The 57,671-nt window shown below is 72.0% G+C and carries 43 protein-coding genes, 1 pseudogene and 1 riboswitch (2 of these 45 cut by a window edge); of the genes and pseudogenes, 23 read left to right on the forward strand and 21 right to left on the reverse strand.

The window, feature by feature from the left end:
• The 3 genes in view from ACIQI8_RS24115 to ACIQI8_RS24125 are tightly spaced (at most 11 nt apart) and all read right to left on the reverse strand, a layout consistent with a single transcriptional unit that may run on beyond the window.
• Positions 1-911, reverse strand: the 5' portion of a protein-coding gene (locus tag ACIQI8_RS24115; protein ID WP_402354281.1) for an MAB_1171c family putative transporter. The gene continues 265 nt to the left of window position 1, outside the view; the window shows 911 of its 1,176 coding nt (coding positions 1-911); it begins with the start codon at positions 909-911; its stop codon lies beyond the left edge, outside the window.
• A gap of 11 nt (positions 912-922) precedes the next feature.
• Positions 923-1,486: a toxin-antitoxin system, toxin component gene (locus ACIQI8_RS24120; RefSeq protein ID WP_402354284.1), complete on the reverse strand. Its 564-nt coding sequence runs from the start codon at positions 1,484-1,486 to the stop codon at positions 923-925.
• Positions 1,483-1,851, reverse strand: coding sequence for a hypothetical protein (locus ACIQI8_RS24125; protein ID WP_402354287.1), 369 nt, complete (start codon positions 1,849-1,851; stop codon positions 1,483-1,485). Before ACIQI8_RS24125 ends, ACIQI8_RS24120 begins: the two co-directional genes overlap by 4 nt.
• Positions 1,852-2,072: 221 nt before the next feature.
• Here ACIQI8_RS24125 and ACIQI8_RS24130 point away from each other — a divergent pair, with 221 nt between their 5' ends.
• The 4 genes from ACIQI8_RS24130 (at position 2,073) to ACIQI8_RS24145 (ending at position 8,037) form a co-directional block, all read left to right on the forward strand.
• The gene (locus ACIQI8_RS24130) at positions 2,073-3,047 is read left to right on the forward strand and encodes an NAD(P)H-dependent flavin oxidoreductase (RefSeq protein WP_402354290.1); all 975 of its coding nucleotides are present in this window, start codon (positions 2,073-2,075) and stop codon (positions 3,045-3,047) included.
• A gap of 168 nt (positions 3,048-3,215) precedes the next feature.
• Positions 3,216-5,594 carry a tetratricopeptide repeat protein gene (locus ACIQI8_RS24135; protein ID WP_402354293.1) on the forward strand — a complete coding sequence of 793 codons (2,379 nt, stop codon included), beginning with the start codon at positions 3,216-3,218 and terminating at the stop codon, positions 5,592-5,594.
• Between the two features lie 5 nt (positions 5,595-5,599).
• Entirely contained in the window at positions 5,600-6,727 is a 1,128-nt protein-coding gene (locus ACIQI8_RS24140) for a hypothetical protein (RefSeq protein WP_402354296.1), read from the forward strand.
• Positions 6,724-8,037: an alpha-glucoside ABC transporter substrate-binding protein gene (locus ACIQI8_RS24145; RefSeq protein ID WP_402354299.1), complete on the forward strand. Its 1,314-nt coding sequence runs from the start codon at positions 6,724-6,726 to the stop codon at positions 8,035-8,037. The genes ACIQI8_RS24140 and ACIQI8_RS24145 overlap by 4 nt, the downstream gene beginning before the upstream one ends.
• 6 nt (positions 8,038-8,043) lie before the next feature.
• On the opposite strand, the gene dmpG is transcribed toward ACIQI8_RS24145, so the two are convergent.
• Genes dmpG through ACIQI8_RS24160 form a run of 3 tightly spaced genes read right to left on the reverse strand, consistent with a single transcriptional unit; the run spans position 8,044 to position 10,912 of the window.
• Positions 8,044-9,057: a 4-hydroxy-2-oxovalerate aldolase gene (dmpG, locus tag ACIQI8_RS24150; RefSeq protein ID WP_402354302.1), complete on the reverse strand. Its 1,014-nt coding sequence runs from the start codon at positions 9,055-9,057 to the stop codon at positions 8,044-8,046.
• Entirely contained in the window at positions 9,054-10,043 is a 990-nt protein-coding gene (locus ACIQI8_RS24155; protein ID WP_402354305.1) for an acetaldehyde dehydrogenase (acetylating), read from the reverse strand. Before ACIQI8_RS24155 ends, dmpG begins: the two co-directional genes overlap by 4 nt.
• Positions 10,040-10,912, reverse strand: coding sequence for a 2-keto-4-pentenoate hydratase (locus ACIQI8_RS24160; RefSeq protein ID WP_402354308.1), 873 nt, complete (start codon positions 10,910-10,912; stop codon positions 10,040-10,042). The genes ACIQI8_RS24155 and ACIQI8_RS24160 overlap by 4 nt, the downstream gene beginning before the upstream one ends.
• A gap of 138 nt (positions 10,913-11,050) precedes the next feature.
• Here ACIQI8_RS24160 and ACIQI8_RS24165 point away from each other — a divergent pair, with 138 nt between their 5' ends.
• Together ACIQI8_RS24165 and ACIQI8_RS24170 are read left to right on the forward strand one after the other, a co-directional pair.
• Entirely contained in the window at positions 11,051-11,776 is a 726-nt protein-coding gene (locus tag ACIQI8_RS24165; RefSeq protein WP_402355950.1) for an IclR family transcriptional regulator, read from the forward strand.
• 85 nt (positions 11,777-11,861) lie between these two features.
• Positions 11,862-12,653: a PIG-L deacetylase family protein gene (locus ACIQI8_RS24170; RefSeq protein WP_402354310.1), complete on the forward strand. Its 792-nt coding sequence runs from the start codon at positions 11,862-11,864 to the stop codon at positions 12,651-12,653.
• A 40-nt stretch (positions 12,654-12,693) separates the two neighbouring features.
• Here ACIQI8_RS24170 and ACIQI8_RS24175 read toward each other — a convergent pair whose 3' ends face one another.
• Complete coding sequence (locus tag ACIQI8_RS24175; protein WP_402354313.1) at positions 12,694-13,107, reverse strand: VOC family protein; 414 nt, start codon at positions 13,105-13,107, stop codon at positions 12,694-12,696.
• A gap of 298 nt (positions 13,108-13,405) precedes the next feature.
• Between ACIQI8_RS24175 and ACIQI8_RS24180 the strand changes: the two genes are divergently transcribed.
• Complete coding sequence (locus ACIQI8_RS24180) at positions 13,406-14,566, forward strand: S1 family peptidase (RefSeq protein ID WP_402354316.1); 1,161 nt, start codon at positions 13,406-13,408, stop codon at positions 14,564-14,566.
• A gap of 89 nt (positions 14,567-14,655) precedes the next feature.
• On the opposite strand, the gene ACIQI8_RS24185 is transcribed toward ACIQI8_RS24180, so the two are convergent.
• Positions 14,656-15,417 (reverse strand): YqjF family protein, encoded by a 762-nt coding sequence (locus tag ACIQI8_RS24185; RefSeq protein WP_402354319.1) that lies wholly within the window; start codon positions 15,415-15,417, stop codon positions 14,656-14,658.
• 88 nt (positions 15,418-15,505) lie between these two features.
• Here ACIQI8_RS24185 and ACIQI8_RS24190 point away from each other — a divergent pair, with 88 nt between their 5' ends.
• Together ACIQI8_RS24190 and ACIQI8_RS24195 are read left to right on the forward strand one after the other, a co-directional pair.
• Complete coding sequence (locus tag ACIQI8_RS24190) at positions 15,506-16,141, forward strand: DUF6629 family protein (protein ID WP_402354322.1); 636 nt, start codon at positions 15,506-15,508, stop codon at positions 16,139-16,141.
• A 74-nt stretch (positions 16,142-16,215) separates the two neighbouring features.
• Complete coding sequence (locus ACIQI8_RS24195) at positions 16,216-17,079, forward strand: LLM class flavin-dependent oxidoreductase (protein WP_402354325.1); 864 nt, start codon at positions 16,216-16,218, stop codon at positions 17,077-17,079.
• A gap of 3 nt (positions 17,080-17,082) precedes the next feature.
• Here ACIQI8_RS24195 and ACIQI8_RS24200 read toward each other — a convergent pair whose 3' ends face one another.
• Positions 17,083-18,135, reverse strand: coding sequence for a LacI family DNA-binding transcriptional regulator (locus ACIQI8_RS24200; RefSeq protein ID WP_402354328.1), 1,053 nt, complete (start codon positions 18,133-18,135; stop codon positions 17,083-17,085).
• A gap of 222 nt (positions 18,136-18,357) precedes the next feature.
• Here ACIQI8_RS24200 and ACIQI8_RS24205 point away from each other — a divergent pair, with 222 nt between their 5' ends.
• Positions 18,358-19,416: a glycoside hydrolase family 5 protein gene (locus tag ACIQI8_RS24205; RefSeq protein ID WP_402354331.1), complete on the forward strand. Its 1,059-nt coding sequence runs from the start codon at positions 18,358-18,360 to the stop codon at positions 19,414-19,416.
• Between the two features lie 61 nt (positions 19,417-19,477).
• On the opposite strand, the gene ACIQI8_RS24210 is transcribed toward ACIQI8_RS24205, so the two are convergent.
• A complete protein-coding gene (locus tag ACIQI8_RS24210; RefSeq protein ID WP_402354334.1) occupies positions 19,478-20,149 on the reverse strand; it encodes a LuxR C-terminal-related transcriptional regulator in 672 nt (223 codons plus the stop codon).
• A gap of 175 nt (positions 20,150-20,324) precedes the next feature.
• On the opposite strand from ACIQI8_RS24210, the gene ACIQI8_RS24215 reads away from it, so the two are divergent.
• Positions 20,325-20,825 (forward strand): hypothetical protein, encoded by a 501-nt coding sequence (locus tag ACIQI8_RS24215; protein ID WP_402354337.1) that lies wholly within the window; start codon positions 20,325-20,327, stop codon positions 20,823-20,825.
• Between the two features lie 31 nt (positions 20,826-20,856).
• Here ACIQI8_RS24215 and ACIQI8_RS24220 read toward each other — a convergent pair.
• Positions 20,857-21,084, reverse strand: a pseudogene (locus ACIQI8_RS24220) (oligopeptide/dipeptide ABC transporter ATP-binding protein); the annotation flags it as partial.
• On the opposite strand from ACIQI8_RS24220, the gene ACIQI8_RS24225 reads away from it, so the two are divergent.
• The gene (locus ACIQI8_RS24225) at positions 21,050-21,928 is read left to right on the forward strand and encodes an NAD(P)/FAD-dependent oxidoreductase (protein ID WP_402354340.1); all 879 of its coding nucleotides are present in this window, start codon (positions 21,050-21,052) and stop codon (positions 21,926-21,928) included. The pseudogene ACIQI8_RS24220 and the gene ACIQI8_RS24225 sit on opposite strands and share 35 nt — an antisense overlap.
• A gap of 237 nt (positions 21,929-22,165) precedes the next feature.
• Here the strand turns inward: ACIQI8_RS24225 and ACIQI8_RS24230 are convergent, their stop codons facing one another.
• From ACIQI8_RS24230 to ACIQI8_RS24255, 6 genes are all read right to left on the reverse strand, one after another.
• Positions 22,166-23,149, reverse strand: coding sequence for a TIGR01777 family oxidoreductase (locus ACIQI8_RS24230; RefSeq protein ID WP_402354343.1), 984 nt, complete (start codon positions 23,147-23,149; stop codon positions 22,166-22,168).
• Positions 23,150-23,234: 85 nt separating this feature from the next.
• Positions 23,235-24,302 (reverse strand): glycerophosphodiester phosphodiesterase family protein, encoded by a 1,068-nt coding sequence (locus tag ACIQI8_RS24235; protein WP_402354346.1) that lies wholly within the window; start codon positions 24,300-24,302, stop codon positions 23,235-23,237.
• Positions 24,303-24,458: 156 nt separating this feature from the next.
• Entirely contained in the window at positions 24,459-25,442 is a 984-nt protein-coding gene (locus tag ACIQI8_RS24240; RefSeq protein ID WP_402354349.1) for an ABC transporter substrate-binding protein, read from the reverse strand.
• 50 nt (positions 25,443-25,492) lie between these two features.
• Entirely contained in the window at positions 25,493-26,260 is a 768-nt protein-coding gene (locus ACIQI8_RS24245) for an ABC transporter ATP-binding protein (RefSeq protein WP_402354352.1), read from the reverse strand.
• A 317-nt stretch (positions 26,261-26,577) separates the two neighbouring features.
• Positions 26,578-27,639 (reverse strand): FecCD family ABC transporter permease, encoded by a 1,062-nt coding sequence (locus ACIQI8_RS24250; protein ID WP_402354355.1) that lies wholly within the window; start codon positions 27,637-27,639, stop codon positions 26,578-26,580.
• A 129-nt stretch (positions 27,640-27,768) separates the two neighbouring features.
• A riboswitch (cobalamin riboswitch) is annotated at positions 27,769-27,852 on the reverse strand.
• 45 nt (positions 27,853-27,897) lie between these two features.
• The gene (locus tag ACIQI8_RS24255) at positions 27,898-28,860 is read right to left on the reverse strand and encodes a cytochrome c oxidase assembly protein (protein ID WP_402354358.1); all 963 of its coding nucleotides are present in this window, start codon (positions 28,858-28,860) and stop codon (positions 27,898-27,900) included.
• Between the two features lie 371 nt (positions 28,861-29,231).
• Here ACIQI8_RS24255 and ACIQI8_RS24260 point away from each other — a divergent pair, with 371 nt between their 5' ends.
• Positions 29,232-30,347: a GNAT family N-acetyltransferase gene (locus tag ACIQI8_RS24260; RefSeq protein ID WP_402354361.1), complete on the forward strand. Its 1,116-nt coding sequence runs from the start codon at positions 29,232-29,234 to the stop codon at positions 30,345-30,347.
• 322 nt (positions 30,348-30,669) lie between these two features.
• Positions 30,670-31,653, forward strand: a complete 984-nt coding sequence (locus tag ACIQI8_RS24265; RefSeq protein ID WP_402354364.1) for an alpha/beta fold hydrolase — start codon at positions 30,670-30,672, stop codon at positions 31,651-31,653.
• Between the two features lie 27 nt (positions 31,654-31,680).
• On the opposite strand, the gene ACIQI8_RS24270 is transcribed toward ACIQI8_RS24265, so the two are convergent.
• From ACIQI8_RS24270 to ACIQI8_RS24285, 4 genes are all read right to left on the reverse strand, one after another.
• Entirely contained in the window at positions 31,681-32,460 is a 780-nt protein-coding gene (locus tag ACIQI8_RS24270) for an SDR family NAD(P)-dependent oxidoreductase (RefSeq protein WP_402354367.1), read from the reverse strand.
• 160 nt (positions 32,461-32,620) lie between these two features.
• Complete coding sequence (locus tag ACIQI8_RS24275) at positions 32,621-33,697, reverse strand: FecCD family ABC transporter permease (RefSeq protein ID WP_402354369.1); 1,077 nt, start codon at positions 33,695-33,697, stop codon at positions 32,621-32,623.
• Between the two features lie 34 nt (positions 33,698-33,731).
• On the reverse strand, positions 33,732-34,784 hold the full coding sequence (locus ACIQI8_RS24280; RefSeq protein ID WP_402354372.1) for a FecCD family ABC transporter permease: 1,053 nt from the start codon (positions 34,782-34,784) through the stop codon (positions 33,732-33,734).
• Positions 34,774-36,408, reverse strand: coding sequence for a (2,3-dihydroxybenzoyl)adenylate synthase (locus ACIQI8_RS24285; protein WP_402354375.1), 1,635 nt, complete (start codon positions 36,406-36,408; stop codon positions 34,774-34,776). Before ACIQI8_RS24285 ends, ACIQI8_RS24280 begins: the two co-directional genes overlap by 11 nt.
• A 161-nt stretch (positions 36,409-36,569) precedes the next feature.
• Between ACIQI8_RS24285 and ACIQI8_RS24290 the strand changes: the two genes are divergently transcribed.
• The 9 genes in view from ACIQI8_RS24290 to ACIQI8_RS24330 are tightly spaced (at most 55 nt apart) and all read left to right on the forward strand, a layout consistent with a single transcriptional unit that may run on beyond the window.
• Positions 36,570-37,916, forward strand: a complete 1,347-nt coding sequence (locus ACIQI8_RS24290) for a salicylate synthase (RefSeq protein ID WP_402354378.1) — start codon at positions 36,570-36,572, stop codon at positions 37,914-37,916.
• An 8-nt stretch (positions 37,917-37,924) separates the two neighbouring features.
• Positions 37,925-39,211, forward strand: a complete 1,287-nt coding sequence (gene entS, locus ACIQI8_RS24295; RefSeq protein WP_402354381.1) for an enterobactin transporter EntS — start codon at positions 37,925-37,927, stop codon at positions 39,209-39,211.
• Between the two features lie 14 nt (positions 39,212-39,225).
• The gene (locus ACIQI8_RS24300) at positions 39,226-40,062 is read left to right on the forward strand and encodes an alpha/beta fold hydrolase (RefSeq protein ID WP_402354384.1); all 837 of its coding nucleotides are present in this window, start codon (positions 39,226-39,228) and stop codon (positions 40,060-40,062) included.
• Positions 40,063-40,094: 32 nt separating this feature from the next.
• Positions 40,095-40,547, forward strand: coding sequence for an aspartate 1-decarboxylase (panD, locus tag ACIQI8_RS24305; RefSeq protein WP_402354386.1), 453 nt, complete (start codon positions 40,095-40,097; stop codon positions 40,545-40,547).
• Positions 40,548-40,550: 3 nt separating this feature from the next.
• Entirely contained in the window at positions 40,551-40,769 is a 219-nt protein-coding gene (locus tag ACIQI8_RS24310) for an MbtH family protein (RefSeq protein ID WP_402354389.1), read from the forward strand.
• Positions 40,769-44,017 carry an amino acid adenylation domain-containing protein gene (locus ACIQI8_RS24315; RefSeq protein WP_402354392.1) on the forward strand — a complete coding sequence of 1,083 codons (3,249 nt, stop codon included), beginning with the start codon at positions 40,769-40,771 and terminating at the stop codon, positions 44,015-44,017. Before ACIQI8_RS24310 ends, ACIQI8_RS24315 begins: the two co-directional genes overlap by 1 nt.
• Entirely contained in the window at positions 44,014-48,663 is a 4,650-nt protein-coding gene (locus tag ACIQI8_RS24320) for an amino acid adenylation domain-containing protein (protein ID WP_402354395.1), read from the forward strand. Before ACIQI8_RS24315 ends, ACIQI8_RS24320 begins: the two co-directional genes overlap by 4 nt.
• Entirely contained in the window at positions 48,660-56,615 is a 7,956-nt protein-coding gene (locus ACIQI8_RS24325; RefSeq protein WP_402354397.1) for an amino acid adenylation domain-containing protein, read from the forward strand. Before ACIQI8_RS24320 ends, ACIQI8_RS24325 begins: the two co-directional genes overlap by 4 nt.
• 55 nt (positions 56,616-56,670) lie before the next feature.
• Positions 56,671-57,671 carry the 5' end (the start) of an amino acid adenylation domain-containing protein gene (locus ACIQI8_RS24330; protein WP_402354400.1) on the forward strand. 2,464 nt of this gene lie beyond the right edge of the window, so only the first 1,001 of its 3,465 coding nucleotides appear in the window; its start codon is at positions 56,671-56,673; its stop codon lies beyond the right edge, outside the window.

The raw sequence follows: 57,671 nt of genomic DNA on the forward strand, positions 1-57,671 counted from the left end.
TCCAGGTACGGCTGGAGCTGCCGCAGAGCGTCGCGGATGGTCGTCCTGCGGTGTGTCAGGCGGAGGTCGAGTGAGGAGAACGGGCGGATCGGCACCGGGGAGGCAGCGGACTGCACATGTCGCAGGGTGCGGGCGAGCGGGGCGAGAGCCCGGTACTCGCGGAGGACCGCCGCCCAGTGCGAGGCCCCCTCTCCGGCGTGCGGCACGATGAACCCGAGGGCGATCAGCAGGCCGACCACTCCCGCGACGGGAGGCGCCACGTCGGTACTGAGCCAGTCCAGGTCGTGCTCGGTCCACCGGGCGACCACGGCGATCAGTTTGACCGCGTCGTAGACGAGGTTGAGGGCGTAGCCGACGCCGAGCAGTACGACGCCCGCATGGAGCCAGCCCAAGCCGCGCAAGCCGCTCTCCCATGTCCACAGCAGCATGGAAGTGATCAGGACGGCCACGGTGTGACCGAGCAGGTAGAGCAGGATCATCTCGCGCATCCACGGAGTGGTGGCGTAGTACGTGTCCAGGTCCCGTAGCCGCTCGACATGGTGGTCACCGAGCGCGAAGCACGCCCACAGGGCGACGATGACCATGCCGTAACTGCCGTAGACCCACCACGTCGTACGCCGGACGCTCGCCGGGACTCCTCCCCGCCACTTCACGATCAGCAGCAGACACGAGGCGCAGAAGCCGGTGAGCAGGCTGTAGACGAAGGGCGCCGCGAAATTGGGGATGCCGGTCACGTCGTTGAGCCACGCGAGGGTGGACGGCGCAGCGAAGAAGAACACGGCGACCGCCGTCAGGAGCAGTCCGGCGACCTGCCGTGCGAGGGGGTTGCGGCGGCCTCCCAGCAGGGCCGGCAACTTGTAGGCCACCCCTACGCCGAGCACCGCCGCGATCGTCCAGAAGGACTGGGTCATCGTCACGGTCGTCAGCCCTGCAGCCCGTGGCGGCCGAGGGCCGTGCTGATGCGCCGTGCCACATCGTCGAGGTCCTGGCGGGTGTCCGGGCCCGCCAGCCAGACGCCCATACGGGAGCCCATGAGCAGACCGAACCCCTCGGCGGCGAGCTCGTCCTCGGTGTGCGACTGGGCGCGCGCGGCCACCGTGCGGGCGAGGTCCCAGTCGACCTCGTCGGTCATCGCCGCTCGGGCGGCAACCGCGGTTCCGTCGTGATCGTGGCCGCAGTGCCCGGCGTTCATGTGCCACAACTCGTGGCCGAGGACGACGAGTTGGTGATCGGGGGCGAGGTTCTTCTCGACGACGATGACGTCCATGTCCTTGAGGTCGAGCCAGAGCCCCGTGGTTGTGTTGGCCAGCTCCTCGGGGAAGCTCCGCATGACCAACTGCACTGGTCGGCCGCGGCGTTCGCTCATCACCTGGCACAACGTCTCGAAGATGACTCTCGGCTCGGCCGGCACTCTGATCGCCTCGGCGACAGCCGTGGTGAGCTCGGCCATGAGCTTCTTCTGGAGCCTCTCGACTGACTTCTTCACTGATCAGCCTCCGGGTGGTTCGCCAGGTGATCGACCGCGCGCCTGACGCGGTCGACATCGAATGGGAGCTCTGCGACCATCCTGGCGAGCGCCGCCAAATCGGGTTTCTTCATGAGCGGACTTCGACCGGACATATGGACGACGCCCATGGCTCGGAGCGCCTTGGCCGGATCGGCCTCCACCTCCAAGTCGAAGAGGATCTTCCGCAGTTCTCGGTTCAGGAGCTCCACCTCGGCTTCGGCCAAGCCGGACGCCAGGGCCAACTGCTCGATGTCCAGCACCTCCTCCAGCCGGCGACCGCTCTCGGCGATCAGTTCCTCGATGCGGGCGACGGTCTTCAGCAGTGAGGTGTTGGCCTCACTCACAGGTGCTCCTTCCTGAAAGGTAGGGGTGAGTGCGGTGTGCCTGCGGGTGGTGTCGAAGACGCGGCCGGGGCCCGGGGGCATCAGCTCCACCGATCGCTCCTGATGGTCGAGTACCTGCGACCGGCACAGTACGGCGTGCGCACCTCAAACCTCAACGTTCGTTGTGCGGCGGCCGACGTTCGTTGGCGACAGGGGTTTCTCTCCGGCCGATGATGACAGGCATGACTCTGTCGACAGCGTTCACGGAACTGTTCGGTGTACGGCACCCGATCGCCTCGGCGCCCATGGGCGGGTCGGCCGGCGGGGCGTTGGCCGCCGCCGTCTCGCGCGGTGGCGGGCTGGGGCTGGTCGGCGCGGGGGGTGGTGAACGGGAGTGGCTGGCCAGGGAGTTGCCGATCGTGGCCGGGGGAGGACATCCGTGGGGAGTCGGATTCCTGAGCTGGGCGGCCGACGTCGGTGCGGTGGAACAAGCTCTGGAGTACGGTCCGGACGCCGTGGTGCTCTCCTTCGGGGACCCGAGTCCCTTCGCCGAGAGCGTCCGGGCCGCCGGTGCCGCACTGATCGTGCAGGTCACCGACCTGGAGGAGGCTCGCCGGGCGATCGATGCGGGCGCCGACGTCGTCGTGGCGCAGGGCACGGAGAGCGGTGGGCACGGGGCGCGGCACGGACGGGCGACGCTGCCGTTCGTGCCGGTGGTGGTGGATCTGGCGGCGCCGGTGCCGGTGCTGGCGGCCGGCGGGATCGCCGACGGCCGTGGCGTGGCCGCCGCCCTCGTGCTGGGGGCCGCGGGCGCGCTCATCGGCACCAGGTTCCAGGCCACGGCCGAGGCCCTGGTCGAACCCGCGAGCGCCCGGGCGATCCTGGAGGGGCGTGGCGAGGACACGGAACGCAACCGTGTGCTCGACATCGCCAGGTCATCACCCTGGCCGGACCGGTACACGGCCCGCACCCTGGGCCACCCCTACCTCGACCGCTGGCGGGGCCGGGAGGCGGAACTCGCCGCGGACCCCGGCGCCCGCGACGCCTATCAGGCCGACGTCGCCCGGGGCGACCTGCCGTCGCTGCCGGTGTGGGCCGGCGAGGCCGTCGACCTCGTCCATGACCTGCCAGCCGCGGAGGAACTGGTCGCCACGCTCGCCGCCCAGACCGAGGAGGCCTTCGCCCGAGCGGGAAGGCCGTCGAGGGGAACCGCCTGAGCTGGAGGCCCGGCCGGGAACGCACCGACGCCCCGGCGAACCAGACGACGCCGTGATCCGGACGCCGTGATTCCGGCACCGTGCCGCGGACGTCACGATGGAGGCGTCATGATTCACGACCGGACCGCAAGGAGTCATTCCCGCGCCCCGGCCCTATTCTGAGGAGGCATGGAGGGGGCCGCGGGCAGCGACGGGTTCGGTGAAGTGCCGGATTCCGATGGGTCGTTCGGGCCGCTCGTGGTCGCCGGACAGCCGATGTTCCTGCGGGCCGCGCATGTCGAACTGCCCGAGGAGAACCCGGATCCGACCGTGCTGCCCTCGATCACGCTGCTGGAGCGCGCGGCGTCTCTCGGCGTGGACGCGGATGAACTGCCCGTTTCTCCCGGCCAGTTGCTCGCGGGCCAGTACCGGCTGATCCGCCCGCTGGGCTACGGCGGGATGGGCGAGGTCTACCTCGCGCTCGACACCAAGGTCGACGACCGCGAGGTCGCCATCAAGATCCTCCACCCCGACCAGGCGGCTTTCGCGGCGGGCGCGCTGGCCCGCGAGCGGCGGGCCCTGGTCGACCTCAGCCACGACGACATCATCCGTGTCTTCAACTACGGTCATCACCCCGAGGTCGGCGACTTCCTCGTCCTGCAGTACGTGGACGGCCTCACGCTGGAGGAGGTGCGGGCCCGGGCGCGGCTGAACCCGGACGAGTTCGGCGGGCGCCGCTTCCACGAGTTCGTGCTGGCGTACGGCGTGCGGATCCTGTCCGCGCTCGGACATCTGCACGCCGACCGGCCCGGCCGCGTCTACGGCGATCTGAAGCCTGGCAACGTCATGCACGACGGCACCGCGACGAAGATCATCGACGTGGGGAGCGTACGGGCCACGGGGGCGCCGGGGCTGACGACGTACGGGTTCCGCGCCCCGACCGTGGGCCCCGACGGTGGATCGACCGGCCAGGACGACCTGTACAGCCTGGGCGAGACACTGCGGCGCCTGACCGGCCTCGGCACCTCACCCCAGGACCTGGCCGCCCTCGGCGACCTGGCCTCGCTGGCTCCAGGCAGGACCGAGGCGGCACAGGGCGCAGGCGGGGGCCCGGTCGCCGACGGGACACCGGGCGCCACCGACCAGTCGCCGCCCGGCACGGAAGGTCCCCCCGCCCCGAGCCCCACCACCCCCGCCCCCCGAGGCCTCGGCCTGGTCTCGCTCGCCCGGGTGCTGCACCGCGCGACCCGGACCGAGCGGGCCGAGCGATTCGCCGACGCCCGTGAGATGGCTGATCAATTGCGCGGTGTCTTCCGGGAGTTGAGATCGCTCAGAACCGGAACGGAGACCTTCGAGCCGTCCCCGCTGTTCCTCCAGACGCCGTACGCCCTCGACGGGGCCCTCGGCTCCGCGCCGCCCCTCTCCCGCTGGGCCGCGCACCGGGCGCCGTCACCGTACGCCCCGCCGACGCCCGCGCAGGCGGCCCAGCGGCTGCCCGTCCCGCGTCCCGACCGCGACGACGACCACCATGCCGAGCTCAGCAGGCTGAGCGAGGCCGACCCGGAGGCGCTGTTGCAGCACACCGCGGTCTGGAGCGACTCCACCGAGGTCCATCTCCTGCGCTGTCGGCTGCGGTTGCGGACGGCCGCCGACGGGCCGGAGGCCGCCGAGCGCGAGCTGCGTGCCGCCGAGGCGTCGGTCGGGCCCGAACGGGCGCCGTACGACTGGAGGTTGGACTGGCATCGAGGGCTCGTCGCGCTCGCCCGGGACCAAGTCGCCGTCGCCAGGCGGCACTTCGACCGGGTGTACGCGGCCATCCCCGGCGAGTACGCGCCCAAACTAGCGCTCGGCTACTGCGCCGAACGGTTGGGGCGATGGCCCGAGGCGCTCACGTTCTACGAGGCCGTGCGGCTGCGCAATCCGTCCCTGGGCGGCGCCGCCTTCGGTGCCGCCCGCGCCCGCCTCGCGCTCGCGGACGAACGGGCGGGGGAGGAGGCCGTCCGCGTCCTGGACGCCGTCCCGAGGCATTCCCGGCACCGCACCGCGGCCCGTACGGCGGCCGTGCGGATCGGGGTCGAGCACCTGCGGACGGTCGAGCGCGCGGAGGAGGTACCGGTGCTGCTGCGCGCGGTGCTGGAACGTCTCGTCCTGCTGTTCCACGCGCACGGGCTGACCGACGAGGAGGCCCGGGTGCGGATGACCACCGAGGTGTGGGAGAGCGTGCGGGACGTGCTGGCGCGCGGAGCCCTCGACGCGGCCGGGCTCGCCGCTCTGGCGGCCGCCGCCGACCCGCGGCTCGGCCTCCCCGCCGACGGACCCGGTGTGCGCAAGGACCTCTCCCGGCTCTACGTCACCCTCGCCCACCAGGCCGCCCGTTCCGCCGACCCCGCGGACGCGGCCGTCGCCGAGACCCTGCTGGACCGTGCCTACGAAGTCCGCCCGCTCGCCTTCCGACACCACAGGGACAGCCCATGGCTCGGGAAGAGAGTCGTCGACCGGCTCCGGACCCTCACCTCCGTGGCCTCGCGCGGAGTGCCGTCCGACTCGCGCAGGCAGCGGCCGCCGTAGCCGCGGTGATCGGCGAACTCGCCCGCCGCGCCTGCCGGTACGCCTGGCCGGCGCCCACCGGCCGGCGCAACCGCGCGTATCTGCACGACCGGCTGGTGGCGTTGCCCCTGCTCGCCGTGGTGGGCTTCGGCGCGTTCGGATGGGCGTACGCGGGTGTGCGCGACGACTCCGCCGACGTACGGGAGCGCGTGGTGCCGGCCCTGGTCGACCTCGCGGACGCCAGGAACTCCCTGCTGGTCGCCCAGGGCGAGGCCGAGCGAAGTCTGTCCGGGGGGCGGGCGGCGGAGCTCGGCGGGCTCAGCGAGCGGTACCGGACGCGGGTGGCGCGGGCGACGCAGAGTCTGAACCAGGTCACCCGCAGCGGGGCGTTGACAGTAGCCGAGGAGCAGGAACTGCGGGTGGTCTCCGCGCTTGTCGTGGACTACACCGGCTGGGTGGGCCGGGCGCAGGGTGACGCGACCGACCCGGTGCTGCGCGCGGCCGAGTTGACCTACGCGCGCAGCATGCTCTGCTCGGCGTCCGTCGCCCCGGCGCAGGCCGACGACACCTATCCACCGTGTCCGGCGGCGACCGGCTCCAGTGCCACCTCGATCGTCGACCGGGTGTCGGGCCTGGAACGAGGGCTGCGGGAGCGGCTCGCGCACCGGGCCGCGTGGGGCGCGGGCGTGCTCGCCGCCGCGGCCGTCGCGGGGCTCGCCTTCGTGCTGCTCGCCGCCGGACTGTGGCGGACGGTCTCCTTCCTGCGCCGCCGCTTCCGCATCCGGCTCAGCCTCCCGCTGGTGGCCGCCGCCGTGCCGCTGCTCGCCGTACCGCTGCTGACGGCGGACGCGCTGCTCGCCCAGCACGCGCAGGACGCGGCCGTCCCGCTGGCCGACGCGCTCGCCGAGCGGACCTCGCCCCGGATCGAGGTGATCGCGGAGGAACGGCCCTTCGCTGGTCCGGACCCGCGCGCCATCGAGGTCCTGCGGGCCCGGATCGACAACGACCTCGCGGACGGACGGCTCGCCGTCCTGGACGGGGCCGCCCCCTTCGTGTTCCCGACCGGACTGGTCGCCGCGGCGCTGATCGCCGGCGCCCTGCACGGCTACCGCCGCGAGTACCTCGTCGTCACCCGCCCGGGAGCCGTCTCATGACCTGTCTCAGGACCCGGTCCACGCGCCTCTTCCTCCGCCGCCCGCTGCACGTTCTCCTCGCGGGCTGTCTGCTCGCCCTCGTCCCCGGCTGCACCCCCGGCCCCCGCGACCCCCTGGTCGTCCTCGGCCCGTGGACCGGCAAGGAGGGCGAGGCCTTCGAGGCCGCCCTCGCCAAACTCGACGACGGGACCGGACGGCGGTACACCTACGAAGGCACCCGCTCGCTCCGCGAGACGCTCGTCTCGCAGTTGGAGGCCGGTGATCCGCCGGACGTGGCGATCCTCAACAGCATCGGCGAACTCACCGAGTACGCACGCCGCGACAGGCTCAAGCCCCTCGCCGAGGCGAGCGCCGAACGCGCCTACGCCCCGTGGTCGCCGACCCTCCTCGTGGACAGCCGGCGCCGTACGTACTGGGTGCCGTTGAAGGTCGACCTCAAGAGCCTGGTGTGGAGCAGGAAGGGCGCGTCGAGTGCCGACCCCACGTGGTGCGTGGGGCTGGCCTCGCAGGCCACCTCCGGCTGGCCCGGCACCGACTGGGTCGAGGACATCCTGCTCCACCAGGCGGGCCCCGACGTCTACACCCGGTGGGCCACCGGCCGGCTCGACTGGCGCGCCCCGGCCGTCGAACGGGCCTGGACCACCTGGGCACGCCTGCTCGGCAAGCGCTCCCCGGCCTCCGTCGAACAGTCCCTGACCACGTCGTTCGAGGGCGCCTCGGGCCCCGGCGGGCAGCCGCGCGGCCTGCTCGACTCACCCGGGTTCGACTGCACGCACGAGCACCAGAGCGCCTTCATCCGGTACGTGTACGCCGACAAGGACGTCCGCGTGGAGCCGTCGGCCCGCTATCTGGACGGGCGGTCCGAGGAGCGGGACACCTTCGAGGTCTCGGGCGACATGGCGGCCGTGTTCTCCGACGACGAGGCGGCCCAGGTACTGGTCGAACGGCTCTCCGGCCCGGCCGGCCGGGAGATCTGGCGGGCCCAGGCCGACCCGGCGGTCCGGCCTTTGTTCCCGGACCCGGCCGGGCTGCCGCCGACGACGCCCACGGACCCGAACGAGCGGGAGATCGACTCCCTGCTGACCTCCGGCGCCCGCACCCTGTGCTTCGACGCCTCCGACGTGATGCCACCCGAACTGCGCGACGCCTTCCACCGGGCCGTGCTGGAGTTCTTCCGGGACCCATCCCGGCGTCATCTCACCTCGCTGCTCGGGCAGTTGGAGACCGTACGGAGCGAGGTGAACGCCGAGTCGGGCGACGACCGCACGTTCCGCCCACCGGAGGACATCTGCGCGAGTCCAGGGGGCTGAACTAATTCAGCCCCCGCTGCGCCCCGCCAGATCCAGCGCGATGTCCGTGATCATGTCCTCCTGGCCGCCGACCATCCCACGCCGGCCCACCTCCACCAGCACCGAGCGGGTGTCCAGGCCGTACCGGGCCGCGGCCGTCTCAGCGTGGCGCAGGAAGCTGGAGTACACGCCGGCGTAGCCGAGGGTGAGGGTCTCGCGGTCCACCCGTACGTCGCGGTCCTGCAGCGGTCGTACGACGTCGTCGGCCGCGTCCATGAGCGGGAACAGGTCGCAGCCGTGGTCCCAGCCCATCAGGTCCGCGACCGCGACGAAGGCCTCCAGGGGGCAGTTGCCGGCCCCGGCGCCCTGCCCGGCGAGGGACGCGTCGACGCGGGTGGCGCCCTCCTCGACGGCGACCACCGTGTTGGCCACGCCGAGGGCGAGGTTGTGGTGGGCGTGGATGCCGGTCTCGGTCGCCGGGTCCAACGCGTCGCGGTAGGCGCGGAATCGGTCGCGCACGCCGTCCATGGTGAGGCGGCCGCCGGAGTCGGTGACGTAGACGCAGTGGGCGCCGTAGGACTCCATCAGCTTGGCCTGGCGCGCCAGTTCGGCCGGCGGTGCCATATGGGACATCATCAGGAAACCGGCGACATCCATGCCCAACTCCCGTGCCGCGGAGATGTGTTGGGCCGAGATGTCGGCCTCGGTGCAGTGGGTGGCGATCCGCACCGAGCGGATGCCGAGGGAGTGGGCCTGCTTGAGGTCGTGCACGGTGCCGATGCCCGGCAGGAGAAGGGTGGTCGGCACGGCCCGGTGCGTGGCGCCGACCACCGCCTCGATCCACTCCCAGTCGGTGTGCGCGCCCACCCCGTAGGTGACGCTGGACCCGGACAGGCCGTCCCCGTGGGCGATCTCGATCGCGCCGACGCCGGCCGCGTCCAGGGCGGCGGCGATGGTGCGGGCCTGCTCGACGGTGTAGCGGTGGCGGACGGCGTGCATGCCGTCCCGCAGGGTCACGTCCTGCACGTACAGCCTGGTCACTTGGCCGCCTCCGAGGTGTGGTGCGTCGCCACGCGCTCCGCCGTACGCAGCGCCGCGGACGTCATGATGTCGAGATTGCCGGCGTAGGACGGCAGGTAGTGGGCGGCTCCCTCGACCTCCAGGAAGACCGAGACCCGGGCCGCCCGGCCGCCGGTGGCGGCGGGCAGCAGGCCACGCAGCGGATCGTCGTAGGCGAGCCGGTCGAACTGCACCTTCTGCTTGAGCCGGTAACCCGGCACGTACGCCTGCACCCGGCCGACCATCTCCTCCACCGACGCGATCACCTCGGCCTCGTCGCAGTCACCGACCAGGCAGTACACGGTGTCCCGCATGATCAGCGGCGGCTCGGCGGGGTTGAGCACGATGATCGCCTTGCCGCGGGCCGCGCCGCCCACCTTCTCGATGGCCGCGGCGGTCGTCTCGGTGAACTCGTCGATGTTGGCGCGGGTTCCGGGCCCCGCCGAGCGGGAGGAGATGGAGGCCACGATCTCGCCGTAGTGCACCGGCGTCACCGCGCGCACGGCGGCGACGATCGGGATCGTGGCCTGGCCGCCGCAGGTGACCATGTTGACGTTCGTGGAGTCCAGGTGCTCGTCCAGATTGACGGACGGCACGACGTACGGGCCGATCGCGGCCGGTGTCAGGTCCACCACCCGGCGTCCGAGGTCGCGCAGCACCCGGTCGTTGTGGTGGTGGGCACCCGCCGAGGTGGCGTCGAAGACGATGTCGATCTCGTCGAACTCGTCCAGCCCCACCAGTCCGTCGACGCCCTCGTGCGTGGTGGCGACGCCGAAGCGACGGGCCCGGGCCAGACCGTCGGAGTCCGGGTCGATGCCGACCATGGCGCCCATCTCCAGGACGTCCGAGGTGCGCAGGACCTTGATCATGAGATCGGTGCCGATGTTGCCGGAGCCGATGACGGCGACCTTGGTGCGGGCCGGAGTACCGGCATTCGTACGGGACGTGGGGAGGACATCGTCGGTCATCGCCGGTCTCCTTCGGAAGTTGCGCCCGCTTCCGGCAGGGCGTCCGTCGCGCCTTCCGCCGCCGCGAACGCCACCCGCACCGACCCCAATCCCGAGATCCGCGCCTCGAAGGCGTCGCCCGGCGTGACGGCGACCATCGGACCGAGCGCCCCGGTGAGCACGATGTCGCCGGCCCGCAGCGGATCGCCCGCCGCGGCGAGGGTCGACGCGAGCCAGACCGCCGCGTTGAGGGGACCGCCGAGGCAGTCGGCGCCGGTGCCCGCGGAGACCTGCTCGCCCGCGCGGGTCAGCGTCATCCGCACCCCGCGCGTGTCCACCGCGGTCAGCGGCACCGGGCTGGTGCCGAGGACGAAGAGGCCGGAGGAGGCGTTGTCGGCGACCGTGTCGACGAGGGTGATGTCCCAGTCGGCGATCCGGCTGTCCACGATCTCCAGCGCGGGCAGCGCGAAGTCGACGGCGCGCAGCACGTCGGCCACGGTGATCCGGGTGTCCGGCAGATCGGCGCCCAGCACGAGCGCGACCTCCGCCTCGATCTTCGGCTGGAGCAGCCGGCCGGCGGGCACGGTGCCTGCGTCGGGGACGGCCATGTCGGCCAGCAGCGCGCCGAAGTCCGGCTGGTCGACGCCGAGTTGGCGCTGGACGGCGGGGGAGGTGAGGCCGACCTTGCGGCCGACGACGCGGCTGCCCCGCTGCTCCAGGGACCGCGCCACGTTGAGGCGCTGCACGTCGTAGGCGGCCGCGATGTCGCCGTCGGGCAGCAGGGACCGCACCGGAGGACAGGGCACTCCGATGCGGGTCGCCTCGGCCAGGGCGTCGGCGGCCTTGACCACCGCGGCGGACGGCCGGTCGGCGCTGGGGGGTGTCGGCATGCGACCACTCCAAGGGACGAAGGGCGAGGGGGGTTCACGTACGGGGGACGTACGAGGGTGTGATGACGTCCGGTATAGACGTGCCTGTGCCACACCGGCAATCATTGTTCCGTGACACGGAACACCGACCAGGGCAACATGCTCGACAAAGCCGCGGTCATCCTGGACTGCTACCGCCCGGACGGCGGCTCGTACCGTCTGACGGAACTCGCCGAGCTCACCGGCTTCAGCAAGACCACCACGCACCGGCTGGCCGCCGACCTCGTGCGGCTCGGGTTCCTGGAGCGGGCCGGCGCGGTCTACCGGCTCGGCGGCAAGCTCTTCGAACTCGGCACGCTCGTGCCCCGCCGCCATGGCCTGCGCGAGACGGCACTGCCTTTCGTGCAGGACCTCTACGAGGCCACGCACGAGACCGTCCACCTCGGTGTCCGCGACGACCGCGACGTGGTCTACCTGGAGCGCGTCCACGGCCACGACCCGCTGCCCCTTCCGTCCCGGGTCGGCGGCAGACTGCCCCTGACCTGCACAGGTGTGGGCAAGGCCCTGCTCGCCTTCTCCGGCCCCGAGCTCACCGAGCGGATCCTCGCCGAGCCGCTGCCGCGCCTGACCCCGCACTCGGTGACCGACCCGGTGCGGCTGCGCACAGCCGTCGAGCAGGCCCAGGTCTCGGGCCTCGCCTACGAGGAGCAGGAGGCCGCCCTGGGCGTGTGCTGCATCGCCGCCCCGGTCTTCGACGGCGGCGGTACGGCCGTCGCCGCACTGTCGGTCGCCGTGCCGCGAGCCCGCTTCAGCCCCGCCCAGCTCGCCCCGGCCGTACGCACCGCGGCACTCGGGCTGTCCCGGGCGCTGCGCCAGGCGCGCTGAGCCGGAACCGCGCGCCACGGAGCCGCCCCAATCGGATATACGCGCCCTCTATCGGCACAGACACCTGGACCGCCATCATTCGGACATGACGACTCTCGACGACGCGAGCGCATTCGGTGCCGGCTCCGCCCTGCCGGCGCTGCCGGAGGACTGGGAACGATGTCTGGCCGTGGCGGCGCATCCGGACGACATCGAGTACGGGACGGCGTCCGCCGTGGCCCGGTGGACGGCCCAGGGCAAACAGGTCACGTATCTGCTCGCCACCCGGGGCGAGGCGGGCATCGACGGACTGCACCCGGATCAGGCGGGCCCGCTGAGGGAAGCCGAGGAGCGGGCCGGGGCGCGTGAAGTCGGCGTGGAGACGGTGGAGTTCCTCGACCACACCGACGGGATCATCGAGTACGGCCCCGCACTGCGCCGTGACATCGTGCGGGCGATCCGCCGGCACCGGCCGGAGGTCGTGGTGTCGGGGGCGTTCGACGTCCGCATGATCGGCGGAATGACCAATCAGGCCGACCATCGCGTGGTAGGCCTCGCCGCGCTGGACGCGACCCGGGACGCCGGCAACCGCTGGATCTTCCCGGAGCTCGCCGAGGAGGGCCTGGAGCCCTGGGACGGAGTCCGCTTCGTGTGCCTCGCGGGCAGCGACCGGCCCAGCCACGGCGTGGACATCACCGGCGAGCCGCTGGAGCGCGGGATCGCCTCGCTGGCCGCCCACGCCGAGTACACCAAAGGCCTCGGCGCGCACGGCTTCGAGCCCCGCCCCTTCCTGACCTGGGCGGCGGGGATGGCGGGTCCGGCGCTCGGTGTCGAGGCGGCGGTCCTCTTCGACGTACATCAGCTCGCCTTCGAAGGACCGCCGCCCTGGGAGCAGTGACTCCGCGAGGTGTGCGGGGACGCTCCGCGGCTCCCGGCCGTCAGCCCTGCGTCTGGGCGATGTTGACCATCCAGGGGATGCCGAACCGGTCGGTACACATACCGAACACGTCACCCCACATCTGCTTGTCCAGCGGCACGGTCACCGTGCCGTCGGCCGACAGCTTCTCCCAGTAGCCGCGCAGTTCCTTCTCGTCGTCGCCGCTCAGGCTCACCGAGAAGTTGCCGCCCGGGGTGTACTGCATCTCGGGCGGGGTGTCCGCGCCCATGAGGGTGAAGCCGCTCGGCGTCTCCAGCATGCCGTGCATGATCTTGTCGGCGTAGGGCTCGTCGGGCCGGCCGAAATCCCCGAACGTGTTCAGCGCGAGGGTGCCGCCGAACACCTCCTGGTAGAACTCCAGCGCCTGACGGGCGTCCCCGTCGAAGCTGATGTAGGGGTTGAGTCGTGACGCCATGAGAGCCTCCTGTGCAGGGGCAGAGGTCAGATGTCGGCACAGTAACGCGGGGCACTGACAACGGCCCGCCGGTCGGTCTCCGGGGCACTGGCAACGGCCCGCCGGTCGGTCCCGCGAGCCCCGCGGCCGGCCCGTCCGCTCCGCTCGTCTCCGGTCGAAACTGCCTCTGTGATTGGCATGGACCTGACTGAATTGCGCCGCTAGGCTCTGCCGCGCAGGCCTGAGAGCGCTCTCACGCACCCGCTGTTCCACCCCCACCTCGCTGGAACGACGAAGGGCAACTCCCTTGAGAACTCCCTTGAGACGCAAGCGACTCATGCACGCCGGGCTCGCCGCCCTGCTGATGCTCGGCGGCTGGTCCGCCGCGGGCACCCTCCCCGCGGCGGCGAACGACTCCGCCGCTTCCCCCACCGAACAACCCGCCTCGGACGGTCTGCTGTCGGCCATGCAGCGGGACTTCGGCCTGACCGAGTCCCAGGCCGAGGCCCGCCTCAAGGCCGAGAAGACCGCCACGGACATCGACCCGAAGGCGCGCAAGGCCGCCGGAGCGGCCTACGGCGGCTCCTGGTTCGACGCGAAGACCAACCGGCTCACCGTCGCCGTCACCGCGAACGCCTCCACCGCCACCCGCGAGGCCGTCCGCGCCACCGGCGCCACGATCCGCACGGTCCGGCACAGCGCGCGAGAACTCGACGCGGCCAAGACGCGCATCGACCGGCTCAACGCCCCGGCCGGCGTGAGCAGTTGGCACGTCGACCCGACCGCCGGCGCGGTCGTCGTCGAGGTCGTCCGCAGCGACCGGGCTGACAACGATGTCCGGCGCTTCCTGTCGCAGGCCCGACAGGCGGGTCCGGTCACCGTCGAGACGGTCGCCTCCGCGCCGGGCACCTTCGCGGCCGGCACGGTCGGCGGCGACCCGTACTACACGGGCAACGTCCGCTGCTCCATCGGGTTCTCGGTGTACGGCGGCTTCGTCACCGCCGGGCACTGCGGCCAGCCCTCGGCCGCCGTCTACGGCTGGGACCGCTCCTACGTCGGCAACTTCCAGGGCTCCTCGTTCCCGGACAACGACTACGCCTGGGTCAACGTGGGCAGCGGCTGGTGGACGGTCCCGGTCGTGCTCGGCTGGGGCACCGTCTCCGACCAACTGGTGCGCGGCTCGGCCGTGGCGCCCGTCGGCTCCTCCATCTGCCGCTCGGGCTCGACCACCCACTGGCACTGCGGCAATGTGCTGGCCCTGAACGAGACCGTCAACTACAGCCAGGGCGCGGTGCATCAGCTCACCAAGACCAGTGTCTGCGCCGAACCCGGCGACTCCGGCGGGTCGTTCATCAGCGGCGACCAGGCACAGGGCGTCACCTCCGGCGGCTGGGGCAACTGCAGCAGCGGCGGCGAGACCTGGTTCCAGCCCGTCAACGAGATCCTCAACCGGTACGGCCTGACCCTGCACACGGCCTGACCCCGCACATGCTCTGACCGCACTCCTGGCTCAGGGGGCCTTCGCCGACCGGCGACGGCGAAGGCCCCGGGTGCCGATCAGGGCATCGGTCAGGGCGTCGGAATGCCCGCCGGCCGGGCCGGGCGCCCCAGTCGTACCGGGACGCCGGGGGAGTACAGGACGCTCACCGGTGGGTCGGTCGGGGCGGGGAGGCCGGCCGCGGTGACCAAGTCCTGCTCGCAGGTGAGGAGTTCCGCGCGGTGCAGGGGCCAGCGCGGGTGGTCGTTCGGGAGGTATGCCAAAGGGGCGGGGCCGCCGAAGAAGGCGTTGTGCATGCCCCAGCGGGCGGTGAGGAAGTGTTCCAACTCCGTTGGTTTCCCAATGGGTTCACCGGTCCGGACCACGATGTCGCTGTGCGCGCCGCGTGGGCCCGGCCAGCGTCGCGAGCTGCGGTAGGCGACGGTGTCGCCGTCCGCGCGGACGGTCATCCGGGACCACAGGTACGGCAGCCGGAAGCCGAGGCGGCCCATCACCACCGGGATCAGCCGTGAGGCGTCCATCGAGCGGAACACGACCCCGCGCCGCCCGTGCGCGTCCACCGAGTAGAGCCGCACGTTGGTCTCCGGGAAGGTCCCGAGGTACGGCACCCCGGGCAGCCGCAGCCAGCCCACCCGGTCCATCCGGAAGGCGACGAGCCCGACGAAGGTGACCCCTTCGTGCGTGTCGGGGACGGTGCCGGGCGGCAACAGCGGTGCCACGAGGTCCGGTTGGACGGCCCAGTGGATGAACGTGAGGTCGAGCCACTGCTGGGTGAGCAGCGGGGCGCGTATCAGGGTGGGCGCGTCGGGTGTGACGGGGGCGGGATGCGACACGAGGGTCAGGATGGCAGAGGGAGGAGTCGGGTCATAGCGTGGGGGATGCCCCGGAAGGGTCCGTGACGGTCGAGGTGATGGTGACGCGATGTGCTGGAGTGCGACGGCCGATCTCTGGGCGGGAACTGCCATCGCCTCCGCCGGCGCGGTCTGCGTGGGCCGGACCCGTCGCCGCAGGGACGTACCGCTCGCCGCGCTGCCCCTGTTGCTCGGTGCCCACCAGCTGGTCGAGGCCCAGGTCTGGCACAACGGCGGGGGCACGGGGCCGGCCACCGTGGCCTGGGCCGTCATCGCCCTGCCGCTGCTCGCGGTGTGGGTCCCCGTCGCCGTACTGTGCGCGGCGCCCTCGCGCGCCAGGCCCCGGCTGATGGCTCCGCTGGTGTCCGGTGTCCTGACCGCCGCCGTGCTGGCCTACAGCCTGGCCACCCGTTCCGTGCGCGCCGACATCCGCGGCCACACCGTCGGCTACGCCATCGGCCTCGACCACGGGCGTCCGCTCATCGCGGGCTACCTGCTCGCCACCGTCGGCGCGCTGCTGCTCGCCGGCGACCGGTGGCTGGTGGGGCTGGGCGCGCTCGTCGGCGTGGGGGCGGTGATCTGCTCGGCGCTGTGGCGGACGGAGTTCGTCTCGACCTGGTGCGCGCTCGCGGCGGTGTGCTCCGTGGTGCTGCTGGGCTGGTCCGGCCGTCGCCCGGCCCGTCACCCGGCCGGTGTCGGAATCTGATCCCCGAGCGGTCGCCGAACCGTCACCTGTGCGCATGATGGGGGCGAAGCGAGTCGCTATGACCGGAGGAACAGATGGACATCGGGATCGGCCTTCCGAACACGGTTCCCGGCACCGAACCACAGGATCTGCTCGACTGGGCGCGACAGGCGGAGGAGGCGGGCTTCAGCACGCTCGGCACCATCGGCCGGCTGGTGTACCAGGGCTACGAGGAACTGATCGCCCTCACCGCGGCCGCCGCCGTCACCAGCAGGATCCGGCTGACGACCAGCGTGCTGCTCGCGCCGCTGTACGAGAACGCCGCGCTGCTGGCGAAGCAGGCCGCGTCACTCGAACGCATCTCCGGCGGGCGCTTCGTCCTGGGCGTGGGGCTCGGCGGGCGCGACGACGACTACGCGGCCAGCGGGCTGTCCACCAAGGGGCGCGGGAAGCGCTTCGAGGAACAGATCGACGACATGAAGCGCATCTGGGCCGGCGAGGATCGCGGATTCGCCGGCGGGATCGGGCCGGCGACCGTGCGCGAGGGCGGCCCCGAGCTGATCCTCGGCGGCTCGACCGACGTGAGCTTCCGACGGGTGGCCAAGCTGGCCGACGGCTGGATCATGGGCGGCGGCTCGCCCGACATGTTCGCGCAGGCCGCGGTCGGTGTGGACACCGCCTGGCAGGAGGCCGGACGCGAGGGCAAGCCCCGCAAGCTGTCCCTGGCCTACTTCGGGCTCGGCCCCAACGCCCGCGCCCAGGCGGACGGATACCTGCTGGACTACTACGGCTTCCTCGGTGACGCCGCCGCGCAGGTCGCCGGCAGCGCCGCGGTGAGCGCGGACATGGTCAAGTCGTACGTGGCCGCGTTCGAGACCGCCGGCTGCGACGAACTCATCTTCGTCCCCACCGGTTCGGGCCTGGAGCAGATCGACCTGCTCGCGGCGGCGATCGCCTGACCGTCAGTCTGGCGGAGCCGCCGTGCTCCGCCGGACCAGCAGGCGGGCCGGCACCAGATCCGTGCCGGGACGTGGCTCGCCGCCGGTGCGGATCTGCTGGAGCGCCTTGGCCACGCACCGGCGGCCCACCTCGGCGAAATCCTGGTGGACGGTGGTCAGCGGCGGCACGAAGTACGCCGCGTCCGGGATGTCGTCGAACCCGACCACGCTGACGTCCTCCGGCACGGACCGCCCGCGCTCGTGGAAGGCGCGCAGCAGACCCAGCGCCATCTGGTCGTTGGACGCGAACACCGCCGTGCAGTCGGCCTGTTCGGCCAGCGCGAGGCCGGCCGCGTACCCCGACTCGGCCGACCAGTCACCGTGCAAGGGCGGCGGCACCGGACGACCAGCCTCCTCAAGAGCGGCCCGCCAGGCCTCGGTTCGGCGCTGCGCGGAGAAGGACGTCTCCGGCCCGGTCAGATGCCATACGGTGCGGTGACCCAGGTCGAGCAGGTGTTGGACGGCCGTGCGGGCGCCCTCGCTCTGGTCGGTGTCGACCACGCTGTAGCGGTCGCCGGCGTCCGAGTCCACGACCACGACGTGCACGCCGGGCGGGAGCTGGAAGGATCCGGTGCCGGTGTCAAGGAGATGGATCTCCATGATGACGATCACGGCGTCGACCGCCAGCTCGCCCATCCGCGTGAAGGCCCCCAGGACGTTGTCCTGCGTCGGGACGTCGATCGGGATCAGCGTGATCGCGTACCCCTCGGCCGCCGCGTGCGTGGCGATCGCCTCCACGGTTCGGCTGTTGCCCGTCGAGGAGAGGCTGAAGAGGATCACGCCGATGGTGTTGAACTGGCCGTAACGCAGTGCGCGCGCCGCGCTGTTGGGCCGGTAGCCCAGCTCCCGCATCGCGGAAAGGACCTGCTCCCGGGTCGAACCGACCACCCCGGGCTGGCCGTTGGAGACCCGCGAGACCGTCTGCGAGGAGACACCCGCGAGCCGGGCCACGTCGGCCATGGACACGCGCTGCTTGCGCCGCCCGCCGGGCACACCCGAACCGCCCCGCTCCACCACGGCTGCCTCCTTCGACCGACGCCGAACCTGCCTGCGTGCATCGGATGTTACGTGTGGGAAACCTTGACGGTCGCCAGGGCGGATGCCAGGATGCCGGCGCCGCCACGTTTACGTAAACATCGCCAGCGGCGACTCAGAGTCCATCCTCCGCTCCCACTCCAGCGGCCTCTTGCCGCACACGATGTTTACGTAAACATCCGGTCCTCCTGAAAGGGCACGTCGATGCGCAAGACCCCTGCCACGAGCCGCCGCACTCCTCGGCTGCGCGCCGCCTTCGTGGCGCTGGCGATCACCGCTGTCAGCGGGGCGACCCTCACGGGCACCCCCGCCTCCGCCACCGCGCCACCCGTCGGCACGACCCAGTTCAAGGGCGTGAACTGGGCCGACCCGCGCGACAACTTCGCCGACGACCTCCTCCAGCTGTCCGGCCTCTCGACGACCGACGGCTACGCGAAGACGTATGCCAAGGCGACCCGGATCATCGCGGCCTTCCGCGCCAACCTCGGTGCCAACACCGTGCGGCTGCCGATCAACCCGTACACCGTCAACGGCGCCTACTGGAAGTCGTATCGCGCGGTCGTCGACGCGGCCTCGGCGCAGGGCTTCAAGGTGATCGTGTCCTACTGGGAGGGCACGGGGGCGCGGAAGGACGGCTACATCGACGACGAGACCACCTACTGGCCCATGTGGAACACCGTGGTCAAGGCCTACAGGCACAACCCGCTGGTCTACTTCGAGCCGATGAACGAGCCGCACGGCTACACCGACACCGAGTGGGCCGACATCGCCGCCAAGTGGCTGGCCACCTACCCCTCGGTGCCCCGCAACCGCGTCTTCGTGAGTGGCGCCGGCTACAACGACCACGTCACCTCGGTCTGCGCCGACCCGCGCCTGAAGGGGACGTATCTGTCGCTGCACCACTACGGCTTCTGGAAGAGCTACGCCACCTACGACGAGTGGGTCGCCGACCTCAAGGTGCGCATCGGCGACTGCGCGGGGCGCACCGTCGCCGACGAGTTCGGGGCGCCGATGACCACAGGCCTCGACTACAACAAAGCGACTCCCGACGACAACTTCGTCAACTTCATCCAGGCCGTGACGGACACCTTCCGCGAGCTGAAGATGGGTTCGGTCTACTGGCCCGGGCTGCGCACGGACGACATCTACTCCATCCAGACCCTCACCGGCCCGGTCGCCCGCCCCTGGCTGGCCACCACCAACCAGTCGGGCGCCGACCGCCTCGCCTGGGCCTGGGGCCGGGGCAAGCCGGTCAAGCCCTGACAGCTCGGTTCACACGGCCGGCCGCGGTGCGCCCGCCCGCGGCCGGCCGATCGGCGTCGGCTCAGGCCGCCGCCGGGCGGACCAGTCCCGACTCGTAGGCGAAGACCACCGCCTGGACCCGGGCCCGGGCGCCGATCTTGGCGAGGATGTGGCTGACGTGGGACTTCACGGTGGTCGGGGCGATGGAGAGGCGTTCGGCGATCTCGGCGTTGGACCAGCCGGAGGCGACGCCGGAGAGGATGACACGCTCGCGCCCGGTGAGCGTGTCGAGGCCCACCTCGCGGATGGTGCGGGCGGGTTGCTGCTCCCGCACGGCCTCGATGAGGGCGCGGGTCAGATCGGGCGTGATGACGGCGTCTCCCGAGGCCACGACCCGGACGGCGGCGATCAGCTCCTCGGCCGTGGCGTCGGGCCGCAGGAATCCGCCGGCGCCGGCGCGCAGGGCGGCGTAGGGATAGGCCTCGCTGTCGGCGGGTGTCAGGACCAGCACGCGGGGCCGGCGCTCGCCGACCGCGCCGGAGCGGGTGATGCGGCGGATGGCGTCGACGCCGATCGTGTGGGAGAAACGGTCGTCCACCAGGACCACGTCGGGGTGGAGTGCGGCACTCTCACGGACCGCCTCGTCCGCGCTCGTCGCCTCGCCGACGACGGTCAGATCGGGCTCGGCGGCCAGCAGCATGCGCAGGCCGAGTCGCTGCAGTGAGGGTGCGTTGACGATGAGTACGGAGGTCATGGCGGGGCCCTTCGTGAACGAAACGGTATCGTTCCCCTAGGGCTTCAGCGTAGCCCTGCGGCTATCGAAACGCTAGCGTTTTTCTTGTGTGGTTTTGATCACCGCACGCGATCGCTGAACGTCCGCCGGGGCACACCCGTACCTCCTGTCGACCCAACACGGAGCGGGAGGCCCTTTGTTCCAGCAGCGAGCGCGAATCGGCGTCGATCGCGTCCCGTCCCCGGCCCGGCTGCCCCGGGCCGCCGCCCTCGTCGGCGGACTGGCCCTGCTGCCGCTGGCCGTGGCCTGCAGCGGCGGCGAGGACGACCGCGCGGAGAGCAGGACGGGTAAGGCCGCGGTGACCGCCGCTCCCGAGGCCGGGGTCGTGGCACCGGCCAAGGTCGAGGTGATCGCCGGGCTGATCGGCTGCAAGCCCAGGATCCGGGTCGAAGCGGACGAACTCCGGCAGGGCGTGTGCCACACCAAGGCTGCCGACCAGGTCATCACCACATTCCCCGAGGAGAAGTACAAGCTCGCCTGGCTCGACGCCGCGAGCGGCTACGGCGGACAGCACCTCGTCGGCTCGCGCTGGGTGGTCAGCGCGCAGCCGGCCAGGCTGAAGGAGTTCCGCACCAGACTGGGCGGCGAGATCCAGCAGCTGCGCGGCATCGGCCCGGCCGCCCCGAGCGCCACCTGAGTCCGACAGCTCTGCGGCCGAGTCCGTTCCGTCAGCCGACGAGGGGGAAGTGGCAGGCGGTCCGGCGGCCCGAGGGGGTGAGGGTGAGCCGGGGGCGTTCCGCCGCGCAGCGTTCCCGGGCGTAGGGGCAGCGGGTACGGAAGGGGCAACCCGTCGGCCTGTCCACGGGGTTGGGCACCTCGCCGGTCAGCAGGATCCGCTCCCGGCGCGGGGCGGAGCCGGGCGTGCCGTCGTCGATCTCCGGGACCGCCGACAGCAGCCTGTCGGCGGCCGAGGCCCGCCATCACCTCGCCGTCCAGCGGGAGATGGCGGACGGCCGCTACCCCATGCCGGACGACGTCGTCACGGGCGACGAGGCCCGACTGCTCGACGGCGCGCTCTCGCCGCAGGTTCGGGCCGCCTACCTCGTCGAGGGAGAGGGAGTGGTGGACCCGGAGGCCTTCGGGCGCGGGCTCGGCGAGGCGCTCGCCGCGTCGGGGGTGAAGGTCCACGAGAACACGGAGGTCGACGGATTCCGTACGACCGCCGGACGCGTCACGGCCCTGCGCACCGGCGACGGCGAGATCCCGTGCTCCGCCGTGGTCATCGCGGCAGGCATGCGCTCGGCGGGACTGCTCGGTTCGTTGGGCCGCCCGCTGCCGCTCCAGGCGGGCAAGGGCTACAGCTTCTCGGTCGACCTCGACCCGGCGCCCCGGCACACGCTCTACTTCGGCGAACGCCGAGCCGTCGCCTCGCCGATCGCGGGCACCACCCGGATCGGCGGGACCATGGAACTGAGCGGCAACAACAACCGCCTCGACTGGCGCCGGATCGTCGCGGTCGCGCTCGCCAGCCGGCACTATCTGGGCCGCTGGTTCGACGACCCGGACGACCTGGTGACCCTGATCCGCGACCCCTGGGTCGGCGGCCGCCCCTTCCTCCCCGACGGTCTCCCGGTGATCGACCGCGTTCCCGGCTACGACAACGCGTTCGCAGCCACCGGACACGGCATGCTCGGCGTGACGCTGGGCCCGGTCACGGGCCACCGGCTCAGCGAGTACGTCACCACCGGGCGCCGCCCGCAGGCCCTGACACCGTTCCGGTTCGACCGGGGACGGCAGTGAGGCGGACCGGTCTCCGACGGTGACTGCGGTCGTGGCGCGACCGTTCCTGGCCGAGGCCCTGGATGATCGCGTGGACGCCTCCGGCCGGAAGTCCGTCCGAGGTGCGGTTGTTCTTGGTGGGATTGCCCGACGGCGGCCTCGACCGGGGCGCGGCTGCGCTCGATCCGGCTCTCAGTCGCGTGCCGTCGTCCCCAACCGCCCCCCGTCGGCTGAGGCCCAACCGTCCCCGCCCCGACCTCAGTTGATGAAGCGGGCCGTTGAGCGGGCGTGGTGGGCACCCCGGTATCCCCGTACCCGTCGTACGAGATCCTCGGCGGCGGTCGGCCAGTGCGGCTGGTCGAAGTCGAAGCCCGCTTCGAGCAGGCGGCCGGGGACCACGCGGCGGCTCTTGAGGAGGAGTTCGGTGTCCGAGCGGAGCGCGAAGGCGCCGAGTTCGGCCAACGCCTTTGTCGCGGGCAGGCCCACCGGGGTGCCCCAGGCGGCGCGGAGTTCGCGCATGAAGTCGCGTTGCGGCAGGGGGTTGGGGGCGGCGAGGTTCACCGGTCCGCTCAAGTCGTCCCGCTCGACCAGGAATTCGACCGCGCGGACGAAGTCGTGGTCGTGGATCCAGGAGACGTACTGCGCGCCGCCCGCGACCGGGCCGCCGAGGCCGAGACGGGTGAGCCGCAGCAGGACGTCGAGGACACCGCCCCGGTCAGGGCTCATCACCATCGCGGAGCGCAGCGCCACCTTGCGGGTGTGCGGGGTGTCGGCCTCCTCCAGCTCCCGTTCCCAGGCTCGGGCGATCTCGATGCTGTAGGCCCAGTAGTCCGGGACGTCCGGCTCGGTGCCGCCGATGATGCCGGTGCTCTCGTCGTTCGGCGCGTCGAAACGGTGGGAGTAGATGGTCGCGGTGCTCATCTGGAGCCAGACGCGGGGCGGGTCGGCCGCGGACGCGATCGCCTCGCCGACGGCCCGGGCGGAGTCGACCCGCGAGTCCATCATGGCCCGCATGTTGGCCGGCGTGTAGCGGCAACTGACGCTGCGCCCGGCCAGGTTGATCACCACATCACTGCCGTCGATCGCCTCGGCCCAGGGGCCCTGGCGCACCCCGTCCCACAGGATGTCCCCAGGGCGCCCCGGCCGTCGGCTCAGCACCACGACCTCATGACCGGCCGCGGTCAGCTCGCGGCGCAGCAGTGTCCCCACCTGCCCGGTGCCACCGGGAATCACGATCTTCATCCAGCTCGCCCCCTCTGTCCTCGGAGCGAGCATACGCCGGTGTTGAACGTGTTCAAAACAGTGGGGCCGGAGCTCCTGGGGGTGCTCAGTGCCGTGGCTGGTAGGCCTTGGGCAGCCGCAGGCCGCGATCTGCCATGATCTGGCGGACCCGGTCGGGGTAGTCGGTGATGATGCCGTCGATGCCCATGTCCATGAGGGCCTCGATGGTGGCCGGATCGTCGCAGGTCCAGGGGATGACCCGGAGGCCCCGGGCGTGGGCCTCGGAGATCATCTTGGGGTCGGGGTAGAAGCGGAAGCCCGGGTCGCCGATCTTGCCGCTCTGCGGGAAGCCGTAGTTCGGGGAGAGCGCGTTGACGCCGGGGACGGTGGCCGCCGCCTTCACGAAGTCGCCGTCGTAGTCGTCGGCGTCGATGCCGCCCAGCCAGGGGGAGGCTCCAGGCTGACCGACCTGGAGGAAGTCGTAGTTCGTCAGCGCCACCAGCGGCCACCTCGGCGCCAGCTTGTGCATCGCCTTCAGCGCGCCCCAGTCGAAGGACTGGATGGTGACCTGGTCCTCGATGCCGGAGCGGTGGATCTCCTCGTAGACGCGCCGCACGAACAGCTCACGCGGCGCGGTCTGTTCGGGCGCGCCCGCCTCGACCTTCGTCTCGATGTTCAGCTTGACCTGTTTGGCGCGGTAGCTCTTGACCAGGTTCAGGACGTCCTTGAGCTCGACCATCCGGAAGCCCTTGACCACCTCCTGCTGCGGGAATCCGGGCAGTTGCTGGTAGCCGCAGTCCAGCGTCCTGATCTGAGCCAGCGTCAGATCCTTGATGTACTTGCCGACATACGGGTACAGCGGGTCGCTGGGGGTGACGGGTGCCGTGTCCTTGCACTTGACGCCGCTGATCTGCCGGTCGTGGTTGACGACGACCTTGCGGTCCTTGGTGATGTGCGTGTCCAGCTCCAGGGTGGACACCCCGAGCCGCAGGGCCTTGCCGAACCCCTGCAGCGACTCCTCGGTCGTCAGACCCAGGCCGCCGCGGTGCGCCTGGAGATCGAACAGGGCTCTGTGCGAGGGCGGCCGGGGCGTGTGCGTCGTCGCGTGGGCGGCCGTCGGGAGGGCGAGCACCGGCGCCAGGGCCAGGCCGGCGAGGGCATGTCGTGCGGACATCGAAACCTCACTCGTGTCGGTTCGGGCGAGCAGGTGACGCTAGTTGAGTCACGGGCGTACGCAACAGCGTGGACATGTTCCCGCCATGAACCCTCACCGAACGGCCGACCGGCCGCAGCCGCGCGGATCCTTCTCCCAGCCGCGCGGATCCTCCTCTCAGCCGCGCAGATAGGCGCCGAGCCGTGCGATCGCCGACGGGTTGCGGGGGCTCTCCACCAGGTCGACGTAGTCGAGGACGAAGATCCGGCGGTGCTTGACGGCGGAGACGTTGCGCAGCGGGGCGTACGACAGCAGGAACTTCCGCTTCTGCTCGGCGCTCACGTCCCCGTAGTCGCAGATGACGATGACGTCCAGGTCCCGCTCGACGACGCTCTCCCAGCCGACGGTGGTCCAGGAGTCGGCGAGGTCGTGCATGACGTTCTCGCCGCCGGCGGCGCTGATGATCTGGTCCGGGGCGGCGTAACGGCCGGACGTGAAGGGCTGGTCCTGGCCGCTGTCGTAGAGGAAGACCTCGGGCTGCTTCGCCGGGGCCTTGGCCCCGACGTCGGCGATCTGCTTCTTGAAGCCCGCGACGAGGGTGGCGGCCCGCTTTTCCACCCCGAACAGCTTGCCCAGGTTGGTGAGGTCCTCGTACAGCGCCTCCAGCGGCGGCATGATGCCGCGCGAGGTCTCCGTACGGCCGTTGTGGCACGACTCGGTGAGGGTGTACGTGGGGACGCCGAGCTTTCTCAGGCTGTCCGGGGTGAAGCCGTCGGCCTCGCTGAAACCGTAGTTCCAGCCCGCGAAGACGAGGTCGGCGTGGGCGTCGAGGACGTTCTCCTTGGTGAGCTGGTCCTTGGAGAGCCACTTGACCTTCTGGTAGCCGTCCTTCCAGGGGACGTCGGTGAGGTCGCCCTTGTCGTCGGGCATGGCGAACCCGGCCATGCGGTCCTCCAGACCGAGCGCGAACATCAGCTCGGTGATGCCGACGTCGTTGGTGACCACGCGCTCGGGGACCTTGTCGTAGGTCACCTTGCGGCCGCAGTTGGTGAGCGTGACGGCGGTGGATCCCGCCTTCGCGTCGGCCTGCGGTTCGACGGTTGCGCCGCAGCCGGTGGCGGTCGCGGCGAGGCAGAGGGCGGCGATGAGCAGCTTGCGCACAGGGATCCTTACGCGGGTGGAGGCAGGGTTCTCGGATGGGAGCGGGGTTCTCACGAGGTGGCGGGGAGCAGGGAGAACAGCAGCTGGACCGCGCCCGTCTCCGGGTGCCGTACGGGATGCGCGCGCACCCCGAACACCTCGGCAAGCAGGGGCGGTTGGAGAACCTCGTAGGGCGGTCCCGAGGCGACGATCCGGCCGCTCGCGACGACGTACAGCCGATCGCAGTGTGCGGCGGCCAGGTTGAGGTCGTGCAGGGCGGCCAGCGCGGTGAGACCGCTGCGACGTACCAGCGCGAGCACGTCCAATTGGTGGGCGATGTCGAGGTGGTTGGTGGGTTCGTCGAGGACCAGCACCCGGGGCTGCTGAGCCAGCGCGCGGGCGATGAGGACGCGCTGCCGCTCACCGCCGGACAGGGCGAGGAAGCCGCGCTCGGCGAGATGGCCGACGCCCGTGCGCTCCATGGCCTCGGCACACACGGCACGGTCCCGCGCCGCCGTCCGGTCCAGATGCGGCAGCCGCCCCATGGCCACCACCTCGGCGACAGTGAAGTCGAACTCCGCGGCCGACTCCTGGGGCAGCGCGGCCAACACCCGTGCGGCGGCCCGCGACCGCATACCGTGCACGTCCTCCCCGTCGAGCCGTATCGCCCCACGGTCCGGTCGCAGCGCCCGGTACACGCACCGCAGCAGCGTCGACTTGCCGCTCCCGTTGGGCCCGACGAGCCCGACGAACGCCCCACTGTCCACGGCGAGTTCGATGTCGTCGACCAGCCGCGCACCGGCCACTTCGACCCTCACGCCGGTGATGTCGAGCCGCATGGTCACCTACCTCCGAACGTGTGGCGGCAGCGCCACGCAAGCAGTTGAGGGCCCGGGGCCCCAGCTGGGCCGAGCGATTCGGCTGGGCCGGGTGGGAGTCGGGATGCCGTCTCCGCCCGTTCGGCGACCCGGTCCACCGTCAGGTCGCTCATGTCGATCCGCACGCGCATTCCTTCGGAACGCACTGTTGCTGTGCCGCACAAGCCGCTGAGGGCCGGGCGCTCCGACTGTGGCGGCCAATTCGGCTGGGGCGAGCGGGAGTCGGGACACTGTCTGCGCCGGCTCGACCGTCACGCCGTCGACGTCGATCCGCACGCTCACCGCCCCCCGAACGCATAGCCGCCCCGCCGCATCAGCAGGAGAAAGGCGGGCACCCCGACCACGGCCGTGATCACTCCGACGGGCAACTCGGTGGGCGCGAGCAGGAGTCGGGACAGTACATCCGCCCAGACCAGGAGCACGGCCCCGACCAGCGGCGCCACCGCCAGCACCCGGCGGTGGTCCGCGCCGACGAGCATCCGTACGACGTGCGGCACCATCAGGCCGACGAACCCGATCGCCCCGCTGACCGCGACCACCGTCCCGGTCACGGCCGCGGTGACGAGGAACAGCTCACTGCGCAGCCGGCCCGGCCGGACCCCGAGGGCGGCGGAGGTCTCGTCGCCCATGGCGAGCGCGTTGAGCGCCTCGGCCCGCCATCGCAGCCACGCCCAGCCGGCCGCGACGGTCACGGCGGCGAGCGGCACCTGGACCCAGGTCGCGCCGCCCAGGCTCCCCAGCAGCCACATCATCGCCGACCTGGCCGCCTCGCCCCGGGCCGCGCCGAACACCATCACAGTTGTCACGGCCTCGAAGCCGTACGCCAGTGCCGTCCCGGTCAGGACCAGACGCAGCGGGGTGAGACCGTGCGGGGAGCGGGCCACGGCGTAGACCAGGACCATCGCCGCGAGCGCCGAGGCGAACGCCGAAGCCGACAGCGCCCACACCCCGAGCCCCGCGAACGCCCCGAGCAGGATGACCGCGTTGGCGCCGACCGCCGCGCCCGAGGAGATGCCGAGCACGAAGGGATCGGCGAGCGCGTTGCGGACCATCGCCTGCACGGCCACGCCGACGGCCGCGAGCCCCGCCCCGACGACCGCGCCGAGCACGACCCGCGGCAGCCGGATCTCCCAGACGATGGTGTACGCGGCGACGTCGTCCGCGTGCACGGTCCCACCGGTGAGCCCGGCCCACAGGTACCGGAAGACCGCCGCCCAGCCGATCCCGGCTGCCCCGAGCCCGACTCCGCACACGAGCGAGACCAGGAGCAGCACCGCCAGGCCGAGGAGCAACGGCGGCACGGGGATGCGGGAGGGAGTGGAGGTGGCACTTCGGCGCACGGCGGGGGTGGTCCTTCACCTGGGGCCACCTGTGGCACCTCAAGCAGGAGACAGCCCGTACGACCGTGCCGGCCGCGCGGTCCCCTCTCGCAGTCCACGGCGAGCAGTCGACGGGTCGCGCCACCCACAGGCGATCGGGCTCACGCGACAGGCCGTTCTCAAGGTGCCGCGCACACCGTTGCGGGTCAGCGCCGGACTCTCACCGGACTTCCCCCGCGGGATGCTCCGGGAGCGTAGCAAACGCGCAAAAGGGGTCTGTCACCCAGGTCCTTGCTGCCGCACGCGCCGGGCGACGTCGTTGTCCTCGGTCTCCCACCAGGGGCGGACCATGTCCGGTCCCGCCGTCCGCGCGACCGGTACGAGGTCGGTGTCCAGGCGCCGGTCCAGTACGACGTTGCGAGCCCGTTCTGTCCTGGCCCACTGCACGAGGATCGCCAGCAGGAAGGGGAGTGCCACGAGCTCGGCGATGCTGATCATGGCGCCGCCGCCGAGCTGCTGGTCGTGGTGGACGTCCGGCGCCCAGGGCGGGGCGTGATGTAGATACCAGGCGCCGGCGATCAGCGTGCCGTGGGTCATCACGACGACACCCGGCACGGCGTCCACGATCCCGTCGAGGAAGACCAGCGCGGCCCGCACCGGGTGGGTGCACCAGGCGGGAAGCGTCTCCTCGCCGGTCAGCACCGGCACCACGAACAGACAGCCGGCGAGCAGCAGATGCAGATACATGAGGTCGTGCAGCGGCCCGTACCGCAGCGCTGTCGCGAAGTACGGCGTGAAGTACACCGTCAGCTCGGTCGCCAGCACCAGCGCCGTACTGACCAGCGGGAAGGTGAGCAGTCGTACGACCCGTCCGGTCATCGCCCGCCGCAGCCGGCCGGCCGCGCCCTCCGGCAGCGCCCGCAGCGCGAGCCCCAGCGGGTCGCCCAGGGCAAGGCCGAGGGGTGCGACCAGGTCGAGGAGGACGTTCTGGACGGCGGCCGGCCAGAACAACACCCGGTCGTAGACGGCGAGGCCGGACATCGTGGCCGCCGTGAGCGTGCCGAGACCCAGCAGGGCGAAGGCCGCGGTCCGGGCCACGGACCAGTGCTCTCCCCGGCGTGCGAGCCGCAGCACGGCCGCCGCGTACAGGCCGGCCAGCAGGACGACGAGGAGCAGGGCGGGCACGTCCAGTCGCCAGGAGGAGAGCAGCCGTCCCGCGGTGAGCTCCGGCAGACTCCCCATCACCAGGTCTCTCCTCGCTCCGTGTCGCGTCCGATGCGCGAGGGACGTTACGCCGCGGGGCATACCGACACCGGCCATACATGGGGCGAAGCGGGCGACTTCGTACCAGTCTCATACCAACTTCCTACGAAAGGCGCCGACTTCCTGTGAAAATCGTCGGCCCGCGGAATTGATCGTGTCGTCCCACTCGCAGTCGTCCGCCGCGAGAGGCACCCTTGACGACGTGCGTACTGTTTCGCGACGTTTGAGAACTGCGGGAATCCGTGTCCCGGGGGTGGATCGGGGGCGGAGGCGGGTACACGTCGCGGACCGGCGGGTAATCAGACAGTGGCGCGCCGCGCACAGCGCGTCACGGGGGGAGCAGATCAGACGTGGAAGTGACGATCCACAGACTTGAAGACTTGACCGCCTCGCTCCGAGCGGCTTGGCACGGGGCGATGGACGAGTCGCCCGAGTACTCGAATCCCTTTCTGGCACCGGAGTTCGCGGTCGGGGTGGCCAGACAGCGGGACGCGGTGCGGTTGGCCGTCCTGCGGCAGGAGGGGAAGCCGGTCGGCTTCTTCCCGTACGAGCGCGACGCGCTCGGTATCGGCCGGGCCATTGGGCTCGGCCTTTCGGACTGTCAGGCCCTGGTGCACCGGCCCGGGGTCAGCTGGGACGCCCAGGAGCTGCTGCGGGCCTGTGGGCTGTCCATCTTCGAGTTCGATCATCTGGTCGAGGAGCAGAAGCCATTCGGCAGCTACGTCACCGGCCGGTTCGCCTCGCCGGTGGTGGACCTGAAGCCTGACGAGAGCGGCTATCCGCAGTGGCTGCGCGGCGCGTACCCGGGTCTGGCCAAGACGACGCTCAAGAAGGAACGTCGCCTCGGGCGTGACGTGGGCGACGTGCGGTTCGTCTTCGACGAGCGCGACCCGGCGATGCTGCGCACGCTCATGCGCTGGAAGTCCGCCCAGTACCGCAGGACCGGTCGGATGGATCGTTTCGCCCGGCAGTGGATCGTCGACCTGGTGGACGACCTCTTCCAGGTCCGCGAGGAACACTTCACCGGCGTGCTGTCCGTGCTGTACGCGGGCGACCGGCCGGTGGCCGCGCACTTCGGACCGAGATCGCGCACGGTGCTCGCGGCCTGGTTCACCGCCTACGACCCGGACCTGCACTACTACTCGCCGGGACTGATGATGCACCTGCGCACGGCCGAGGCCGCGGCCCGGGCGGGGGTGACGATGATGGACCTGGGGCGCGGCGACAAGGAGTACAAGGACTGGCTCAAGACCCGCGAACTCCGCGTCGGCGAGGGCTTCGCCAGCCGCCCGCACCCGGTGGCGGCGGCCTACCGCGTCTGGCGCAGACCGGTCCGCGGCCTGCGCAACACGGTCAACGCCCACCCCCGCCTCCGCGAACCCGCCGACCGCCTCCTCAAGACGGTCGGCGGCCTGCGTACCTCACGCCGGCCGCCGTCGGGAGGGGGAGCGGGCCGCACCCCCTGACGCAGGTCGGTACGGGCGGGCGTTCACGGGCCGGCCCGGCGGACGCGTCGGCGCAACGGTGGCTGCTCCGACGCGACATCGGCATGACCGGCAGGGACGGTGCTCCGGGCCTGCCCGCGCCTTCGCGGCGGCGCAGGAGCGGGTTCCGGACGGTGGTCGGCGCGGGTGGATGCCTGTCTCCGGGGTCGCCTGGCATTTGCCGAATCGGCAACAGGCTTCGCCTGTGTCGCGACGGGCGTCGGATGATCGGTCTCGAAGCCGTCGACCGCGGGGCCGCCCGGTCCACCGGACCCGACGGCGCCCGCGTCACCAGGGAGGACCCATGCCGCAGCCGACCCCCGCCGACCGCACGCACCGCCTGGTGCCCTCGCCCGCCGGTCGTATCCACCTTGTCGAACAGGGCGAGGGCCCGCTGGTCCTGCTTGTGCACGGGTTCCCGGAGTCCTGGTACTCCTGGCGTCACCAACTGCCCGCGCTGGCCGCGGCCGGCTATCGCGCCGTGGCCCTCGACGTCCGTGGCTACGGCCGTTCCTCCAAGCCCGTCGCCGAGTCCGCGTACCGGATGCTCGATCTCGTCGAGGACAACGTCGCCGTTGTGGAGGAACTCGGGGAGACCTCCGCCGTGATCGTCGGACACGACTGGGGCGCGACCATCGCCGCCACCTCCGCGCTCGTACACCCCGACGTCTTCCGTGCGGTCGGCCTGCTGAGCGTCCCCTACACCCCGCCCGGCGGCCCCAAGCCCAGCGAGATCTTCGCGGGGATGGGCGGTGAGGACGAGTTCTACGTCTCCTACTTCCAGGAGCCGGGCCGCGCCGAGGCGGAGATCGAGCCCGACGTACGCGGCTGGCTCGCCGGCTTCTACGCGGCCATGTCCGCCGACACCATGCCCCGACCCGGCGCCCCCGACCCGCACTTCGTCACCCGCGGCGGCACGCTCCGCGACCGTTTCCCACGAGGCCGGCGGCCGAATTGGCTCGGTGAGGACGAACTCGACGTCTACGCCGGGGAGTTCGAGCGCAGCGGGCTCACCGGCGCGCTGAACCGCTACCGCAACATGGACCGCGACTGGGCGGACCTGGCCGGTCACCAGGGCGCCCCCATCCGCCAACCCGCCCTGTTCCTGGGCGGTTCGCTCGACGCTTCCACCACCTGGCTGGCCGACGCGATCGAGTCGTACCCCACAACGCTCCCCGGCCTGACCGCCTCCCACATCCTCGACGGCTGCGGCCACTGGATCCAGCAGGAGCGGCCCGAGGAGACCAACCGGATCCTGGTGGAGTGGCTGGCCGGGCTCGACGCCTGACGTGCACGGGTGTGCGGAGGCGCGGAGTCACCAGGTCGGGATGAGGCCGCCGTCGATCCTGATGTCGGCGCCCAGGACGTTCCCGGACCGGGGACCCGCCAGGTACAGCACCGCTTCCGCGACCTCGGCGGGCTGGGTGAACCGGCCGCTCACCATCGACCGCGCCGCCCCCTCCGCGACCGAGGCCCGGTCGGCGCCGGTCGCCCGCCCGACCGTGGCCGCCACCCCGCTGTCCGACAGCCACAGATCGGTGGCGACCGGTCCGGGACTCACCGTGTTGACCCGGACGCCCTGCCCGCCCACCTCCTTCGACAGCCCCTTGGAGAAGGCGGCGACGGCGGCTTTCGAGACGCTGTAGTCGAGGACCAGGGGATCGGGCAGGGAGGAGTTGACCGAGGCGATGGTCACGATGCTGCCCTCGCCCCGCGCGAGCATGGCGGGAAGCACGGCACGGGTCGTCCGTACCGTCGTCAGCAGGTTGAGCGTGAAGGTGGAGAGCCAGTCCTCGTCGGTGATGGACAGGAACCCGTCGGGGCGGACCGGGGCCGCGCCGACATTGTTGACCAGGATGTCGATACGCTCGCCGGCCCGCTCGACCAGCCGAGCGGGCCCGGCCTCCGTCGCGAGGTCGACCTCGACCACCTCGACCGCACCCGACTTCGCCAGTTCCGCCAGTTCGTCGGAGGTGTGCCGGGCACCCGCGACCACCCGTGCGCCCTCGGCGGCCAGCGCCCGGACGACGGCGAGGCCGATGCCCCGGCTGGCTCCGGTGACGACAGCGGTGCGACCGTCCAGTTCGTGGACCATGAAGTGCTCCTAGGTGTCAGGGGTGAACTGCTCCCAGGAGTCAGCGTGGCCCACGAACCACCGTGGCGCAGGGCGAACGCCATGGGCGGGGGAAGAACGACGGACGTCCGGGCGGGAGAAGAAGGACAGACGTCAGGGTCCACGGACCCGAGAGCAGCCCTCAGATCCGCCCCGCCCGCCGCTGCCGCCTCAGCAGGAACCCCAGATACAACCCGCCGACCACCGCCGTCACCACGCCCACCGGCAACTGGGCGCTCTCGTGGATGCGTTGGGAGACGAAGTCGGCGGTGACCACGAGGAAGGCGCCGGCGCAGGTGGCGCCCAGGAGGTTCGGTCCGGGCGCGTGGGTGAGGCGCCGGGCCAGTTGGGGCGCGATGAGCGCGACGAAGGGGACCGGTCCCGCGGCGGCCGTCGCCACCGCGCAGGCGGCGGTGGCCAGGACCAGCACCACCAGTCGGGTGCGCTGGACGGGCACGCCGAGACCGCCGGCCACGTCGTCGCCCATCTCCAGGATCCGCAGTCTGCTCGCCGTCAGGGCGACCAGCGGCAGCAGTACGACGAGCCCGACGGCGGCCGGACGGACATCCTGCCAACCCCGGCCGTTCAGGCTGCCGTTGAGCCACACCATCGCCTGCGCGGCCTGGGTGAAGCGGGCCTTGGCGAGCAGATAGGCGTTGACGCCCTGCAGCAGCGCGCTGACCCCGATGCCGACCAGCACCAGCCGATAACCGTGGATGCCGTGCCGCCAGGCGAGGAGGTACACCAGCAACGCGGTCGCCAGACCACCGCCCACCGCCCCGAACGCGACCTGCCCGCCGGTACCGCCGACGACCAGCACGACCAACAGCCCCCCGGTTGCGGAGCCGTAGGTGAAACCGACGATGTCGGGGCTGCCCAGCGGATTGCGGGTCAGGCTCTGGAACAGCGCCCCGCTCAGCCCGAGCGCCGCCCCGACGAGGACGCCGGTCAGCAGGCGGGGCAGGCGGAGTTCGTTGACCACGAAGTTCGTCTGACGGCTGCCGTTGCCGAGCAGCGTGCGGATCACGTCGGCCGGGGAGATGGCGAACTCCCCGGTGCCCAGGGCGAGTACACCCACGGCGAAGGTGGCGGCCAGCACCAGCAGGCACACCGTGACCGTGCGGACGTCCACGCGCAGCGACAGCCCGCGTGAGCGGCTGCGGACGACGTGGGTGCGGCGGGGGAGAGTCGAGGTCGTCCCGGGCGGAGCTGTCGTCACGACGGCACCACCTTGCCGCGGCAGAGGGCCCGGGTCACGACGACACCACCCGGCGATGCCGGACCAGCGCGATGAACACCGGTGCGCCGACCACGGCGGTCACCACCCCCGCGTCGAGTTCGTCGGGCCGTACGACGACCCGGCCCAGGACGTCCGCGTAGAGCAGGAGCGCCGGTGCCAGCAGCATGGACAGCGGCAGCGTCCAGCGCTGGTCGGTGCCGGCGATCATGCGGGCCATGTGCGGGACGGCGAGGCCGACGAAGACCAGGGGACCGACGGCCGAGGTGGCCGCGCCGCACAACAGGGTGACCGCCAACAGGCCCAGGAACCGCGTGCGGTTGAGGTGGGCGCCGAGAGCGCGGGCCGCGTCGTCGCCGAGGGCGAGCGCGTTGAGCGGGCGGACCAGGGAGAGGGCGAGGATCAGGCCGACGGCGACAAACGGCGTGATGGTCGTCAACGTCTCGTTGTCGGCGCGGGCGAGCGAACCCACGCTCCAGAACCGGAGTTGGTCCAGGGCCTGGGCGTCGAGCAGCATCACGGTCTGGCTCAGTCCTGTGAACACCGCCGCGATCACCGCGCCGCCCAGCGCGAGGCGTTCCGGTGTGGCGCCACCGCGTCCGCCGGAGGCCAGCGAGTACGCCAGCAGCCCGGCGATCACCGCCCCCGCCAGGCCGAACCACACCGAGGCCCACAGGCTGCTCAGCCCCAACACGGTGATGGAGAAGACGACTCCGGTGGCCGCGCCCGCGTTGATGCCGAGCAGTCCGGGGTCGGCCAGCGGGTTGCGGGTCAGCGCCTGGATGAGCGCGCCGGCGACGCCCAGCGCGGCTCCGGCCGCGATCCCGGCGACGGTGCGGGGCACTCGAACGTCCCAGATGACGGAACTCGCGATCGACCCGTCGTCGTGCAGCAGGGCGTGGAGGACGGTGGCCGGCGCGAGCGAGCGCGAGCCGATCGCCAGGCTGAGCACGATCGCCACGAACAGCAGCACCAACGCGCCGACGACAGCGAGCAGTCGGGTCCGGGCGCGTCGCCGAGGGGGTGGGTCCGCCTGCTCAAGTGCGGGCGTGGCGACCTTAGTTGACACCGCCACCCTCCGCGCTCAGCCGTTCGGCGATCCGGCGACCGAGCGCCTTCTTGTCGATCTTACCGACCGAGGTACGGGGGAAGACGTCGACCACCTCCACCCGGTCGGGCAGCTTGTACGCGGCCACTCCGCGGTCGGCGAGGAAGGCGGCGAGTTCGCGCTGGGTCGGGGTGCTGGCCTCGCCGCGCGGGACCAGGTAGGCGCAGGTGCGTTCGCCCATCGTCGCGTCGGGCATGCCGACCACGGCCGCGTCGTGCACCGCGGGGTGGGCCAGGATGTGGTTCTCCAGCTCCTCGGCGGAGATCTTGTCGCCGCCCCGGTTGATCTGGTCCTTGGCTCGTCCTTCGACGACCAGGTGTCCGCTGGGCAGCACCCGGACCAGGTCGCCGGTGCGGTAGAAGCCGTCGTCGGTGAAGGTGCGGGCGTTGTGCTCGGGAGCCCGGTAGTAGCCGCGCAGGGTGTAGGGGCCGCGGGTGAGCAACTCGCCGGTCTCGCCCGGGAGTACGTCGTGTCCGTCCTCGTCGACGACCCTGATCTCGTCGTCGGGGGAGAGCGGGCGGCCCTGGGTGCCGATGACGAGGTCCGAAGGGTCGTCCAGGCGTGTGTAGTTGAGCAACCCCTCGGCCATGCCGAAGACTTGCTGAAGCGCGCAGCCCAGGGTGGGTTCGACGCGGGCGGCGGGCTCGGCGCCCAGCTTGGAGCCGCCGACCTGGAGCAGGCTCAATGAGGACAGGTCGGCCTCCTCCCACTCCACCGCGTCCAGCCACAGCAGGGCGATCGGCGGTACCACGGCCGTCGCGGTCACCTTCTCCCGCTCGATCAGTACGAACGCGTCGTCCGGGCTGGGCGTGGGGGAGAGGACCACCGTGCCGCCGACCATCAGGGTGCCGAGGATGCCAGGGCAGGCCAGCGCGAAGTTGTGCGCGGTCGGCAGGACGACCAGGTAGACGGTCGACTCGTCGAAACCGCAGACCTCCGCGCTCGCCCGGACGTTGTACGCGTAGTCGTCGTGGGTGCGCGGGATGAGCTTCGGCTTGCCGGTCGTGCCGCCGGACAGCAGCAGCACGGCCACGTCCCCGGGGTCGGACACGGGCAGCGGCACCGGGTCGGCGTCCAGGTCGTCGAACGCGGTGAACTCCGCGCAATCGCCCGCCACTATGACATGCTCGACCGACGGCACCGCTTTGCGTACGGCACGGGCCAGCGCGCGGTGGTCGAAGCCGTCGAGCAGGTCGGGGATCGCGTACGCCGTGGCGCGGGCCGTCTCGGCGACGTGCACGATCTCGCTCTCCCGGTGCGCGGGCAGCGTCAGCACCGGCACCGCGCCGGCCCGCAGCAGCGCGAAGAACAGCACCACGAAGGCGTCGGTGTTGGGGAGTTGGACGACCACCCGGTCGCCCGGGCCGATGCCGAGCCGCCGCAGTCCCGCGGCCGTGCGGTCGGCGCGCCGGTCGAGGTCGGCGTACGACCACCGCTGGCCGTCGGCGTCGACGAGCGCGATCCGCCCGGGGGCGCGCTCGGCCCGGTCCCGCAGGAGCCGGTCCAGCGGCCGGCCCTGCCAGTGACCGGCGTCCCGGTACCTCCGCGCGAACGGTTCCGGCCAGGTCACCCACCCGTCGAGCATGCTCAACTCCCGCCCCCTGCCGAGGTGCCACTGTTTAGGAAAGGCTTGCCTAATAAGCGATCACGGTCAAGCCTGAGGCACCTCTGGACGGACGATCGATCCGGGAGCTAGGGTCTTGGCGTAATTAGGTTAGGTTAACCTAAGTCCAGGGAGGTAGCTCGTTGCTGCGTTATCGGAGCGCGGAGACGGAACTGCCGGGTGACCCCCTCCTGTTGACCGCGGCACTGGCGGAGTCGGGCTTGTTCGACCAGTACGTGGTCTACGAACGGGAGGGTGACTTCTGCTTCGCCGGCGGTGTGCTCGGTGAGGTCGTGGTCGCTCGCTCCGGAATCCGCCGCAGATGGCTCGACGATGAGAGCAGGGCCCCACTAGGACCGCACCCCCTCCGCCAAGTCAGCGAGAAACTGGCGGAGATGGACATCCAGGACTGGAACGCCTACGGCTGGATGGCCTTCGAGTTCTCCCACCTGCACACCGACCGCCCCGAGCGGGCCGGTGACGACGACCTGCTCCAACTTGTCGTGCCGCACAGCGAGGTGAGGTTCCGTCAGGGCGGCGCCCAGGTGCGCAGCGCGGACCAGGAGACCCTGGACGCCCTGCTGCCCCTGCTCGCCGAACCCGTCGACCGGCCCGCCGTCGAGGCCCGCCCGATCGACGTCGCGGACAGCGCGGGCGGCTACCCGCAGATCGTGGCCCGGGCCATCGAGGAGATCCGGACATCGAGGGACCTGCAGAAGGTCATCCTCTCCCGCTCGGTCCCCGTGCCCTTCCCGGTCGACTTCGTCGCCACCTACGTACACGGCCGCTCGCACAACACCCCGGCCCGTTCCTTCCTGGTGAACCTGGGCGGCCGACGGGTCGCCGGCTTCAGCCCCGAGACCGTCGCCGAGGTGAGCGCGGACGGCGAGGTCGTCACGCAGCCCCTGGCCGGCACCCGCGCCCGGGGCCTGGGCGGCGCCGAGGACGAGCGGCTGCGCGCCGAACTCCTCGCCGACCCCAAGGAGATCTCCGAGCACGTCCTGTCCGTGAAACTCGCGGAGGAGGAGATGGCCACCGTCTGCCGTCCGGGCACCGTCTCGGTGCGGGACCTGCTCAGCGTGCGCCAGCGCGGCAGCGTCCAGCACCTGGGCTCCAGCGTGCACGGACTGCTCGCCGACGACGCCACCGCCTGGGACGTCCTGCGCGCCGTCTTCCCGGCCGTCACCGCCTCCGGAATCCCCAAACTCCCGGCCTACGACTGCATCAGCCGACTGGAGAGCGGGCCCCGCGGCATCTACAGCGGGGCGATCCTGGCGGCGAGCAGCGACGGCGCGCTGGACGCGGCCCTGGTGCTGCGCAGCCTCTTCGAGGAGGACGGCCGCACCTGGCTGCGGGCCGGCGCCGGCATCCTCTCCGGGTCCACGCCGGACCGGGAGCTGGAGGAGACCTGCGAGAAACTGCGCAGCGTCGCCCCGTACGTCGTCCCCGCCCAGCCGGCGCCGCTCGCCGTTCCGTCCCTCCAGGGCTAGGGGCTCGCGTGCGTCTTGGAGAAATGGTCGTCGATGTCGCCCCGCTGCGCTCCAGCAGGGACTTCCGGCTGGTGTTCGCCACCCAGGCGATCTCCATGGTGGGCACCCAGCTCACCTCGGTGGCGGCGAGCCTCCAGATCTACGAACTGACCGGATCCACCGTCCAGGTCGGCCTGATGAGTCTGGTGCTGGGCATGTTCCTGCTGGTCGGCCTGCTCGCGGGCGGTCTGCTCGCCGACCGGGCCGACCGGCGCCGAATCGTGCTCGTCACCCGGTCCGTGACCGCCGTCGTGGTCACCGGACTCGCGGTGAACGCGGCCCTGCCCGACCCGCACGTGTGGTTCGTCTTCGTGGCGGCGGTCCTGGCCGGCGGCAGCGCCGGCCTCGGCGGCCCCGCGATGATGGCCGCCACACCGAACCTGGTGCCCAGGAGTCAGCTCGCCGCAGCGGGTGCGCTCACCACCCTCACCGCCCAACTGGGCGGCATGGCGGGCCCGTCGCTCGCCGGCGTGATCGCGGCGGGACCCGGCCTGGCCTGGTGCTTCGGAATCGACGCCGCCGTCTACGTCGTAGGACTCGCCCTGCTCGCCCCGCTCCCGGCGATGCCGCCAGAGGGCTCGGGCCAGGCCCAGCACCCGCTGAAGGCAATGGCGGAGGGCCTGCACTTCCTGCGCGGCAACCAGGTCGTCGCCGGACTGCTGCTCATCGACGTCTGCGCCATGGTCTTCGCGATGCCGTACGCGCTCTTCCCCGAACTCGGCACCGAACACTTCGGCGGCGGCCCGTCCACCGTCGGACTGCTCTACACCGCCCCCGCCGTCGGCTCGTTCTGCGGCGCGCTGGCCAGCGGCTGGACCGGCCGGATCCATCACACCGGGAGGGCACTGATCGGCGCTGTCGCGGTGTGGGGCGTGGCGATCATCTGCTTCGGCCTCAGCCCCGACCTGTGGCTCGCGCTGGCCTTCCTGGCCCTGGCGGGCCTCGGTGACACCGCCTCGGAGATCCTGCGCCGGGCCCTGCTCCAGCACTACACGCCGGACCGGCTCCAGGGCAGGGTGGGCAGCCTGTGGCTCGCCCAGGCCACCGCCGGACCCTCCGTGGGCAACCTCGAAGCCGGCCTGGTCGCCCGGGCGTTGGGCTCCTCGGCCGGCGCCGCGGTGGTCGGGGGAGTGGTCTGTCTGGCCGGCGTGGCGACGGTCGCGCTGGCCGTGCCGGGCCTGCGCAGAGCCAGTCTGCAGGGACCGGCCGCCACCGAACCCGCGCCGTCCCCCGAGGTCTCCCCGGCGACCGACTGACTCAGGAGGGACCCGTGCCGAGCGCGCAGGTCAACGGAATCCGACTCCACTACGACGACGAAGGCCACGGCGAGCCCGTGGTGCTGGTGATGGGCCAGGGCGCCCGCGGCCGGTCCTGGCACCTCCACCAGGTGCCCGACCTGGTCGCGGCGGGACACCGGGTCGTCACCTTCGACAACCGGGGCATCCCGCCGACCGACGAGTGCCCGGAGGGCTTCACGATCGATGACCTGGTGGCTGACACCGCCGGGCTCGTCGAGCACCTCGGCCTAGGCCCGTGCCGGTTCGTCGGCGTCTCCCTTGGGGCGTACGTCGTTCAGGAGTTGCTGCTCGCCCGGCCCGAACTGGCCGTCCAAGGCGTCCTGATGGCCACCCGCGGCCGCACCGACGTCCTGCGCACCGCCATGCGGGAGGCCGAACGCGCCCTGTACGACGGCGAGTCGGAACTGCCGCCCGTCTACGCGGCCTGGGTGCGAGCCCTGCAGAACCTGTCCCCGGCGACCCTGGACGACGAACAGCGGATCCAGGACTGGCTGGAGCTCTTCGAGTTCTCGCCGCCCGCCTCCGGACCCGGCGCCCGGGCCCAACTCGACCTGACCGTCCCGCCCGGACGCCTCGACGCCTACCGGGCGATCACCACACCCTGCCTGGTCATCGGTTTCGCCGACGACCTCGTCCTGCCCCCGCACCTCGCCCGCGAAGTGGCCGACGCCATCCCGTCCGCCACTTACCAGGAGATCAAGGACTGCGGCCACTACGGCTACCTGGAGCGCCCGGACGAAGTGAACCGGCTGCTTCTGGAGTTCTTCCGCAGTCGTCCTTCCCCGTCCGGCGATCTTAAATTAGGTTAGCCTCACCTAAGTATCTACTCCAGGGAGCACCGGTGCAGCGCACCCTTCTCAATGGAAAGATCCATCGAGCCACCGTGACGCAGGCCGATCTCCACTACGTGGGGTCCCTGACGATCGACCAGGACCTCATGGAAGCCGCCGACATCGTCGAGGGCGAAGTGGTCCAGGTGGTCGACATCGACAACGGCGCACGGCTCACCACGTACGCCATCACCGGGGAACGCGGCAGCGGCGTCATCGGCATCAACGGGGCCGCCGCCCATCTGGTCCACCCCGGTCACCTCGTGATCATCATGACCTTCGCCGTGCTCGACGAGCTCGAACGGGCCACCCACGAACCGCGGGTGGTCCACGTGGACAAGGCCAACCGCATCGTCAAGCTCGGCGCCGACCCGGCCGAACCGGTGCCCGGCGCGCCGGACCAGTTCTCCGGCGCCTTTCCCGCCCCCGCCCCAGCCCCCGCCCCGCACCAGGAGAGGAACTGAGCCATGGCCAACCCGTTCGACGACGAGAACGGCGTCTTCCACGTGCTGGTCAACGACGAGGGCCAGTACTCCCTCTGGCCGGACTTCGTGCCCGTCCCGGCCGGCTGGACCGGCGTCCACGGCCCCGACACCAGGGCCGCCTGCCTGGACCACATCGAACAGCACTGGACGGACATGCGCCCGCGCAGCCTGGCCGAGGCCATGAGCCGGACCGAGGCCTGATGGCGGCCCGCCCGGGCGTGGAGGACGTACTCCCCCTGTCGCCGATGCAGGAGGGGATGGTCTTCCACGCGCTCTACGACGATCACGCCCAGGACGTCTACACCGGGCAGCTCACCATCCGCCTCGAAGGCCCGCTGGACCCCGACCGGATGCGCACCGCCGCCGAGGCGCTGGTCGCCCGGCACGCCAACCTGCGCGCCGCGTTCCGCACCCAGCGCTCCGGCCGCCCGGTCCAGGTGATCCGCAGCGAGGTCCGCGTCCCCTGGGCCGTGACGGACTTCTCGGCCCTGCCGGGGCCGGAGCGCGACACGGCCTTCGACCGGTTCCTGGCAGCGGGCCTCGACCAGCGCTTCGACCTGGCCCGCCCACCCCTGCTGCGGTTCCGGCTGGTCGTGTTCGGCGATGGGGACCACCGACTGGTCGTCTCCTCGCACCACTTGCTCTGGGACGGCTGGTCGGCGCCCGTCCTGGTACGGGAGCTGTTCCAGCTCTACACCTCGGCAGGTGACCCCGCCGCGCTGCCCCGCGTCCGGCCCTACCGCGACTACCTCGCCTGGCTCGCCCGCCAGGACCACGAGGCCGCCCGCACGGCATGGATCGCTTCGCTGAGAGGACTTGACGAGCCGTCACTCGTCGCGCCCGAGGCCCAGGGCAAGCCCGCCGGGCAGCCCGAGAGGTACGTCCTGGAACTCGCCGAGCGGGACACCACGGCACTGAACACCGCCGCCCGCGCCCACGGGCTCACCGTCAGCAGCGTGCTCCAAGGACTGTGGGCCGTCCTGCTCGCCCGGCTGACCGGCCGCACCGACGTGGTCCTGGGCGCCACCGTCTCCGGCCGCGACGCCGACGTGCCCGGCATCGAATCGATGGTCGGCCTGTTCATCAACACCCTGCCCGTACGCGTCCGGTTGCGCCCCGCGGAACCGCTCGCGGACCTGCTCCGGCGGGTCCAGACCGAGCAGTCCGCACTGCTGGACCACCGGCACCTCGGCCTCGCCGACATCCAGCGCGCCGCCGGACACACCGTGCTCTTCGACACCCTGCTGGTCTTCGAGAGCTATCCGATCGACGACGACGGCATCGCCCGCGCCCTCGACGGACCGCGCATGACGGACGTCTCCGTGCGCGACGCCACCCACTACCCGCTCGCTCTCACCGCGCTGCCGGGACCGGGCCTCACCCTCACGTTCAGCCATCAGCCGAACGCCCTGGACCACGAAGCGATCGTGCGCGTCGCCGAGCAACTCCTCCAACTGCTCGACGACTTCACCCACCACCCCGAACGGCCCGTCGCCGAACTCTCCCTGCCGGACCAGGACGAGCAGCCCGCCGCGGACACCGTCCGCCCCCTGACGCACCCCGCGGTCCGCGCCCTGTTCGAGGAACAGGCCCTCCGCACCCCTGGCGCACCGGCCGTACTGCACGGCGACACGACTGTCACCTACGCCGAACTCAACGCCCGCGCCGACCGGTTGGCGGCAGCCGTGAACGCCCGCGGCGCGGGACCCGAGTCCGTGGTCGCCGTCGCGCTGCGCCGCGGCCCCGACCTGGTCACCGCACTCCTCGCGGTCCTCAAGGCGGGCGCCGCCTGTATGCCGGTGGACCCGGCCTACCCGGCGGACCGCATCGCCCTGATGCTCGGCGACGCAAGGCCGCGGCTGGTGATCTGCGAGCCGGACACGGCCCAACAACTCGGCATCGCCCCGGACGTGGTGTGCACCCCGGACGCGTCGACCGATCTGCGAGGACCGCGCCCGCCGCTGTCACCCGAGAACCCCGCGTACGTCATCTTCACCTCCGGCTCCACCGGCCGCCCCAAGGGCGTGCTCGGGACCCAGCGCGCGCTCGCCAACCGGCTCGCCTGGGGGAGGGAGTTGCGGAAGGGCGGCACTCCAGGGGTACGCCTCGCCAAGAGCCCGATCAGCTTCATCGACGGACTGACCGAGCTGCTGGGCGCCTTGGTCATCGGCGACGCCGTGGCGCTCGTCGACGACGACGCGACCGGCGATCCGGCCGCCCTCGCGACCGTCACGGACCGGCACCGGGCCACCGCGCTCACCGCCGTCCCCAGCCTCTACTCCACCCTGGTCGAATCCGCCCCGCCGGACAGCTTCGCCTCCGTCCGCACCTGGATCGCCAGCGGCGAACCGCTCCCCGCCGAACTCGCGCAGTCCATCGCGCGACGCTGGCCGACAGCCCGGCTCGTCAACCTGTACGGCTGCTCCGAAGCGGCCGGCGACAGCCTGATGCACGTGTACGAGGGCGGCGACGGACCCGTCCCGCTGGGGCAGCCCATCGCGAACACCCGCGCCCACGTCCTCGACCCGTTCCTGCGACCGGTCCCGATCGGTGGCACCGGCGAGCTGTACCTCGCCGGTGACGGACTGGCCCGCGGCTACCTGGACCAACCCGGCGGCACCGCCGAGCGCTTCGTCGCCGACCCCTTCGGCCCACCCGGCGGCCGCCTCTACCGCACCGGCGACCTGGCCCGCCAACGCGCCGACGGCACCGTCGAGTTCCTGGGCCGCGCCGACGATCAGGTCAAGATCCGAGGCTTCCGAGTGGAGCTCGGCGAGATCGAGGCGGCGGTCCGCGCGCTGCCGGGCGTGGCCCGGGCGGCGGTCGTGGCGAGGGAGGACGGGCCGGGCGCGCGGCGACTGGTGGCGTACGTCGTACCGACGGCGTCCGACGCGGCTTCCGTTCCCCATGTCGACGCGGCATCCGTTCGCGCCGCCGATGCCGCTCCCGTCACAGCTCCCGCCCTCGACGCCCTGGCCCTGCGCCGGGCGCTGGCCGAGCGACTGCCCGCCCACCTCGTACCGTCGGCCGTCGTCATTCTCGACGCCCTGCCCCTCACCCCCAGCGGCAAGGTGGACCGCCGCGCCCTGCCCGCCCCGGACTTCACGGAAGCCAGCACCTTCGAACCGCCGCGCACCGAACCGGAGAAGGTCCTGTGCGGGCTCTTCGCCGAGGTGCTCGGGCTGGAACGGGTGGGCGTGCACGACGACTTCTTCGAGCTCGGCGGCGACAGCATCGTCTCGGTGCGGCTGGCCGACCGGGCCCGCCGGGCCGGACTCGGACTCTCGCCCCGGGACGTGTTCACCCGGCGCACCCCGGCCGGTCTCGCCGAGGCCGCCCGAGACGAATCCGGGCCGCCGCAGGAGGAGTTCACCGCGACCGCCGCACCGCTGGTGTCGCTCAGCGCGACCCAGCTCGACAACGTCAAGGCCAGGTGGAGGAGTCGATGAGCAAGGAGCCCGGGGACGACGGTTCCCTCGTCGAGGACGTCCTGCCGCTGTCCCCGCTGCAGCAGGGACTGCTGTTCCACGCCCTGTTCGACGAGGGCGCCCAGGACGTCTACACCATGCAGACCCTGGTGGAGATCGAGGGACCGCTCCGCCCCGAACTGCTGCGCACGGCCGCCGAGGAGCTCTACGCCCGGCACGCCAACCTGCGCAGCGCCTTCCTCCACGAGGATCTCGACGAACCGGTCCAGGTCGTCCTCAAACAGGTCGCCGTCGACTGGAAGGAGGCCGCCACCAGCGCGGCGGCGGGCGCATGCGGAGAGACGGCCGGTGCGAGCGGCGAGGAGGCCGAGGTCACCCTCCTGGCCACCGCAGACGCCACCGCCCGCTTCGACCTCACGGATCCACCCCTCCTCCGCCTCACCCTGGTCGACCGCGGCGCCGACCGCTGGCTGCTGATCCTCACCAACCACCACCTCCTGCTGGACGGTTGGTCGATCCCGCTGCTGGTGCGCGAACTCCTCCAGCTCTACGCGGCCCAGCTCGCCCCCGGCCGCACCGCACCCCTGCCCGCCGTACGCCCGTACCGCGACTTCCTCGCCTGGCTCGCCTCGCGGGATCGCGACGCGTCCACGCGCGCCTGGCGGAAGGCCCTCGCCGGGTCCGCACCGACGCTGCTCTCACCCGCCACCGCAGGCCTGGTACCGGTCACCCCCGAGCTGCACACCCTGCGGCTCTCCGAAGAACTCACCGGGCAGGTCGAGGAGTTGGCGCGGCGGCGAGGCGTCACCGTCAACACCGTCGTACAAGGACTGTGGGCACTCCTGCTGGCCCGCCTCACCGGCCGGGAGGACGTGGTGTTCGGTGCGACCGTGGCAGGGCGGCCCGCCGAGCTCGCGGGCGCCGAATCCATGATCGGTCTCTTCATCAACACCGTGCCGGTCCGGGTCGCCGTGCCGCCGGGTGAGACGGCGGGCGCGTTCCTGCGCCGACTCCAGGACGAGCAGGCCCGGTTGATGGACCATCAGCACCTGGGCCTCACTGAGATCCAGCGCCTGGCCGGCGCGGGCGACCTCTTCGACACACTGCTCGTCTTCGAGAACTACCCCATCGACCAGCAGGCGGTCGCCGAGGCCGAGGCACAGTCCGGCCTGCGGATCGTCGACGTCAAGGGCGCCGGCGCCACGCACTACCCGCTGACCCTGGCTGTGCTCGCCGAGCGCCAGCTCGGTGTCGTCTTCGAGTTCCGGCCCGACTGCTACGGACGCCCGGCGGTCGAGGAACTGGCCGCCCGCTTCGAGTGGATCCTCCGTACAACCGTCTCGGCGCCCGACACCCCGCTGGCCGCACTGGACATCCTCGCGCCCCAGGAGCGGGCCGAGTTGCTGGCGGCGGGCGTCGGAGAGCGGCTGCCCGTGCCGTACGCCACCATGCCGGCGACGTGGGAGGCGCAGGCGGCCCGTACGCCCGACGCCGTCGCGGTGGTCGGAGCGGGGGAGCGGCTGACCTTCGCCGAGTTGAACTGCCGCGCCAATCAACTCGCCCGGCTCCTGGTCGAGTCGGGTGCGGGACCGGAACGGTTCGTCGCGTTGGCGCTGCCACCGACCCCGGACACCCTCACGGCGCTGCTCGCGGTGCAGAAGACCGGTGCGGCCTATCTGCCGCTGGACCCGGCCTGGCCGGGCGAGCGGATCGCCGGGATGCTCGCGGACTCCCGCCCGGTCGCGCTGTTGGCCACCGAGGACACCGTGCCCGACGCGGACGCCCTCGTCGGTGTGCCGCTGCTCCTGCTCGACGACCTCGGCGTCCGGCAACGCCTCCACGCAGCGGACGACACCGACCTCACAGACGCCGAACGGCCGGCACCGGTGCACCCGGAGCACCCCGCCTACGTCATCTACACCTCCGGCTCCACCGGGCGCCCCAAGGCCGTCGTGATCCCGCAGCGAGCCATCGCCAACCTCTTCGCCGCCCACAACGCGGCCCTGCACAACCCGGCCCGCGCGGCGGTCGGCGGCCGGCCGCTCCGGATCGGACACGCCTGGCCGACCGCCTTCGACGCGTCCTGGCAGCCCATGCTGTGGATGTTCGCCGGACACGAACTGCACCTCGTACCCGAGGACGTCCGCCGCGACCCCGACGCGCTGCGCGCCTTCCTCGCCGAGCACGCCATCGAGTTCATCGAGCTGTCGCCGTCCCTGCTCGCCGAGGTGGTCGCCCAAGACAGTGACTGGCAGGCCGAGTTGAAGGTGCTCGGCGTCGGCGGCGAGGCCGTACCGCCCGACCTGTGGCGCACCCTGCGGGCCACCGAGGGACTGGCCGCCCACAATCTCTACGGCCCCACCGAATGCACCGTCGACTCGGCCGATTGCGACCTCGCCCTCAGCGACCGTCCCGCGATCGGCCGCCCGGTGGCCGGCGGCACCCTGTACGTCCTCGACGGACACCTCAACCCCGTCCCCACCGGAGTCGACGGCGAGCTCTACATCGCCGGCGAGGGACTGGCCCGCGGCTACCTCGGCCGCCCCGGCGCCACCGCGAGCCGCTTCGTCGCCGATCCGTTCACCGACCGGCCCGGCGCCCGTATGTACCGCACCGGCGACATCGCCCGGTGGACCGAGGACGGCCTGGTGGAGTGCCTGGGCCGGATCGACGACCAGGTGAAGATCAGGGGCTACCGGATCGAGCCCGGCGAGATCGAGGCGGTGCTGCTGGACCACGAGTCGGTGGAGCGGGCCGCGGTGGTCGTCCGCGAGGACACGCCCGGGGTGCGGCGGCTGGTCGCGTATGTCGTGCCGGCGGGCACGGGTACGGGTGCGTCGGGTACTGGCACGTCGGGTGGTGCCGGACCTGCGGCCGCGCCCGACGGCTCGGACATCGCCGTTGCCGCGGCTCCCCAAGACACGGCCGAACGGCTGCGCCGGGACGTGGCCGCCGTACTCCCCGACTACATGGTCCCGTCGGCCTTCGTCACGGTCGACGGCTTCCCGCTCACCCTGAACGGCAAGCTGGACACCGCCGCGCTTCCCGTCCCGGCCCGGTCCGCCGGACCCGCGACGCAGCCGCCGCGCACCCCGGTCGAGGAACGGCTCGCCGCGCTCTTCGCCGACGTGCTCGGCCTTGACACGGTCGGCGTGCACGACAGTTTCTTCGTCCTCGGCGGCGACAGCATCGTGTCCATGCGGCTGGTCTCCCAGGCCCGCGCCGCCGGACTGGGCATCTCGCCGAGAGACGTCTTCGAGCACCCCACGGTCGCGGGACTGGCCGAGCGCGCGGGGAGCAACGGCACCCGGAAGCGGACCGCCGACCCCGATGCCGGAACCGGCGAGATCCCGCTCACCCCGATGCTGACGTGGCTCACCGAACAGGGCAGCTCGTTCCGCGCGCTCAGTCAGGCCCGGTTCCTGCGGACGCCTGCCGGCATGGACCTCGGCGGGCTGCACCGCACCGTCCAGACCGTCCTGGACCGGCACGACCTCCTGCGCGCGACCTTCGCCCCGGCGGACGACGGGACGTGGAACTTCCGCGCGGCGCCCGTCGGTTCGGCCCGAGCGGCAGACTGTGTACGACGGATCGACGCGGAGCGCCTCGACCACACCGCCGTCGGGACGCTGGTCCCCGAGGCGTTCGACGAACTGGTCGCCGAACTCGACCCGGCGACCGGGGCGGTGGCCCGCTTCCTGTGGTTCGACCCCGGAGAGAGCCGCGAGGGACGGCTGCTGGTCGTGCTGCACCACCTGGTCACCGATGCCGCCTCGTGGGGCGTTCTGGTGGCCGAGCTCGCCGCGGCCTGGGACGGATCTCCGCTCGCACCACCCGGTACGTCCTTCAAGGAATGGGCAAAGGCCCTGCGGACCGAGGCGCGGTCGCCCCGCCGTACAGCCGAACTCCCGCTGTGGCAAAACATCTTGAACCGGCCCGAGCCGCCCCTCGGACCCTCCCCACTGGACCCCGCCCTCGACACCAGGGCGACGATCCAGCGGCTGTGGACCACCCTCGGCCCCGACCTCACCGCCCCGCTCACCGCCACCCCCGCCCAGGAAGCGCTGCTGACCGCACTGGCGCTCGCCGTCCCGGACTGGCGGCGCGCCCTCGGCCGCCCGGCACCGGACGGGGACACCTCCCTCCTGATCGCCCTGGAGGGCCACGGCCGCGAGGAACAACTCCTCGCCGACGCCGACCTGTCCGGCACCCTCGGCTGGTTCACCAGTGTCTTTCCCGTCCGACTGGACCCGGGAGAGGGGTCCGGGGCGGACCAGGTCCGGCGCATCGGCGACCAGATCACCGCGCTCCCCGACAAGGGGATCGGGTACGGGCTGCTGCACTACCTCAACCCGGACACCGCCGCCACTCTGGCCGAACTCCCGCAGCCCCAGATCGAGTTCAACTACCTGGGCCGGATGACCATGGGCGAGCGGCGGGACAGCGACGCGTTCACCAGCGCTCCCGAGACCGGCGCCATGGGCAGTGGAGCCGACCCGGGCATGCCGGCCCCCTACCCGCTGGTCGTCGACGCGGTGATCACCGGTGAGGAACTGAGCGTCTGCTGGCAGTGGCCGGACCGGCTCTTCGCCGAGCCGGAGATCCAACGGCTGGCCGACGCCTGGGCGACCGCACTCGAACTGCTCCTGAAAGGCGGAGAGCTGTGACGGAGACACCCACGGCCACCCCCGGCGACCTCGCGGCCCGCAAGCGTGAACTGCTGCGCCGCAGGCTGGAGGGCGCCGGTCTGGCCGACGCCCCGGCGCGCTCCGAGCGGATTCCGCGGCGACCCGCCGACGCCGGACGCCTTCCGTTGTCGTACGCCCAGTCCCGGATGTGGCTGCTCCAGCAGCTCGACCCGACCAGCCCCGCCTACAACGTCTGCCTGGCCATCCGACTGCGCGGCGCCCTCGACGCGACCGCCCTGCGGACCGCCCTGCAGGGGTTGGTCGACCGGCACGAGGTGCTGCGCACCCGCTACCCGGTGTCGGCCGACGGCACGCCGGAGCAGGTGGTCGACGCGGTGGCCGAGGTGGCGTTCGAGACCGCCGACCTGGGCGAACTGTCCGAGGAGGAGCAGGACCGCAGGGCCGAGGTGCTCGCGCGGACCGCTTCGGCGACCTCGTTCGACCTCGCCGCCGACCACCCCGTGCGTACGCTCCTCGTCCGCCGCGGTGCGCAGGACCACACGCTCGTCCTGACGGTTCATCACATCGCTTGGGACGGCGGTACGTTCAACGCGCTCTCTCGTGATCTGAGCGCGCTGTACCAAGCGGCGGCGAGGGGCGCGGCCGCCGGCCTCGAACCCCTGCCCGTCCAGTACGCCGACTTCGCGCACTGGCAGCGCGACACCTGGACCGACGAGCGACTGGCCGACCACCTCGACCACTGGCGCACGGCGCTCGTCCCGCCGCCCGCCCCGCTGGCCCTGCCCACCGACGCCGCCCGCACCGCGCAGCCCAGCGCACAGGGCGACCGGCGCTTCCACACCTTCGCGCCCGATGTGACCGACCGGCTCACCGTCTTCGCCCGCAATGCCGGCGCGACCCCGTTCATGGTCCTCCTCGCCGGACTCACCGCCCTGCTGCACCGGACCACCGGCGCCACCGACATCCCGGTCGGCTCGGCCGTGATGAGCCGCGACCTTCCCGGCCTGGAAAAGCTGATCGGCAACTTCGGCAACACCCTGGCCCTGCGCGCAGACCTCGACGGCGACCCGGGATTCGCCGAACTCGTCGAGCGGGTACGCCAGTTGTGCACCGACGGCTACGCCCACCAGGGCATGCCGTTCGATCTCCTGGTGGAGCGCCTGCGCCCGGAACGCCATCCGGGCCGCGCCGTGTACTTCGACGTCATGCTGCTCTTCCTGACCCAGGGACTCGAAGGGCCGCGGCTGCCCGGAGTGACGGCCGAGTGGGAGACCGTCCACAACGACACCACCCAGTTCGACCTCTCCCTGGAGGCGTTCCACACCGCGGGGCGCCTGCGCGTCGAGGCCACCTACCGCAGCTCCCTCTTCACCCCGGAGTCCGTCGACCGCCTGCTGCGGCAGCTGGAGACGCTGCTGGGCGCGGCGCTGGCGGAGCCCGAACTCGCCCTCTCCCGCCTGCCCTTGATGACCGAGGCCGAGGAAGCGAGGGTACTGGCGGACTGGAACGCGACCGCGCATCCCGTCCCCGCCACCACTCTTGCCGCCCTCCTCGACGGGCGGGGGAACGTCGCCCCGGACGCCCTGGCTCTCGTCTCGGAGGCCACCGAACTCGACCACGCCGAGCTGCACGCCCGTGCCAACCGCCTCGCCCGCCTCCTGATCACCCAAGGCGTGGGCCCCGAGCGGCTGGTCGGCGTCGCCCTGGACCGTGGCCCGGACCTGGTGATCGCGCTCCTCGCCGTGCTGAAGGCGGGCGGCGCCTACGTCCCCCTGGACACCGGCTATCCCGCTGAGCGACTGGCGTTCATGATCCAGGACGCCATGCCCGCACTCATGATCACCTCCGGTGACGCCCTGCCCCCGCACGCGGCACCGACCCTGCGACTCGACGACCCCCAAACGCAGGCCCGGCTCACCGCCCTGGACCCCGCCCCACTCACCGACGGGGAACGGCTGGAGCCCCTCCGCCCCGCACACCCGGCCTACGTCATCTACACCTCCGGCTCCACCGGCCGCCCCAAGGGCGCGGTCGTCTCGCACGCCGCGATCGTCAACCGGCTGCTGTGGATGCAGGACACGTACGGACTGCGCCCCGAGGACCGGGTGCTGCAGAAGACCCCGGCCGGCTTCGACGTGTCCGTCTGGGAGTTCTTCTGGCCGCTGATCACCGGCGCGGCCCTGGTGCTCGCCCGCCCTGGCGGCCACCGCGACCCGGCGTACCTGGCCGAGCTGATCCGCGAACAGCAGGTCACCACAGCCCACTTCGTCCCCTCCATGCTGCGCGTCTTCCTCGACGACCCGGCGGCGCAGCGCACCCGGGGCATCCTGCGCCGAGTGGTCTGCAGCGGCGAGGCCCTTCCGTCGGAACTCGCCGACCGCTTCGCCCAACTCCTCGACGGCACCGAACTGCACAACCTCTACGGCCCGACCGAGGCCGCCGTGGACGTCACCGCGTGGCCCTGCGCCGAGGGCACGGGATCTGCCGCCGGCTCGGTGCCGATCGGCCGGCCGGTGTGGAACACCCGCACCCTGGTCCTGGACCCCACCCTGCGCCCGGTCCCGCCCGGCATCCCCGGCGAGCTGTATCTCGGCGGCACCCAACTGGCCCGCGGCTACCTCGATCGTCCCAGCCTGACCGCCACCCGTTTCGTCGCCGACCCCTACGGCCCGCCGGGCGCCCTCCTGTACCGCACCGGCGACCTGGTGCGCTGGACCGCGCAGGGGGCGTTGGAGTTCCTCGGTCGGGACGACGACCAGGTCAAGATCCGGGGCTTCCGGGTCGAGCCCGGCGAGACGGAGGCCGCCGCGGCCGCACTGCCCGGAGTGTCCCAGGCAGCGGTGACGGTACGTCAGGACGTGCCGGGCGAGCCGCGCTTGGTGGCGTACGTCGTCCCGCGCCCCGGCACCCGGCTGGACCCCCTCCAGGTCAGGCAGGACCTCAAGGCGACCCTGCCGGACCAGTCGCTGCCCGGCGCGGTCGTGGTCCTGGACGAACTGCCGCTGACCCCCAACGGGAAGCTCGACCGAACAGCCCTTCCCGCCCCCGACCTCGCGGCGCTCACCACGGCGACCGCGCCCCGCACCGAGGCGGAGGAGCAACTGTCCGCCCTCGTCGCCGAGTTGCTCGGACTGCCGACGGTCGGTGTGCAGGACGACTTCTTCGCCCTCGGCGGTCACTCCGTCCTGGCCACCCGCCTGATCGCCCGGATCCGGTCCGACCTCGGCGCGGACGTCCCGCTGCGCGCCGTCTTCGACACCCCGACGGTCGCCGAACTCGCCACGCTCCTCACGCCCGTCCTCGCCACCTCGGCCGAGCGCCGCCCCGCACTGCGCCCGACCCGGCGTCCCGACCTGGTGCCGCTGTCCTCCGCCCAGGCCAGGCTCTGGTTCCTGTCCCGGCTTGAGGGCCCGAGCCCGACGTACAACATCCACACCGCCATCCAGCTGTCCGGCTCGCTGGACCACACCGCGCTCCAGGCCGCGCTGAACGACGTCGTGGCCCGCCACGAGTCCCTGCGCACGGTCTTCCCCGACGACGACGGCACTCCCCGACAGGTCGTGCTGCCGGCCCGGGACGCGAAGGTGCCCTTCACCGTGCAGCCCGCCGGTGAGGCGGATCTTGACGCACTCCTGCGCGAGGAGGCCGCCCACGCCTTCGCGCTGGACGCCGAAATCCCCGTCCGCGCCACGCTGTTCGCCCTCGCTCCCGACGAGCACGTCCTGCTGCTGCTCGTCCACCACATCGCCACCGACGGCTGGTCGGCGGACCCGTTGCTACGGGATCTGGAGACCGCCTACGCGACGCGACGGGCCGACGCCGGCACCGCCCCGGACTGGCCGCCGCTCGCGGTGCAGTACGCCGACTACACGCTCTGGCAGCGATCGCTGGGCGGACAGGACGCGCAACTGGACTACTGGCGGCAGGCGTTGGAGGGGCTCCCGGAGGAACTCCAGCTGCCCGTCGACCGGCCGCGTCCCGCCGTACCCGGGTACCGGGCAGGCGCCGTCGACTTCACCCTCGACGCCGATGTGCACACCGCGCTGCGCGAGCTGGCTGCGGACACCGGCGGTACGGTCTTCATGGTCCTCCAGTCCGCCCTCGCCGTCCTGCTCGGTCGGCTCGGCGCGGGCGAGGACATCCCGCTCGGCACGCCGGTCGCCGGACGCGGTGACGCCGCTCTTGACGACCTTGTGGGCCTCTTCGTCAACACGCTGGTGCTGCGCACCGACCTCTCCGGCGACCCGACGTTCCGTGCGCTCGTCGCCCGGGTGCGTGAGGCCGACGTGGACGCGTACGACCATCAGGATCTGCCGTTCGAGCAGTTGGTGGACGCGCTCGCCCCGACCCGTTCGATGGGCCGCCACCCGCTCTTCCAGGTGATGCTCGCCCATCAGCAAGCCACCGACGAGACAAGGGACTTCGCCGGTCTCACCCTGCGCGAGCGACGGGTCGACTTCCACACCGCCAAGACCGACCTGGCCTTTCACCTGTTCGAGCGTGCGGAGGCCGGCGGGATCAGCGGGGCGCTGGTCTTCAGCCGCGACCTTTACGATCCCGACTCGGCGCGGGACCTGGTGGAGCGGTTCGTGCGGCTGGTCGGCCGGCTGGCCCGGCGACCCGACCGCCCGGTGGGCGAGGCCGACGTACTGACCCCGCACGAGCGGTCGTTGCTGCTGGGGGAGTGGAACGACACCGCGCACCCCATGCCCGCCACCACGCTGACCGCACTGTTCGAGGAGCAGGCGGCGGCGACGCCCGACCTCGTGGCCGTGGAGTACGGCACCGAGGACGGGCCGTCGCTCACCTACGCAGACCTCAGCGCCCGGGCCAACGCCCTTGCCGCGAAGCTCATTTCCCTGGGCGTCGGTCCCGAGCACCGGGTCGGCGTTCATCTCGAACGCTCGGTGGAGATGGTGGTCGCCCTGGTCGCCGTCCTCAAGGCGGGTGGTGCCTTCGTGCCGCTGGAGCCGTCCTGGCCGGCCCGCCGGATCGAGGAGGTGTCCCGCAACGCGGGGCTGACGGTGGTACTGGGGCGCGTCGGCGACACGGCGACGTCCGGTGGTCCGCCTCTGGTCGAGGTCGACCTGAGCGGGCCGGTGCCGGACGCGGCGGCCCCCGAGGTCGTCGTCGACCCCGAGGGACTCGCCTACGTCATCTACACCTCGGGCTCCACGGGGGTTCCGAAGGGGGCGATGATCCGTCACCGGGCCATCGCGCACCGGCTGTTGTGGCAGCGCGTGCTGCTCGGCTTCGGCACGGAGGACGCCGCGCTCTTCAAGGCGCCGCTCGGCTTCGACATCTCCATCAACGAGATCTTCCTGCCGCTGGTGCACGGCGGACGCGTGGTGATCGCCGAACCCGGCGGCGAACGGGACGTCGACTATCTGCTGGAGACCGTCGAACGACACCGGGTGACCTTCACCTACCTGGTCTCCTCGATGCTCGATCTCCTCCTGGAACAGGACGGGTTCGCCCGGCGGGCCGCGTCCCTGAAGCATGTGTGGTGCGGCGGCGAGGTGCTCACGCCCGAACTCTTCGCCCGCTTCCGGGCCGCGAGCCCGGCGATCATGTACCACGGGTACGGACCGGCCGAGGCCACCATCGGCGTCAGCCATGTCGTCTACCGCACGGGTGCGATGCGCAGCGCCGTCTCCATCGGCCGGCCCAACGGGAACACCCGGCTGTACGTGCTCGACGACCGGCTCCGGCCCACCCCCGTCGGTGTCCCCGGCGAGCTGTATGCTGGCGGCGTCTACCTCGGCCGCGGCTACGTGAACGACCCGCGCCGTACCGCCGACCACTGGGTGGCCGACCCCTTCGGCCCGCCCGGTGAACGGCTCTACCGCACCGGTGACCTGGTGCGCTGGCAGCGCGACGGGACTCTGGAGTTCCTCGGTCGTGCCGACAACCAGGTCAAGATCCGTGGCATGCGGGTGGAGTTGGAGGAGATCGAGGCCGTCCTGGAGCAGCACCCGGCCGTGCGGCGCGCGGTCGTGGTGATCCGGGAGGACGCGCCGGGGGTCAAGCAACTCGCCGGATACTGCCTGGCAGTTGGCGATGTGGGCGGCGAGGTCCGCACCTGGCTGCTGGAGCGGCTGCCGGAGCACATGGTCCCGCGCACGCTCACCGTCCTCGACGCCTTCCCGCTGCTGCCCTCCGGCAAGGTCGACCGCACCGGCCTGCCCGCCCCCGAGACCACGGCGGCCACCGCGACCCGGGCACCCGCGAACGAGCGCGAGGAACAGCTCACCGAGCTGTTCGCGAGCGTCCTCGGACTGGCGAGCGTCGACGTGGACGACAACTTCTTCGAGCTGGGCGGCGACAGCATCGTCTCCATCCGGCTGGTCACCCTCGCCCGCAAGGCGGGCCTCGACCTCAGCCCCCGGCAGGTCTTCCAGTCGCCCACCCCCGCGGGTCTGGCAGCGGCGGCCGGAAACGCAGCCCTTCCCGGGTCCGGCCCCGCCGATGAACCGGTGGGCGAGCTGGACCTCACCCCGGTCATGCACTGGACGGCAGGCCCCGACGGCTCCTACGGCGGCCTCGCTCAGGCTGTCCTGCTGACCACCCCGCCCGACCTCACCGACGAGACCCTCATCGCCGTACTCCAGGTTCTCCTGGACTGCCACGACATGCTTCGGGCGCAACTGACGGACGCCCGGCGGTTGGTGGTGCCGCCCGAGGGGACGGTACGGGCCGAGGACCTGCTGACCCGCGCGACCGGTGACGACCTCGACGCGCGGCTCGCCGAGGCAGCCGCCCGTCTCGACCCGCGCGCCGGCCGCATGCTGCAAGCCGTCCGCATCGAGGCGGCGGACGGTTTTCCCGGCCGACTGCTCCTGGTAGCCCACCACTTGGTCGTGGACGGCGTGTCCTGGCGGATCATCGGCACCGAACTGGCCGAGGCATGGGAGGCGGTCCGTGCCGGGACGGTCCCGCGACCCCGGCGCTCCGGCACCTCCTTCCGCACCTGGAGCGCCCTGCTCGCAGAGGAGGCCCGCAAGCCCGCGCGGCTGCGTGAACTGCCCTGGTGGACCGAAGCGTTGGACGGCGCGCGCCCCCTGTCGGAGCGCACGCTGGACCCGGACCGCGACACCGCGCGGACGGTACGGGAGCGGACCCTCGTCCTCCCTGAGGACATCACCGCGTCCCTCCTGACATCCGTCCCCGCCGCCTACCACGCGGCCGTCCCCGACGTACTGCTCACCGCCCTCGCCCTGGCCACCGCGGCCTGGCGGGAGGAGCGCGGCGACCTGACAGGCCGGTCGCTGCTCGTCGGTGTGGAGGGGCACGGGCGCGAGGAGGACATCGCCGACGGTGTGGATCTGTCGACCACGGTGGGCTGGTTCACCACCTTCCACCCGGTCGGCATCGACCCGGGTCCGCTCGACCTCGACGACGCGCTCGCAGGCGGCCCCGCCGTGGGTACGGCCCTCAAGCGCGTCAAGGAGCAGCTGCGGACGGTGCCCGAACGGGGCCTCGGCTACGGGCTGTTGCGCCACCTCAACCCCGATACGGCACCCGAGCTGGAGAAGTTGCCGCAGCCGCAGCTCGTCTTCAACTACCTGGGCCGGTTCGGCGCGGCCAACTCCGCCGAGGCGGCATGGGAGTTGGCGCCGGAGGCTCCGATGCTGCGCGTCCCGCCGGACGCCGACCGGCCCGTGGCCTTCGGTCTGGAACTGAACGCCGTCGCCGTCGAGGAGGCGGGCGGTACCCGGCTGCACGTCTCGGCCGCCTGGCCGGAGGCCTTCCTGACGGCAGAGGAGTCGGACCAGCTGCTCGCCCTCTGGGAACGCGCCCTGCGCGGTCTCGCCCGGCACGCCGACGGCTCGCCCGCCGGCGGGCTCACCCCGTCCGACCTCCCCCTGGTCGAACTGACCCAGGAAGACATCGACGACTTCGAGAACGACGACTTCGAGAGCGATTTCCGGAACGACTTCGAGAACGACTTTGAAAACGACGAGTTCTGAGGGACTCCGAGATGACACCCCAGACGTCCGTACAGTCCCCGCAGCGGAGGAACCGGTGACCCAGCAGCCCCCGACCCCCGACGAGTTGCTCCGCTCGGTCACCGACGCACTGAGCTCGCAGGAGCCGCCGCCCGGTGAGGACGACAGCCTCATCGGCTTCGGCCTGGACTCGATCACCCTGATGAGGATCGCCGGCGGCTGGCGCAGGCAGGGCGTCCGGATCGGCTTCTCCGACCTGGCCAAGGAGCCGACCCTGCGCGCCTGGCGGTCCCTGCTGGCGGCCGCCGTACCGGAGCCGGCCGCGCCGCCGACCCCACCGCCCCCGGTCGTGGCGGCCGTCCCCGGCGAGCCGTTCCCGCTCGCGGTCATGCAGCACGCCTACTGGATCGGCCGCGGCGACGACACCAACCTCGGCTCCGTCGCCGCGCATCTGTACGTCGAGTTCGACGGCGCGGACGTGGACCCGGAACGGCTCGACACCGCCGTACGAGCCCTCGTGGCGCGGCACGCGATGCTGCGGGCACGCTTCACCGACGACGGTCGGCAGGAGATCCTCCCCCAAGTCACCCGTCCGGTGACGGTCGTCGACGACCTGCGGGGCCTGGACGCGGAAGCCGCGGCCGCAGCGCTGGAGGAGACCCGGCACTCCTCCTCGCACGCCCGGCTGGATGTCGCCGCCGGTGAGGTGTTCCTCGTCCGCCTCTCTCTGCTGCCCGGCGGTCGGACCCGGCTGCACGTGGACGTCGACATGCTCGCCGCGGACGCGCTGAGCTACCGCGTCCTGCTCTCCGACCTGGCCGCGCTGTACGCGGAGCCCGACGCGCCACTGCCTCCGATCCGCACCAGCTATCCGGAGTACCTCGCCGAGCGGACAGAGGTGCGGCGGCTGAGCCGTGAGCAGTCGCAGGAGTGGTGGCTGCGGCGAGTGCCCGAACTGCCCAGCGCCCCCGAACTCCCGCTGGTGCCAGAGGCGGAGCGCACCAACCCCACCCGGGTGACCCGCCGTCACCACTGGCTGCCGCCCGAGGAGAAGCAGCGCCTGACCACGCGGGCCCA

It is taken from the genome of Streptomyces sp. NPDC092369 (genome assembly GCF_044755245.1).
In the GTDB taxonomy this organism is placed as follows: domain Bacteria; phylum Actinomycetota; class Actinomycetes; order Streptomycetales; family Streptomycetaceae; genus Streptomyces.

Coding starts and splice junctions, on each gene's coding strand:
- ACIQI8_RS24130 (WP_402354290.1), top strand. CDS start 2,073: ATGACTCTGTCGACAGCGTTCACGGAACTGTTCGGTGTACGGCACCCG.
- ACIQI8_RS24135 (WP_402354293.1), top strand. CDS start 3,216: ATGGAGGGGGCCGCGGGCAGCGACGGGTTCGGTGAAGTGCCGGATTCC.
- ACIQI8_RS24145 (WP_402354299.1), top strand. CDS start 6,724: ATGACCTGTCTCAGGACCCGGTCCACGCGCCTCTTCCTCCGCCGCCCG.
- ACIQI8_RS24155 (WP_402354305.1), bottom strand. CDS start 10,043: ATGACCGACGATGTCCTCCCCACGTCCCGTACGAATGCCGGTACTCCG.
- ACIQI8_RS24160 (WP_402354308.1), bottom strand. CDS start 10,912: ATGCCGACACCCCCCAGCGCCGACCGGCCGTCCGCCGCGGTGGTCAAG.
- ACIQI8_RS24165 (WP_402355950.1), top strand. CDS start 11,051: ATGCTCGACAAAGCCGCGGTCATCCTGGACTGCTACCGCCCGGACGGC.
- ACIQI8_RS24170 (WP_402354310.1), top strand. CDS start 11,862: ATGACGACTCTCGACGACGCGAGCGCATTCGGTGCCGGCTCCGCCCTG.
- ACIQI8_RS24175 (WP_402354313.1), bottom strand. CDS start 13,107: ATGGCGTCACGACTCAACCCCTACATCAGCTTCGACGGGGACGCCCGT.
- ACIQI8_RS24190 (WP_402354322.1), top strand. CDS start 15,506: ATGTGCTGGAGTGCGACGGCCGATCTCTGGGCGGGAACTGCCATCGCC.
- ACIQI8_RS24195 (WP_402354325.1), top strand. CDS start 16,216: ATGGACATCGGGATCGGCCTTCCGAACACGGTTCCCGGCACCGAACCA.
- ACIQI8_RS24205 (WP_402354331.1), top strand. CDS start 18,358: ATGCGCAAGACCCCTGCCACGAGCCGCCGCACTCCTCGGCTGCGCGCC.
- ACIQI8_RS24210 (WP_402354334.1), bottom strand. CDS start 20,149: ATGACCTCCGTACTCATCGTCAACGCACCCTCACTGCAGCGACTCGGC.
- ACIQI8_RS24230 (WP_402354343.1), bottom strand. CDS start 23,149: ATGAAGATCGTGATTCCCGGTGGCACCGGGCAGGTGGGGACACTGCTG.
- ACIQI8_RS24235 (WP_402354346.1), bottom strand. CDS start 24,302: ATGTCCGCACGACATGCCCTCGCCGGCCTGGCCCTGGCGCCGGTGCTC.
- ACIQI8_RS24245 (WP_402354352.1), bottom strand. CDS start 26,260: ATGCGGCTCGACATCACCGGCGTGAGGGTCGAAGTGGCCGGTGCGCGG.
- ACIQI8_RS24255 (WP_402354358.1), bottom strand. CDS start 28,860: ATGGGGAGTCTGCCGGAGCTCACCGCGGGACGGCTGCTCTCCTCCTGG.
- ACIQI8_RS24265 (WP_402354364.1), top strand. CDS start 30,670: ATGCCGCAGCCGACCCCCGCCGACCGCACGCACCGCCTGGTGCCCTCG.
- ACIQI8_RS24270 (WP_402354367.1), bottom strand. CDS start 32,460: ATGGTCCACGAACTGGACGGTCGCACCGCTGTCGTCACCGGAGCCAGC.
- ACIQI8_RS24285 (WP_402354375.1), bottom strand. CDS start 36,408: ATGCTCGACGGGTGGGTGACCTGGCCGGAACCGTTCGCGCGGAGGTAC.
- ACIQI8_RS24310 (WP_402354389.1), top strand. CDS start 40,551: ATGGCCAACCCGTTCGACGACGAGAACGGCGTCTTCCACGTGCTGGTC.
- ACIQI8_RS24315 (WP_402354392.1), top strand. CDS start 40,769: ATGGCGGCCCGCCCGGGCGTGGAGGACGTACTCCCCCTGTCGCCGATG.
- ACIQI8_RS24320 (WP_402354395.1), top strand. CDS start 44,014: ATGAGCAAGGAGCCCGGGGACGACGGTTCCCTCGTCGAGGACGTCCTG.